Origin of the sequence: Massilimicrobiota sp. SW1139 (genome assembly GCF_012027715.1) — a bacterium.
Classification (GTDB): domain Bacteria; phylum Bacillota_I; class Bacilli_A; order Erysipelotrichales; family Coprobacillaceae; genus Allocoprobacillus; species Allocoprobacillus merdigallinarum.
In genome coordinates this window covers 57,672-115,342 of the sequence record NZ_SJOR01000003.1, presented here as the reverse complement: position 1 = coordinate 115,342, position 57,671 = coordinate 57,672, and the positions used below count along the sequence as shown (strand labels likewise).

58 protein-coding genes, 9 tRNA genes and 1 pseudogene (2 of these 68 cut by a window edge) are annotated in these 57,671 nt (G+C 32.1%); 43 read left to right on the top strand and 25 right to left on the bottom strand.

The features are described from left to right. From E0K96_RS02965 to E0K96_RS02950, 4 genes are all read left to right on the top strand, one after another. Positions 1–70: the 3' portion of a hypothetical protein gene (locus E0K96_RS02965; protein WP_087243703.1), read on the top strand. Its footprint begins 341 nt before the window's first position; 70 of the gene's 411 nt are visible here — the last part of the coding sequence; its start codon lies off the left edge, out of view; its stop codon occupies positions 68–70. 100 nt (positions 71–170) lie between these two features. Next, entirely contained in the window at positions 171–2,168 is a 1,998-nt protein-coding gene (locus tag E0K96_RS02960; protein ID WP_168081053.1) for a penicillin-binding transpeptidase domain-containing protein, read from the top strand. A 218-nt stretch (positions 2,169–2,386) separates the two neighbouring features. Beyond that, entirely contained in the window at positions 2,387–2,782 is a 396-nt protein-coding gene (locus tag E0K96_RS02955) for a hypothetical protein (protein WP_168081051.1), read from the top strand. Next, positions 2,779–3,057, top strand: a complete 279-nt coding sequence (locus E0K96_RS02950) for a hypothetical protein (RefSeq protein ID WP_168081049.1) — start codon at positions 2,779–2,781, stop codon at positions 3,055–3,057. Before E0K96_RS02955 ends, E0K96_RS02950 begins: the two co-directional genes overlap by 4 nt. 22 nt (positions 3,058–3,079) lie before the next feature. Here E0K96_RS02950 and E0K96_RS02945 read toward each other — a convergent pair whose 3' ends face one another. From E0K96_RS02945 to E0K96_RS02880, 14 genes are all read right to left on the bottom strand, one after another. Further along, positions 3,080–4,936 carry a VWA domain-containing protein gene (locus E0K96_RS02945; RefSeq protein ID WP_168081047.1) on the bottom strand — a complete coding sequence of 619 codons (1,857 nt, stop codon included), beginning with the start codon at positions 4,934–4,936 and terminating at the stop codon, positions 3,080–3,082. 11 nt (positions 4,937–4,947) lie between these two features. Then, positions 4,948–6,585 carry an AAA family ATPase gene (locus E0K96_RS02940; protein ID WP_168081045.1) on the bottom strand — a complete coding sequence of 546 codons (1,638 nt, stop codon included), beginning with the start codon at positions 6,583–6,585 and terminating at the stop codon, positions 4,948–4,950. Between the two features lie 106 nt (positions 6,586–6,691). Continuing rightward, positions 6,692–6,767: transfer RNA gene (locus E0K96_RS02935), tRNA-Glu, on the bottom strand. A gap of 7 nt (positions 6,768–6,774) precedes the next feature. Further along, positions 6,775–6,850 (bottom strand) — tRNA-Asn (locus E0K96_RS02930). A gap of 3 nt (positions 6,851–6,853) precedes the next feature. After that, positions 6,854–6,927, bottom strand: a tRNA-Gly gene (locus E0K96_RS02925). A gap of 7 nt (positions 6,928–6,934) precedes the next feature. Continuing rightward, positions 6,935–7,023: transfer RNA gene (locus E0K96_RS02920), tRNA-Leu, on the bottom strand. 14 nt (positions 7,024–7,037) lie between these two features. Continuing rightward, positions 7,038–7,113, bottom strand: a tRNA-Lys gene (locus E0K96_RS02915). A 6-nt stretch (positions 7,114–7,119) separates the two neighbouring features. Then, positions 7,120–7,203: transfer RNA gene (locus E0K96_RS02910), tRNA-Tyr, on the bottom strand. Positions 7,204–7,208: 5 nt separating this feature from the next. Beyond that, positions 7,209–7,284, bottom strand: a tRNA-Thr gene (locus tag E0K96_RS02905). Between the two features lie 7 nt (positions 7,285–7,291). Continuing rightward, a tRNA-Val gene (locus E0K96_RS02900) sits at positions 7,292–7,367 on the bottom strand. 4 nt (positions 7,368–7,371) lie between these two features. Next, positions 7,372–7,447: transfer RNA gene (locus E0K96_RS02895), tRNA-Gln, on the bottom strand. A gap of 111 nt (positions 7,448–7,558) precedes the next feature. Beyond that, positions 7,559–8,836 (bottom strand): aspartate aminotransferase type Ic, encoded by a 1,278-nt coding sequence (locus tag E0K96_RS02890; protein WP_168081043.1) that lies wholly within the window; start codon positions 8,834–8,836, stop codon positions 7,559–7,561. Positions 8,837–8,912: 76 nt separating this feature from the next. Next, positions 8,913–10,037 carry a sensor histidine kinase gene (locus E0K96_RS02885; RefSeq protein ID WP_168081041.1) on the bottom strand — a complete coding sequence of 375 codons (1,125 nt, stop codon included), beginning with the start codon at positions 10,035–10,037 and terminating at the stop codon, positions 8,913–8,915. Beyond that, complete coding sequence (locus tag E0K96_RS02880) at positions 10,034–10,729, bottom strand: response regulator transcription factor (protein WP_168081039.1); 696 nt, start codon at positions 10,727–10,729, stop codon at positions 10,034–10,036. Before E0K96_RS02880 ends, E0K96_RS02885 begins: the two co-directional genes overlap by 4 nt. A 120-nt stretch (positions 10,730–10,849) precedes the next feature. On the opposite strand from E0K96_RS02880, the gene E0K96_RS02875 reads away from it, so the two are divergent. Next, the gene (locus E0K96_RS02875; protein ID WP_168081037.1) at positions 10,850–11,323 is read left to right on the top strand and encodes a GNAT family N-acetyltransferase; all 474 of its coding nucleotides are present in this window, start codon (positions 10,850–10,852) and stop codon (positions 11,321–11,323) included. A gap of 103 nt (positions 11,324–11,426) precedes the next feature. Continuing rightward, positions 11,427–13,046 carry a CTP synthase gene (locus E0K96_RS02870; RefSeq protein WP_168081035.1) on the top strand — a complete coding sequence of 540 codons (1,620 nt, stop codon included), beginning with the start codon at positions 11,427–11,429 and terminating at the stop codon, positions 13,044–13,046. A 60-nt stretch (positions 13,047–13,106) separates the two neighbouring features. On the opposite strand, the gene E0K96_RS02865 is transcribed toward E0K96_RS02870, so the two are convergent. Then, on the bottom strand, positions 13,107–13,661 hold the full coding sequence (locus E0K96_RS02865) for a hypothetical protein (RefSeq protein ID WP_168081033.1): 555 nt from the start codon (positions 13,659–13,661) through the stop codon (positions 13,107–13,109). Positions 13,662–13,663: 2 nt separating this feature from the next. Further along, positions 13,664–13,792: a hypothetical protein gene (locus E0K96_RS12235; protein WP_255376347.1), complete on the bottom strand. Its 129-nt coding sequence runs from the start codon at positions 13,790–13,792 to the stop codon at positions 13,664–13,666. Positions 13,793–14,039: 247 nt separating this feature from the next. Between E0K96_RS12235 and E0K96_RS02860 the strand changes: the two genes are divergently transcribed. The 7 genes from E0K96_RS02860 to E0K96_RS02830 all read left to right on the top strand — a co-directional run bounded on the left by E0K96_RS02860 (position 14,040) and on the right by E0K96_RS02830 (position 18,988). Further along, positions 14,040–14,780: an EFR1 family ferrodoxin gene (locus tag E0K96_RS02860; RefSeq protein WP_168081031.1), complete on the top strand. Its 741-nt coding sequence runs from the start codon at positions 14,040–14,042 to the stop codon at positions 14,778–14,780. 2 nt (positions 14,781–14,782) lie between these two features. Further along, the gene (locus E0K96_RS02855) at positions 14,783–15,436 is read left to right on the top strand and encodes an HAD family hydrolase (protein WP_087245316.1); all 654 of its coding nucleotides are present in this window, start codon (positions 14,783–14,785) and stop codon (positions 15,434–15,436) included. Between the two features lie 92 nt (positions 15,437–15,528). Continuing rightward, on the top strand, positions 15,529–15,642 hold the full coding sequence (locus E0K96_RS02850; RefSeq protein ID WP_165352215.1) for a helix-turn-helix transcriptional regulator: 114 nt from the start codon (positions 15,529–15,531) through the stop codon (positions 15,640–15,642). Between the two features lie 15 nt (positions 15,643–15,657). Continuing rightward, positions 15,658–16,236 (top strand): hypothetical protein, encoded by a 579-nt coding sequence (locus E0K96_RS02845; protein ID WP_168081029.1) that lies wholly within the window; start codon positions 15,658–15,660, stop codon positions 16,234–16,236. 152 nt (positions 16,237–16,388) lie between these two features. Beyond that, the gene (locus tag E0K96_RS02840; RefSeq protein WP_087304995.1) at positions 16,389–17,237 is read left to right on the top strand and encodes a Cof-type HAD-IIB family hydrolase; all 849 of its coding nucleotides are present in this window, start codon (positions 16,389–16,391) and stop codon (positions 17,235–17,237) included. 49 nt (positions 17,238–17,286) lie between these two features. Then, positions 17,287–18,138: a MurR/RpiR family transcriptional regulator gene (locus E0K96_RS02835; RefSeq protein ID WP_168081027.1), complete on the top strand. Its 852-nt coding sequence runs from the start codon at positions 17,287–17,289 to the stop codon at positions 18,136–18,138. 13 nt (positions 18,139–18,151) lie between these two features. After that, positions 18,152–18,988 carry a MurR/RpiR family transcriptional regulator gene (locus tag E0K96_RS02830; protein WP_168081025.1) on the top strand — a complete coding sequence of 279 codons (837 nt, stop codon included), beginning with the start codon at positions 18,152–18,154 and terminating at the stop codon, positions 18,986–18,988. 40 nt (positions 18,989–19,028) lie between these two features. Here E0K96_RS02830 and E0K96_RS02825 read toward each other — a convergent pair. From E0K96_RS02825 to E0K96_RS02810, 4 genes and pseudogenes are all read right to left on the bottom strand, one after another. Then, positions 19,029–19,334 (bottom strand): annotated as a pseudogene (locus E0K96_RS02825) (PTS sugar transporter subunit IIB). Between the two features lie 14 nt (positions 19,335–19,348). Then, positions 19,349–19,645: a PTS sugar transporter subunit IIB gene (locus E0K96_RS02820; RefSeq protein ID WP_087304998.1), complete on the bottom strand. Its 297-nt coding sequence runs from the start codon at positions 19,643–19,645 to the stop codon at positions 19,349–19,351. 4 nt (positions 19,646–19,649) lie between these two features. After that, positions 19,650–19,943, bottom strand: coding sequence for a PTS sugar transporter subunit IIB (locus tag E0K96_RS02815; RefSeq protein ID WP_370519868.1), 294 nt, complete (start codon positions 19,941–19,943; stop codon positions 19,650–19,652). Positions 19,944–19,996: 53 nt separating this feature from the next. Further along, positions 19,997–20,251, bottom strand: a complete 255-nt coding sequence (locus E0K96_RS02810) for a hypothetical protein (RefSeq protein WP_168081023.1) — start codon at positions 20,249–20,251, stop codon at positions 19,997–19,999. Between the two features lie 352 nt (positions 20,252–20,603). Here E0K96_RS02810 and E0K96_RS12290 point away from each other — a divergent pair, with 352 nt between their 5' ends. From E0K96_RS12290 to E0K96_RS02795, 3 genes are all read left to right on the top strand, one after another. Continuing rightward, on the top strand, positions 20,604–21,245 hold the full coding sequence (locus E0K96_RS12290; RefSeq protein WP_168081021.1) for a CatB-related O-acetyltransferase: 642 nt from the start codon (positions 20,604–20,606) through the stop codon (positions 21,243–21,245). A gap of 95 nt (positions 21,246–21,340) precedes the next feature. Further along, positions 21,341–22,072: a class I SAM-dependent methyltransferase gene (locus E0K96_RS02800; protein ID WP_087245338.1), complete on the top strand. Its 732-nt coding sequence runs from the start codon at positions 21,341–21,343 to the stop codon at positions 22,070–22,072. A 3-nt stretch (positions 22,073–22,075) separates the two neighbouring features. Then, positions 22,076–23,071, top strand: a complete 996-nt coding sequence (locus E0K96_RS02795) for a Gfo/Idh/MocA family protein (protein WP_168081019.1) — start codon at positions 22,076–22,078, stop codon at positions 23,069–23,071. Here the strand turns inward: E0K96_RS02795 and E0K96_RS02790 are convergent. Then, positions 23,066–23,365, bottom strand: a complete 300-nt coding sequence (locus tag E0K96_RS02790) for a PTS sugar transporter subunit IIB (protein WP_087245342.1) — start codon at positions 23,363–23,365, stop codon at positions 23,066–23,068. The two genes, E0K96_RS02795 and E0K96_RS02790, sit on opposite strands and share 6 nt — an antisense overlap. Positions 23,366–23,510: 145 nt before the next feature. Between E0K96_RS02790 and E0K96_RS02785 the strand changes: the two genes are divergently transcribed. Together E0K96_RS02785 and E0K96_RS02780 are read left to right on the top strand one after the other, a co-directional pair. Continuing rightward, positions 23,511–24,542 (top strand): MerR family transcriptional regulator, encoded by a 1,032-nt coding sequence (locus tag E0K96_RS02785; RefSeq protein ID WP_168081017.1) that lies wholly within the window; start codon positions 23,511–23,513, stop codon positions 24,540–24,542. Positions 24,543–24,620: 78 nt separating this feature from the next. Continuing rightward, the gene (locus E0K96_RS02780; protein WP_168081015.1) at positions 24,621–25,247 is read left to right on the top strand and encodes a GTP pyrophosphokinase; all 627 of its coding nucleotides are present in this window, start codon (positions 24,621–24,623) and stop codon (positions 25,245–25,247) included. An 8-nt stretch (positions 25,248–25,255) separates the two neighbouring features. Here E0K96_RS02780 and E0K96_RS02775 read toward each other — a convergent pair whose 3' ends face one another. Then, on the bottom strand, positions 25,256–26,926 hold the full coding sequence (locus E0K96_RS02775) for a glutamine--tRNA ligase/YqeY domain fusion protein (protein WP_168081013.1): 1,671 nt from the start codon (positions 26,924–26,926) through the stop codon (positions 25,256–25,258). Positions 26,927–27,058: 132 nt separating this feature from the next. Here E0K96_RS02775 and ispF point away from each other — a divergent pair, with 132 nt between their 5' ends. The 6 genes from ispF to E0K96_RS12310 all read left to right on the top strand — a co-directional run bounded on the left by ispF (position 27,059) and on the right by E0K96_RS12310 (position 31,471). After that, positions 27,059–27,538 (top strand): 2-C-methyl-D-erythritol 2,4-cyclodiphosphate synthase, encoded by a 480-nt coding sequence (ispF, locus tag E0K96_RS02770; protein ID WP_087244780.1) that lies wholly within the window; start codon positions 27,059–27,061, stop codon positions 27,536–27,538. 5 nt (positions 27,539–27,543) lie between these two features. Continuing rightward, positions 27,544–28,974, top strand: a complete 1,431-nt coding sequence (gltX, locus tag E0K96_RS02765) for a glutamate--tRNA ligase (RefSeq protein WP_168081011.1) — start codon at positions 27,544–27,546, stop codon at positions 28,972–28,974. Positions 28,975–29,057: 83 nt separating this feature from the next. Further along, positions 29,058–29,855, top strand: coding sequence for a DUF5011 domain-containing protein (locus E0K96_RS02760; RefSeq protein WP_168081009.1), 798 nt, complete (start codon positions 29,058–29,060; stop codon positions 29,853–29,855). Continuing rightward, positions 29,845–30,414, top strand: coding sequence for a rhomboid family intramembrane serine protease (locus E0K96_RS02755; RefSeq protein ID WP_129739062.1), 570 nt, complete (start codon positions 29,845–29,847; stop codon positions 30,412–30,414). The genes E0K96_RS02760 and E0K96_RS02755 overlap by 11 nt, the downstream gene beginning before the upstream one ends. Further along, positions 30,411–30,854 carry a DUF188 domain-containing protein gene (locus E0K96_RS02750; RefSeq protein WP_168081007.1) on the top strand — a complete coding sequence of 148 codons (444 nt, stop codon included), beginning with the start codon at positions 30,411–30,413 and terminating at the stop codon, positions 30,852–30,854. Before E0K96_RS02755 ends, E0K96_RS02750 begins: the two co-directional genes overlap by 4 nt. A 287-nt stretch (positions 30,855–31,141) precedes the next feature. After that, positions 31,142–31,471: a UTRA domain-containing protein gene (locus E0K96_RS12310; protein WP_168081005.1), complete on the top strand. Its 330-nt coding sequence runs from the start codon at positions 31,142–31,144 to the stop codon at positions 31,469–31,471. Here the strand turns inward: E0K96_RS12310 and E0K96_RS02740 are convergent. Next, complete coding sequence (locus tag E0K96_RS02740; RefSeq protein ID WP_168081003.1) at positions 31,464–32,438, bottom strand: hypothetical protein; 975 nt, start codon at positions 32,436–32,438, stop codon at positions 31,464–31,466. The two genes, E0K96_RS12310 and E0K96_RS02740, sit on opposite strands and share 8 nt — an antisense overlap. A gap of 125 nt (positions 32,439–32,563) precedes the next feature. Here E0K96_RS02740 and E0K96_RS02735 point away from each other — a divergent pair, with 125 nt between their 5' ends. The 11 genes from E0K96_RS02735 (at position 32,564) to E0K96_RS02685 (ending at position 43,805) form a co-directional block, all read left to right on the top strand. After that, positions 32,564–33,382, top strand: a complete 819-nt coding sequence (locus E0K96_RS02735; protein ID WP_168081001.1) for a Cof-type HAD-IIB family hydrolase — start codon at positions 32,564–32,566, stop codon at positions 33,380–33,382. Beyond that, positions 33,382–33,555 (top strand): DUF4250 domain-containing protein, encoded by a 174-nt coding sequence (locus tag E0K96_RS02730; protein ID WP_087244772.1) that lies wholly within the window; start codon positions 33,382–33,384, stop codon positions 33,553–33,555. Before E0K96_RS02735 ends, E0K96_RS02730 begins: the two co-directional genes overlap by 1 nt. A 330-nt stretch (positions 33,556–33,885) precedes the next feature. Further along, the gene (locus E0K96_RS02725) at positions 33,886–34,398 is read left to right on the top strand and encodes a metallophosphoesterase (RefSeq protein ID WP_168080999.1); all 513 of its coding nucleotides are present in this window, start codon (positions 33,886–33,888) and stop codon (positions 34,396–34,398) included. Positions 34,399–34,514: 116 nt separating this feature from the next. Then, the gene (gene ilvA, locus E0K96_RS02720) at positions 34,515–35,717 is read left to right on the top strand and encodes a threonine ammonia-lyase (RefSeq protein WP_087244770.1); all 1,203 of its coding nucleotides are present in this window, start codon (positions 34,515–34,517) and stop codon (positions 35,715–35,717) included. A 230-nt stretch (positions 35,718–35,947) separates the two neighbouring features. Continuing rightward, positions 35,948–39,166 (top strand): carbamoyl-phosphate synthase large subunit, encoded by a 3,219-nt coding sequence (gene carB / locus E0K96_RS02715; protein ID WP_168080997.1) that lies wholly within the window; start codon positions 35,948–35,950, stop codon positions 39,164–39,166. Between the two features lie 144 nt (positions 39,167–39,310). After that, positions 39,311–39,847, top strand: coding sequence for a DUF7010 family protein (locus E0K96_RS02710; protein ID WP_087244768.1), 537 nt, complete (start codon positions 39,311–39,313; stop codon positions 39,845–39,847). A 128-nt stretch (positions 39,848–39,975) separates the two neighbouring features. Continuing rightward, positions 39,976–40,482, top strand: a complete 507-nt coding sequence (locus E0K96_RS02705; RefSeq protein WP_087304515.1) for a GNAT family N-acetyltransferase — start codon at positions 39,976–39,978, stop codon at positions 40,480–40,482. A 126-nt stretch (positions 40,483–40,608) separates the two neighbouring features. Then, entirely contained in the window at positions 40,609–41,445 is an 837-nt protein-coding gene (locus E0K96_RS02700) for a DUF2262 domain-containing protein (RefSeq protein ID WP_168080995.1), read from the top strand. A gap of 41 nt (positions 41,446–41,486) precedes the next feature. Next, positions 41,487–42,302: an AAA family ATPase gene (locus tag E0K96_RS02695; RefSeq protein ID WP_168080993.1), complete on the top strand. Its 816-nt coding sequence runs from the start codon at positions 41,487–41,489 to the stop codon at positions 42,300–42,302. A 178-nt stretch (positions 42,303–42,480) separates the two neighbouring features. After that, the gene (locus tag E0K96_RS02690; RefSeq protein ID WP_168080991.1) at positions 42,481–43,137 is read left to right on the top strand and encodes an ATP-binding protein; all 657 of its coding nucleotides are present in this window, start codon (positions 42,481–42,483) and stop codon (positions 43,135–43,137) included. A 299-nt stretch (positions 43,138–43,436) separates the two neighbouring features. Beyond that, a complete protein-coding gene (locus tag E0K96_RS02685; RefSeq protein WP_168080989.1) occupies positions 43,437–43,805 on the top strand; it encodes a hypothetical protein in 369 nt (122 codons plus the stop codon). Positions 43,806–43,831: 26 nt separating this feature from the next. On the opposite strand, the gene E0K96_RS02680 is transcribed toward E0K96_RS02685, so the two are convergent. After that, the gene (locus E0K96_RS02680; protein WP_168080987.1) at positions 43,832–44,182 is read right to left on the bottom strand and encodes a hypothetical protein; all 351 of its coding nucleotides are present in this window, start codon (positions 44,180–44,182) and stop codon (positions 43,832–43,834) included. Between the two features lie 110 nt (positions 44,183–44,292). On the opposite strand from E0K96_RS02680, the gene E0K96_RS02675 reads away from it, so the two are divergent. Both E0K96_RS02675 and E0K96_RS02670 read left to right on the top strand, forming a co-directional pair. Further along, positions 44,293–44,628 (top strand): hypothetical protein, encoded by a 336-nt coding sequence (locus tag E0K96_RS02675; protein WP_129737755.1) that lies wholly within the window; start codon positions 44,293–44,295, stop codon positions 44,626–44,628. 1 nt (position 44,629) lies between these two features. After that, positions 44,630–45,019 (top strand): hypothetical protein, encoded by a 390-nt coding sequence (locus tag E0K96_RS02670; protein WP_087297382.1) that lies wholly within the window; start codon positions 44,630–44,632, stop codon positions 45,017–45,019. A gap of 24 nt (positions 45,020–45,043) precedes the next feature. On the opposite strand, the gene purF is transcribed toward E0K96_RS02670, so the two are convergent. Next, positions 45,044–46,447: an amidophosphoribosyltransferase gene (gene purF / locus E0K96_RS02665; RefSeq protein WP_168080985.1), complete on the bottom strand. Its 1,404-nt coding sequence runs from the start codon at positions 46,445–46,447 to the stop codon at positions 45,044–45,046. 255 nt (positions 46,448–46,702) lie between these two features. On the opposite strand from purF, the gene E0K96_RS02660 reads away from it, so the two are divergent. The 6 genes in view from E0K96_RS02660 to E0K96_RS02635 are tightly spaced (at most 26 nt apart) and all read left to right on the top strand, a layout consistent with a single transcriptional unit that may run on beyond the window. Further along, positions 46,703–48,796, top strand: coding sequence for a glutamine synthetase III family protein (locus E0K96_RS02660; protein ID WP_206080553.1), 2,094 nt, complete (start codon positions 46,703–46,705; stop codon positions 48,794–48,796). 26 nt (positions 48,797–48,822) lie between these two features. Then, positions 48,823–50,403, top strand: a complete 1,581-nt coding sequence (gene asnB, locus E0K96_RS02655; protein WP_168080983.1) for an asparagine synthase B — start codon at positions 48,823–48,825, stop codon at positions 50,401–50,403. A gap of 13 nt (positions 50,404–50,416) precedes the next feature. Continuing rightward, positions 50,417–54,898, top strand: a complete 4,482-nt coding sequence (gltB, locus tag E0K96_RS02650) for a glutamate synthase large subunit (protein ID WP_206080551.1) — start codon at positions 50,417–50,419, stop codon at positions 54,896–54,898. 11 nt (positions 54,899–54,909) lie between these two features. Next, positions 54,910–56,364 carry a glutamate synthase subunit beta gene (locus tag E0K96_RS02645; protein ID WP_168080979.1) on the top strand — a complete coding sequence of 485 codons (1,455 nt, stop codon included), beginning with the start codon at positions 54,910–54,912 and terminating at the stop codon, positions 56,362–56,364. Positions 56,365–56,382: 18 nt separating this feature from the next. Further along, positions 56,383–57,621, top strand: coding sequence for an ammonium transporter (locus tag E0K96_RS02640; protein WP_168080977.1), 1,239 nt, complete (start codon positions 56,383–56,385; stop codon positions 57,619–57,621). A gap of 13 nt (positions 57,622–57,634) precedes the next feature. Further along, positions 57,635–57,671, top strand: the 5' end (the start) of a protein-coding gene (locus E0K96_RS02635) for a P-II family nitrogen regulator (RefSeq protein WP_168080975.1). Its footprint extends 314 nt past the window's final position; 37 of the gene's 351 nt are visible here — the first part of the coding sequence; it begins with the start codon at positions 57,635–57,637; the stop codon falls past the right edge of the window.

Below are 57,671 nucleotides of genomic sequence, written 5' to 3'. Positions count from 1 at the left end.
AAAGCTTGGACATATTTTAACAGTTTTAGCAATTATTACGAATTTGAATACTCCACAGACCAATGGCTAACAGTTTTGTTAGTCATTTTTGGATTCTTTGAGAAATATCGACTAAATATTTTCTTTATTTTTGAAAAGTGATATACTAAGCTTACAAAGGAGGAGAAGATATGGGAGTCGTATATACGAATCGTAATCGCAAGAAATATATTGCTATTGGAGGTCTTGTAGCGATTGTTGTGATTGTGGCGGTAGTGTTATTCTTTTTATTATCAGGGAATAATAATGAATCCACATTAAAGAATTTTTATGCACAAATATCTGAAAAGAAATATGAAGATATGTACAATAGTCTAAGTAGCGAATCACAGAAATCTTATGATCAGCAAACATTTGTGGAAAGAAATCAGAATATTTATGAAGGTATTGAAGCAAGTAATTTTCAAATTGAAGTTACAGATGAAACTGATAATGAATTAACATATAATGTGAAAATGAATACGATTGCTGGAGAAGTTACTTTTGAAAATAAAACAACGATTGAAGATGGAAAAATTGTGTGGGATGATTCATTTATTTTTCCAGATTTAACACAAAATGATAGAGTGAGAGTTTCAGAAGATGAAGCAATCAGAGGACAAATTTTAGATCGTAATGGAAAAATGTTGGCAGGACAAGGAGAAGCTTATTCTGTTGGTTTAGTAAGAGGTAAACTGAATGGTGAAAATGATTACGACCAACTGGCTGAGTTGTTAGGTTTAACAAAAGAAAGCATTCAAAAAACAATGAGTGCATCATGGATTCAAGATGATTCCTTTGTTCCATTAACAACAATTCCATCAACAGATACACAGTTAGAAAACCAATTACTACAAATTCCAGGAGTACAGCTCAATACAGTTGAAGTTCGTACTTATCCATATGGTGAAGTGACATCACATTTAACTGGATATATGCAACAGGTGACTGCTGAAGATTTAGAAAAACATCAAGGTGAAGGTTATACAGAAACATCAATGATTGGAAGAAGCGGTATTGAAGCAGCATATGAAAAACAGTTAAAAGGAACAAATGGGGCAACAATTTCTATTGTTGATGAAAATGGAAGTACAAAGAGTACAGTTGCTACGCAGGAAAAACAGGATGGACAGGATATTACATTAACGATAGATATTGATTTACAAAGAGATTTATATAATGCATTTGATGAAGATCAAAGTGCATCAGTCGCTATGAATCCAACAAACGGTGAAGTTTTAGCTTTAGTCAGCACACCATCTTTTGACAGCAATGATTTTATTTATGGTTTTTCAACGGAAGAATGGGATGATTTAAACAATGATGAAGATCAACCATTAACAAATCGTTTTAGAGCGACTTGGGTGCCTGGTTCAACAATGAAGTCTATAACAGCAGCCATTGGATTGGAAACTGATTCTTTAGATGCATCTAAAGATTTTGGAGCTGAAATGAAATGGCAAAAAGATTCTAGTTGGGGAGATTATTTTGTTACAACTTTACATGCACCAAATCCAAATAATTTAAGAAATGCTTTAATTTATTCTGATAATGTTTATTTTGCGAAAGCAGCATTAGAAATTGGAAAAGATAATCTTGAAAAAGGATATAAATCTTTAATGATTGGAGAAGATATTCCTTTTGAATTGGCTCTTACAAAATCACAATATACAAGTGATTCATTTGATGATGAAATACTAATTGCAGATAGTGGATATGGACAAGGACAGATTCTTATGAATCCAGTTCAAATGACATCTATTTATAGTTCTTTTATGAATGATGGTAAAATGATGACACCACATGTTGTGAAATCAACAGAAACATCAGTTTGGGCAGAACCATTTTCTAAAGAAACAACTGATGAAATTAAATCTGATTTGATTCAAGTTGTTGAAGACAATAATGGAACTGCATATGCTTTAAATAACAGTCAATATCAGTTAGCCGCAAAAACAGGAACTGGAGAGATTAAAGATTCACAAGATGATACAACAGGAACAGAGCTTGGATGGTTATCTGTTGCTTCTACTGATTCATCAAAACCAATTGTCATTACAACAATGGTAGAAGATGTCAAAGGTCGTGGTGGAAGTAATTATGTTGTTAATGGTGTTAAACAGCCACTTATGTCATATTTACAAAAATAACGGAGTGATGACTCCGTTTTTTAAATACTTTTTTTTGAAAATATAAAATAGCTTTACTGTAAAAATGAATATGTTATACTGATAGTGAGAAGAGATATTATTTTAAATATTTAAATTATTTTCATATCAAATAATATACTATAAAGATAAGGTAGGTGAAAAAGGTATGAAAAGAATAGGAATGTTTGTATTGAGTGCAGTTTTAGCTTTTGCTATGAGTGGATGGATGTCAAGTCAATGACAATCAGGTTGATATGGTAGAGGTGGCAGAAAAATTAGTCAGTTATTCACAAGAAGTCATGCAAAAGACAGAAGAAGATCCCAGTGATATTGCATCACAAGAACAAATCTATCAGGACATGGAAGCTGAATTTCAAGATGTCATGGAAGAAGATACACTTAAAGATGTCCAAATAAAAATTGTGACATTTATCATGAATGAGTTATCATCGTATTCATTACCTGTCACAATTCAATCTGTTTCTATTGAAGAAGGTGATAGTCAAGTTTTGACAGTTAAATTCAAAGATCAAAACCAAAAACAGGGAGACGTTATTTTAAGAATGCAGGAAAATAATGGAAAGATTTCTTATGTAGGAGTTTATGGAAAATGAATAGGAAAATAGATCAATTATTTATAAAGATACAATGGTTTATTATTTTGATAGCAGGTATATTTTTATTGCTTCATGGAACGCATCAGAATTTAGTTATTATCATATGGATATTTTCCATATTATGCAATGCTTTTTGGGCAAGAGGAAGTTGTATTGCAAATATAGAATATACTTATTTTCGTTTGTTTCGTCGCTATCCAACAATTTGGTTAGCCATCAGATTGCTGTTGGTTGTGATGATGTCATTATTCGTTATTGGATATACAATATAAAAACATCTCAAATGAGATGTTTTTATATTGCAATTTCTTTTAATTTGTTAATGAGCATATCGGGTAAAGTTTGTATATCTTCTATAAATAAACTGTTAGGATATGTTTTTGTAATTAATGGGGCAGTTTGAATACCAATTCCAATGACATCTATATTCTTATCTTTTTTATAAAGATGTGTTAATTCATGAATATGTTCAACACCATGAGTATCACCATCAGATAATACAAAAACAAAACCTTTTCTTTGTCTTTTATAGTCAGCTAGTTTTTTTAATACATATTCTAAAGCTATATCCTCATGTGTTCCACCAGATGTATGCATTGCAAAGATACGATCTAACATATATCTTTTTTGACAGTCTTGAAAAGATATAATTTCAGTGAGTTGTACTTTGGTTTGTCCTAAAGCTTTATGAGATGAGATGCAAAAGGGGATTTTTAAAGTTTGTAATACTCTTGCCAGTTCAAAACAGCCTTTCATAGTATTGATTATTTTTTCTCCGCTCATTGATTCACTTGTATCGACAAGAATATAAACGCATAAATCTTTCTTTTGACCTTGTTTATGTTCCTTAAAAACACGACCATCTAAAGTGGCGCGGTAAAGATTTTGCTGATCTAAATGTCTACCATATTCTAATCTATGTTTTGTACGACTTTTAGAAGCATACATTCTTTCACGTTTAAACAGTCTTGCCAGTTTATTACTTCGGACTATACTTTCATGTTGACTTCTTAAAGCAATAATACCATATTGAGTTGGTGTTGTTCTTTCTAAAGGAGATAAAACAATAGATTGTTCAATAGTTGATTGATATGTTTGGGTTTGAAGCCTTTTTTCTGATTGTTTTCTTTGTTTTTCTTCACGTCTATGAATATCTTGTAAAATTTGATGATTATTTGTTTTTTCTGCTTCATTTTCTAGAGATTCAATACGTTGAAATTCTTCATCAGAAAGATTCATTTTGTATTTTGTTGGTGTTTCTTGTGGCTGAGTATCATTGGAATTACTCTTTTGAAATTGAACAGCAATTTCACTGGACATTTGTGAAAAAAGACTGTTAGAGATGCCAGATATTTGAGAGCCGTTTTGAATAGTATCGATGATTTCTTTGACAGTTTCTTCCATAATAGGTGAACAGAGCTGTAAAATCATTTGAGCTATTTCTAAACGTTCAGTTGTATTATGGGTTTGTAAACGTCCCTTAATAGCAAGCTTTCTTATTTCAGTAAAATGCTGATGCAAATAGTGTGGCAGATAAACGATGCTATCATTTAATTTAAAGCGATAACCATAAGTGCAGATAGCCATTATTTCTCTAATGATTTTATCCATAAGAAATGAGGTATCATGATGATTATGGTTTTCTTTCATAAAAGCCAGTATGATGGCTTGTCTGGCATACATTAAAGCATTCCATGTTTCAGGATATTCTATTCCCATAGCATTTTCAACAGCACCTTCTTCAATGGCTTTTAAGACTAATGGAAGATTGGTTTGATAGACATAATGGAAAAGAATGTCTTTCAAATCACGATACTTGATTTCTTTATTTAAATATGCTTTGGCACTTTGATTGGCCATGTTTAAAGCTTCAGTGGCTTTTTGATAGACATGGGATAGCACTTGAAAATCAGTATATAACAAAGAAGCCAGTTCGTGTAATTCCAGACCTTCCATAAACATGGCATAACCTTGAGGATGAAAGTTTGCAAGATAACGATAAGGGGCTTGTTCGCCTAAAACAATGAGTGCTTTTTGATTTTGGATTTGTGAATAATGCTGATTGCTTGTATCTATTTGTAATTGAACAGGCATTCTGGCATAGAGAGCAGCATTTTTTTTAAGTTTTCTTTTTTCATCTTGAGATAACATATTTTATACCTTTATGCTTCCTGTTCAACAAATTCATGAACGATTAATGACATCACTGAAGAAGCAGCACCGTTTGTTGATAAAATTTGACGAACATCTTCCAGATTAAGAATTTCATCATCTTCCTCAGCTAATTCAGAAATAATAGTGACTAGACTGGCACGTAATACATCACCATCTAAGTCAACTGTTTTATTAGCCCAGTTTAATAAGGTTCTCAAGTCAATTCTTTGTGTTGTTTCATTTCCTTCGTTTATAATAACATTATTGAAAGCATCGAGTAATGATGCCATTTGAGTTGCTGTTTTTAAGTCGATATCTGTTTCCTTGACAATAATTTGTGCCATTTTATCAATAGGTAATTGACTGATTTTTATTTTATTTTGAATACGTGATTTATGAGAAAGGTTCATTTCATTCGTTCCAGCATAACCAATATTCATACTTTCAGCAAATCTAAACAAAGGATGTGCATGAATAATTTCACCATTATCTAGTATTTTTTGCTTTGTACCATCGAGAACATCATTTAATGAAGAAATAATATCACTATCAACCATATTAATTTCATCAAAAATAAACATTCCACCATATTTCATCATTAAACTTAAAGGACCATATTCAAAAATGGTTTCACCATTTCTTAAAACATATTTTCCAAATAATGTTGATTCATCAATAGAACGACTTCCAACCATTTTCAGTGATGGTAAACCTAATGCCCCAGCAACACAAAGTAATTTTGTTGTTTTACCAGTTCCTGAAGGACCATAGTATAAACAAGACCAAGTTTTTCCTCTTTGAAACGATTTGATTAAATCAAAATCATTTTGATCTAAAAAATGACGATTTTGCATATATAAACGTTCATTATCTTTAATAGATTCCTGTAAAAATAATGGAAGCTTTTGTTTTTCCTGATCACTATAAAGAGGATTGATATCTAAAATAGTATAAGAAGCTGTGGATAAAGATTCATAAATTTTTTCTTGAGATTGTAAATCAAGTAAGAGATTTTGAGGATCTTTTTGAAACAGAAAGGTTTCACATAATGATTGTGTATTAAATGTAATATGTTGATGTTGCATAAATTCTTCAACAGAATCATAATGTAAAGATAAGAAACAGTCAGGTTGATTCATCATTTCTTTTACAAGTTCAATGAGTCTATTTGCTATATATAAAACATATTTATATTCATTGGCATCCCATTGTTGACCATGCTCATGTTGTGACATATCAATATGGCGCCAATTTTCATAAATATCAGCAAATTCTTCAATCTGATATTGATTATATAAGTAATTAATAGCTGTTAAAAGTAAACGATATAGACTATCGCTTTCTTCATTGATAGTTGCCATAATAAAACGATGCTCATGAAAAGAATATTCTAAATAAGCTTCTATTTTATTTTGATGAGTGATTTGAAATAAAAGAGAATGCTCATGGATAAAAACAAAAACAAAATCATGTTGATAGTGACTATGAACAATACCTTGTATAGCTTTAGCAGTATCATGTTGATAAGGATATGTTGTGTGAGGGATGAGCTCATCTGTGCTTTCAGTCCCATATAGAATCATGTCACTATGATATCCTGGTGAAATCGAATAGGGTTTAAATTGTTTAAGTGTATCAAGTATCATATATCTTACTCCTTTTCTGTTTCATATTATAACATGTATCAGACATATCACAAATTATGTGCTTATATAAATAAAAAAACGATCATAAGATCGTTTGCTTGAAAAATGGTGACCTGTACGGGATTCGAACCCGTGAATGCATGCGTGAAAGGCATGTGAGTTAACCGTTTCTCCAACAGGCCATAAAAATGGCGCTTGAAGTAGGACTCGAACCTACGACCGATCGGTTAACAGCCGATTGCTCTACCAACTGAGCTATTCAAGCGTATGGAGCGGGTGATGGGAATCGAACCCACGTAGTCAGCTTGGAAGGCTGAAGTTCTACCATTGAACTACACCCGCAAAAGAATGGTGCCCAGGGCCGGAGTCGAACCGGCACGGATTTTAAGGTCCGCAGGATTTTAAGTCCTGTGCGTCTACCAATTTCGCCACCTGGGCATATGTGCTTTTAATGGTGACCCGCAGGCGACTCGAACGCCTGACCCTCTGATTAAAAGTCAGATGCTCTACCTACTGAGCTAGCGGGTCAAAAGATGGTGGGGAGGGGCGGATTCGAACCACCGAACCGAAAGGAACTGAGTTACAGTCAGCCGCGTTTAGCCACTTCGCTACCTCCCCGTATATGGTGCCGGCTAAAGGACTTGAACCCTCAACCTACTGATTACAAGTCAGTTGCTCTACCAATTGAGCTAAGCCGGCAAATAAATGGTGGAGGTTAACGGGCTCGAACCGCTGACCCTCTGCTTGTAAGGCAGATGCTCTCCCAACTGAGCTAAACCTCCAACATGGCTGGGATAGCTGGATTCGAACCAGCGCAATGACAGAGTCAAAGTCTGTTGCCTTACCGCTTGGCTATATCCCAACAGTGCTTATTTAATATAACAATTTTTTAGAATATAGTCAATATTTTTTAGTGGAAAAGTTGAATTTTTTTCAAATTCAACTTGAAAAAAAGATGAATCCATGGATTCATCTATAATTTTAATAATTTTTCTACACTAACAAGCTTTACACATAACACAAAAAGTTCTGTTGCCTGTTTTAATTCATCTAAAGGTGGATATGAAGGAGCAATTCTGATAATGGAATCATGGGGATCATGACCATAAGGGAAAGTTGCACCCGCATCAGTTAAAATAACACCTGCTTCTTTACATTTTTGAACAATATTTTTAGCACAATTGTCCATAGCTTCAAAAGTAATAAAATATCCACCTAATGGATGAGACCATGTTCCAATATGAAGTGGTTTTAATTCTTTATCAAAAATATCTAATACCATTTCAAATTTAGGTCTTAATAATTCAGCCTGTTGACTCATATGATCTTTTAAATCTTCAATGCTTTTAAAATATTCAGCATGTCTTAATTGATTTAACTTATCATGACCAATAGATTGAACTGTTAAATGTTTTAAAATATCTTTTTTATTATTAATTGATGTAGCCATAGCCGCTACCCCAGCTCCTGGGAAAGTAACTTTTGATGTTGAACAGAATTCAAACACAAGATCAGGATTTCCTGCTTCTTGACAAGCTTCAAGAATATTTTTGACATGATCTTGATGATGATCATAAAGGTGATGAATAATATAGGCATTATCCCAGAAAATTCTAAAATCTGGAGCAGCAGGTTTGAGATGTGCAAATCTTTCTACAACTTCATCAGAATATGTTATTCCTGATGGATTAGAATATTGAGGCACACACCATATACCTTTTACCGATTCATCATTATTCACATATTTTTCTACCAGATCCATATCAGGACCATTTTCATCCATAGGAATAGATATCATTTCAATGCCAAAACGTTCTGTAATAGCAAAATGACGATCATATCCAGGCACAGGACATAAAAATTTGACTTTATCTAAACGACACCAAGGTGTATGTCCTAAATATCCATGTGTAAAACCACGACTGATCTGGTCAAACATGATTGTTAAACTTGAATTTCCATAAACAATAATATGTTCAGGTGTTGTTTCTAAAATATCTGCAAATAACTGTTTGGCTTCATCAATTCCATCTAATATACCATAATTACAATAATCTTTTTTATGTGTAAAATCATAATGACTATTAATAACATCTAATAAAGGCATAGAGAGTTGAACTTGACTAAAATCAGGTTTACCACGAGCCATATTTAGCTGTAAATGTAAATCTTTCATGTCTTGGTATTGTTTGCTTAATTGTTGATGTAAAGTTTTTAATTCATCTTGATTCATATCTTGATATGCTTTCATTTTTAATCCCCCACTTTGAAGTCATTGTACCTTTTCATTCAATAAATTGCAATCTTTATTCGATAAGAAAAAATATTTATTCATTTGTATGTAATCTATGTAAAATCACAATAAATGTTGTTTTATCCTGGTGACCCGTAGCTAAGATTTCTCCATTATGAATTTGAATAATATTTTTAGCAATCGCTAAGCCTAAACCAGTTCCACCAGTTGATGAAGAACGAGATGCATCACTGCGATAAAATTTATCAAAAATATATGGTAAATCAGCACTATCAATAGGATTTCCATAATTCATAATTTTGATAGTAACAGTTTCTTCATCATTGATAACTTCAATTTTAATTTTCTTTCCATCCTGTCCATATTTTACTGCATTAGATAAAAGATTATCGAAAACTCTTGCGATTAATTGTCCATCCCCATTAATAAATAAATTATTTTGACTGATTTTCACTTCAGGCGTAATATGATGTTCCTGAAATGTTGGGTAAAACTCATCAACAATCTGTAAGATTAACTCAGTAATATTAATGGTAGCCATATGAATCTTGACATTGGCCTGATCTAAGCTTGTAAACTCAAATAAATCATCCATCATGCTTTGAAGCCTTTTTGATTTTTCATAAGCCACACTTGAATATTTTTGTATTTCCTCTTTCGTTAATTGCTGGTTATTCTTAATTAACTCTAAATAACCCACAATAGTTGTCAGAGGTGTTCTTAAATCATGAGCAACATTTGTAATTAAATCATTTTTTTGTTTTTCAGCATTTCTTTCGGCATCATAGGCCATACGTTCATTTTCTTTAAGAATTTCACTTTCTTTTTCCTTATCTCTTAATGTTTTCGCAAGAGCATTAATATTGGCTGCTAATAACCCCAGTTCATCATCATATTTGATAGGGGCTTCGACCTCATAATCACCAGCAGTGACACGTTGAATAGTTCCACTTAAAACATCAATATATTTTAAAGTGATATTCATTAAATCAAAAAAAGTAACTAAAAAAATTAATAAAGAAATAAGAAAAGCAATGAGGTATAACCACTCATAAGGTAAATGAAAAACATTGGTATGTTGTAAAATGATCATTAAAGCAACATCACATAAAAATGCAATCAGATAAGCAACAATGATATTAATAAATAAACGCCATCGAAAACTACTGATCAATAATCTTTGTATTTTCTTTATCATAATTCAAATTTATAACCAACACCCCAGACAGTTTTAATGTGTCGAGGATTTCTTGGCTGCCTTTCTATTTTTTCTCTTAATTTTCTAATATGAACCATAATTGTATTATTAGAATTATGTGATTTAACATGCCATATCTTTTCAAAGATATCTTCAATAGAAAAGACAGTTCCAGGTTGACTTGCTAATAAGATGAGAATTTCATACTCAATGCGTGTTAAAGCTAATGGCTTTCCATCTAATGTCACTAGCTTTTTTTGTGTATCAATCATTAAATCGGTTGCTTCAATAATATAAGAAGAATGATGAATCGGTTTATTCAAGACATGATAACGTCTAAGTTGTGATTTGACTCTGGCAACAAGTTCCATTGCATTAAATGGTTTACTCACATAGTCATCAGCACCAGTTAATAATCCTTCAATTTTATCATTATCAGCTGTTTTTGCAGAAACAATGATGACAGGAACGTTGTATTTTTCTCGAATCATTTTCAATGCTTGAATACCATCTATTTCAGGCATCATGATATCCAAGATGACAAGATCAATATGATATCGAGGAATATCATCTATAAGAGAAGATGCGTTATATCTTTTTTCAACAGTATATCCTTCTTGGGTTAAATAGATTTCAATTAAATCAGTAATTTCTTTTTCATCATCAACAACAAGAATATGTGGATTTTCCATATAGATCGCCTCCTATGCTTATTATATAGAAAATAATCAAAACGACAATCATTTTTATAAAATAATAAGCTAAAATATATGTTATAATGATGTATAAAAATAGAAAAGGGAGTTTATCATATGAATATCATATTTGAAAAAGCGAGTAGAAAAGATGTGCCAATCATACTACAGTTTATCAAAGATCTGGCACGTTATGAAAAATTAGAAAATGAAGTCATAGCGACAGAGGAATTAATTGAAGAATGGTTATTTGATAAAGAAAAAGCAGAAGTTATTTTTGCGGTTGTCGATCATAAAAAGATAGGTTTTGCTTTATTTTTTCATAATTTTTCAACATTTTTAGGACGTGCAGGTCTCTACTTAGAAGATTTATATATTATGCCAGAATATCGTGGACATGGTTATGGTAAAGCCATGATTAAAGAACTTGCAAGAATTGCAGTCACACGTGGATGTGGAAGGCTGGAATGGTGGTGTTTGGATTGGAATCAGCCAAGTATTGATTTTTACCTTTCATTAGGTGCAAAAGCCATGGATGAGTGGACTGTTTATCGTATAACAGGTGAATCTTTAAGAAAATTATCAGAATAATAAGAAAAAATAATTGCTTTGATAAATATTTTTTGCTAGAATAAGAAAGGGCACTCTGGCTTTCCGCTAGGGTGCATTTTTATTTGTGAAAGGAGAGAATAAAATGGCTAAATTTATATTTGTAACTGGTGGAGTTGTATCAGGACTAGGAAAAGGATTGACAGCTGCATCATTAGGAAGATTATTAAAACAAAGAGGATTGAAAGTCTTTATGCAAAAACTTGATCCTTATATTAATGTGGATCCAGGAACAATGTCACCTTTTCAACATGGTGAAGTGTTTGTCACTGCTGATGGGGCGGAAACTGATTTGGATTTAGGACACTACGAACGTTTTATTGATGAAGAATTGAATCGTAGCTCATCTATTACAACAGGAAGAATATATAGTGATGTCATTTCTAAAGAACGTCGTGGAGATTATTTAGGGGCAACAGTTCAGGTTGTTCCTCATATTACCAATGAAATCAAAGCAAAAATTTATGCAGCTGCTAAAAGCAGTCAAGCAGATATTGTGATTACTGAAATAGGTGGAACTGTTGGAGATATCGAAAGTTTGCCTTTTATTGAAGCCATTAGACAAGTCCGTTTAGATATTGGATATAAAAATACTCTTTATATACATACAACATTATTGCCTTATATTGGAGCAAGCCATGAGGTCAAAACCAAACCAACACAACATAGTGTTAAGGAACTAAGAGGATATGGTATTCAGCCAGATATTATTGTTTGTCGTAGTGAAAAACATATTGATCAGGAATTAAAAGAAAAAATTTCTTTATTCTGTAATGTCCCAGTAGAAGCTGTAATTTCTAATTATGATGTTGATGTTTTATATGAACTGCCAATGATGTTATTGGATCAACATATGGATGATTTGGTATTGGATCATTTAAGAATAGAAGCTCCAAAAGCTGATATGACAGAATGGCAACAGCTTATTCAACGTGTTAAAGGTCTTAATAAAGAATTAACAATCAAGATGGTTGGAAAATATGTGCAATTACCAGATGCTTATTTATCAGTTAATGAAGCTTTACGCCATGCAGGTTATTATGAAAATAGTACCGTACATATTGATTGGATTAATGCTGAAGACATTAATGATGAAAATGTAGGAGACATGTTAAAGGGAGCAGATGGTATCTTGGTTCCTGGTGGATTTGGACAACGTGGTATTGAAGGAATGATTAAAGCTATTCGCTTTGCAAGAGAAGAAAAGATTCCATTTTTAGGTATTTGTTTAGGAATGCAATTGGCTTCTATTGAGTTTGCAAGACATGTCTGTGGACTTCAAGATGTCAACTCTATTGAATTTGATGAGATGTGTGCAACACCATTAATTCATTTAATGAGTGATCAGACATTGGATGATATGGGTGGTACACAAAGACTAGGAAATTATGATTGTGAGTTATTAAAAGGAAGTCGTGTTCATGAACTATATGGCAAAGACTTGATTCAACAAAGACATAGACATCGTTATGAATTTAATAATAAATATAAAGATATCTTGGAACAACATGGACTTATTTTTTCAGGTAAGAATCCAGAAAGAAATCTTGTGGAAATTATTGAACTGAAAGATCATCCTTATTTTGTAGCGTGTCAATTCCATCCAGAATTTTCATCACGTCCTAATCGTAGTGAACCATTATTTCAAGGTTTGATTACAGCTGCTTATCATAAAAAATACGATGAAAAGAACATTCAAAAATAGAATGTTCTTTTTACATATAAAGTATGAGCTTTTTTAAATAATCCATCTATCAAATATACATTAATCAAAAGATAAATAACGAAGAATATCTTTTTCACTATGAATATCAAAAATATGTATTGTAAGTAAATCAAGTTGTTCTTGATTGCATGATTCGATTTTTGCAAGGGTATCTTTTGAAAGAAATCTTAATTTTGATTGCAGTTGTTTAATTAAAGTTTGGATGATACCTTCTTTTTTTCCTATTCTTAGATTTTCTTTTCCATAATCTCTGATAGCTTGACACATATCAATCTTTTTATCCTTTACCTTTTCATAAATTTGTGTGTTTTTTGTAAGTGCTGCGAGTGAGATTGCGATTTCATGACTAACTGTTATATCATGAGTTTCATCATATTGATGATTGTACAAATATTTCAATCCAGTAATAAGCTCTTTAAGTTCTTGAGTGTGAAATCTTTCTGGGTCCAGGTATCTCATTTCAATGAGTGGATAGGATGCAACATTCATATAGTTTTTGAAAACAGGAGGTATGGGCTTCATCATGTCCTCGTATGCTCTAGGAGCACTCCATTTCTTTTGTTCGTAATAGACAACCAATGTCATGACACCCATAATCATCTGATGATTGCATTTCCATAAAAAAGGATACCATTGATAAAATCGACCACGATATGATGATTTTTAAATAATGTTCTGATACGAATATCAAAAATCTTTTGAAGCTTGTACTTTTTTTGAGACATGAATCATACCTCCTATTATTCATATACGCAAAAAAAGTTCATTTTTCTTCTTTTTTAGATCAATTTGAAAATATTTTTTCATACAGACATATGATACCACAAAAATTGCTTAAAGCATATATTTTTAAGCTTCATATTCAACAAACTGTTATAGCTCATAAATAGTGATTTTTTGAATATTGAATATTTGTTAATGGAAAGTCTTGGAAAATATGTTAGAATAGTGATATGCATAGGAGGAATGTATATGTCTATTCATCTTATTTATTTTAGTGGTACAGGAAGTACTCAGGAAGTTGTACGATTTATAGGAAAACAATGGGATAAACCTATACAGGAATATGATTTATCAAGAACGGATTTTTCAACACATGAATTTTCACATGAAGATTTATGTATTGTAGGTGTCCCATCATATGGTGGAAGAGTTCCATCTATTGCTGTAGAACGATTAAAATTATTGAAAGGAAATCAGACACCTGTTATTCTCGTTGTGACTTATGGAAATAGACATTATGATGATACATTTATAGAATTAAAAGATACTTTAGATGAATTAGGATTTATTTGTGAAGGTGCAATGGCTGTTGTTTGTGAACATTCTATTGTCCACGATTATGCGAAAGGAAGACCTAATCAGGAAGATTATCAACATATTCAAAAGTTAATAGAAACTTTAAAAAACAATCTTCACCCTATTGAAGTTCCAGGACATAGACCTTATAAGGAATTCCATGGAGGACTCAAACCAAAAGCAACTTCTCAGTGTACAAAATGTGGATTATGTGCTAAACTTTGTCCTGTAGAAGCCATTGATTGTCATCATTTACAAGTCACTGATGAAACAAAATGCATTTCATGTATGCGTTGTGTTTCAATTTGTCCAACACATGCAAGGGTTTGTGATTTACAGCAAGTTGAAGCAACACGTCAAAAAATTCAAAAAGTTTGTACTTTGTATAAGCAAAGTGAATTGATAGGAGGTTAATCATGTTAAAGGCGATATTCATTGATCATATGGGAACATTGGTATATGACACAAGTGAATGGTTAACAAAATTATTAGATGAATGTGTAGAAAATTCAAATGAAAAAGATCCACAAAAACTAGGAGAAATGTGGTATCAAAAACATGATGAATTAGTTATGCATTATAATGGAAAAGATTATAAAAATGAGTATGAAATAGCTTTTGAAGCATTTGAAAGTATTAAAGATCAAATAGGTTTACAGGGAGATAGTCAGCATTATTGTGATTTACTTGTACAACATTGGATTCATACACCAGCATATGATGATTCTTATGATTTTTTTGAACAATGTCCTTTACCTATATATATTATTACGAATAATGATTTACAGTATGTAGAAGAAAATATGAAAAATTTGGAATTAAAACCAAAAGGTATTATTTCCAGTGAAACAACACATTATTATAAACCTGCCAAAGAAATGTTTGAAAAAGCACTAGAAATAACAAAATTAAAAGCAAGCGAAGCGGTTTATATAGGAGATAGTTACAACAAAGATATGCAATCAGCGAAAAGTGTTGGAATGCGTGCTTTCCTGATTGGACATAAAGACATTGAAGATCCAGATATTACATGTATTGATTCTTTGTTAGATGTTTTTGAGTATTTATAGTCCTTTTTAAGGACTTTTTTCTTTATTCTCACTTTGTGTCGTATCCTTTTTTATGTGAAAATGTTACGATATAACAAAGGAGGATGAAGCGTATGAATCAAAAAAAGATTGGAAGCTTTATTAAAGAATTGCGTCAAAGTCATTCTTTAACTCAAGAAGAATTAGCTCAAATATTAGGTGTCAATCATAGAACTGTATCACGTTGAGAAAATGGCAAGAATATGCCTGATTATGATGTCATTATTGATATGGCAAAATATTTTCAAGTGAATGTGGATGAAATTTTAAATGGTGAAAGACAATTCACTCAACAAAAATCTAGATTTTTAAAAAAAAAATATGCAATTATGAATAACATGAATTATCATGTCGTGAACTTTGTTTTTAATATTGTCAGTATTTTGATGATTATCTTTGCTTATAATCAAGGATGGTATGGTCAAGTTACTGAAGATTTCTTGTATATCCTTTTAGAATTTGAAAAATCAATCTTCTTTGATCCTGTTGATATATTTTTTGTGATTGTGATACTTTTATTGCTGATAAAACATATCAAGACACATTTTCAATATATGCAGGAAACAATAGCTATTAATCTTATAATATATAATATGATTTTTATACCTATTATCATTGCTTTATCAGGGTTTATCTATTTTCTTGTTTTCTATGTCTATGAAAGTGCCTGGTTAATTGCTTTTGTGAATATATTTTTGAATACGTTTTTATTTCATTGGTTATATGTCACGAGGTTTCATAATGAAGTTGATAGAATATGGACTTATCAAAAAAAGTCATGAGAGCATTGAAGGTCAATTCTTTGATAGACTTTTCGCATCAATCAAAATAATTTGATTATTTTTTGACATGTTTTTTTCATCTTTTGTTCGTTTTGTTGAGTGGGATATGAGAAAAATGATAAAATGAACCAGCGATGAAGGAGGAAGAATTTATGTCAATAAAAGTTATTATTATGGATGTGGATGGGACACTTTCTAATAGTCAAAAAGTGATTACACCTAAAACAAAAGAAGCTTTAATTAAAGCAGAAGAAGCAGGGGCTATTTTGATTTTAGCTTCAGGAAGACCTACATCAGGATTAAGAGATTTTGCAAGAGAATTAAAGATGGATCAACATCATGGATTATTGGTTTGTTATAATGGGTCTAAAGTTGTGGATTGTGAAACAGATGAAGTCTTATTTAATCAGGCTTTAAGTGTAGAAGAAGCTAAAGCTGTTTTGGAACATATGAAAAAATTTGATCGTGTACGCCCTATGATTGATAAAGGGGAATACATGTATGTAACAAATGTTTATGATAATATGATTCAATGGAATGGAAAACCATTTAATGTCATGGAATATGAATCACGTGGTGGAAAATATAAATTATGTGAAGTTGATGATTTAGCTGAATTTGTTGATTTCCCACTTAACAAGATTTTAACAACATCTGATCCAGAATATTTACAGGCACATTATAAAGAAATGGAAGCACCTTTTAAAGATACTTTAAGCTGTATGTTTACTGGTGATTTCTATTTTGAATTTACAGCAAAAGGAATTGATAAAGCCAAAGCACTTGATTCAGTTTTAAAACCAATGGGTTATACACAAGATGAAATGATTGCTTTTGGTGATGGACATAATGATGCATCTATGGTGAAATATGCTGGAACAGGAGTTGCTATGGCTAATGCTGTTCAGGATTTAAAAGATATTGCTGATGATATTACATTATCTAATGATGAAGATGGAATTGCTGAATCATTATATAAATACATGCCTGAAATAAAATAAAATTGTGAAATTGAAAAATATCAATTATAATGTTCATGAGGTGATTCTTATGAACATTTTTAATAAATTAGACCAAATTATTGATTTAACAGATAATGAAAAAGTATTAGTTGCATATATGAAACAACATACAGATGATTTTATGAAATATAATGCTACACAAATAGCTGAAAAATGTTATGTATCTATATCAACTATTTATCGACTCTGTCATAAATTAGGAATCACAGGATTATCCGATTTAAAATTACAGGTTTCTGCATCTATTGAAGATTATTTAAAAGAATCTGAAGATTTTGATTATAATTATCCAATTAAGCAAAATGAAACACAATATCAGATTGCACATAAACTTAAAGATGTTTATAAACAAACAGTGACATCAACTTTAAATCTTTTAGACTTAGAACAGCTTCGTTTATCAGCAAGTCTATTAAAAAAAGCTCAAATGATTGATATTTATACTTCAGCTGGAAATATCTTCTTTGCTGAGAATTTTAAATTTCAGATGCAGGAGATTGGGGTTTTGGTCAATGTTCCCATTGAAGATTATCAGCAGAATTTATCAGCTGTCAGTAGTGATAAAAATCATGTGGCGATTGTCATTTCGTTTGGTGGGAGAGGAACTTCCAGTGAACATATTGCACAAATGTTAAAGAAAAACAAGACACCGATGATCTTGATTACATCTACTTTAGAAAATCCTTTAGAAAAGTATGCTCAGCATATTTTATATATGAGTTCATATGAAGATCACTATAATAAGATTTCATCTTTTGCAACACGTTTATCATTATTGTATTTACTTGATTGTCTTTATACTTGTTATTTTAGATTGGATTATCAAAACAACATTGATAAGAAATTGTATTACTATGAAACAATGACAAAACATGATTGAAAGAAGGTCATTTATGAATATTTTTGCTAAAATAAAAAATGAACATCATTTCACAGAAGGAGAAAAGATTTTTGCTGAATATATTTTAAATCATCCCCGTGATATTGTGCAGTGTGATGTACAAGATATTGCAAAAAAGAGTTATGTTTCTGTTTCGACAATTTATAGAGTTGTTGAAAAATTAGGTTTATCAGGATTCAATCAGTTAAAAGTACAAGTATCTTTACAACTAGACAATTATTCTCATAAAGACAAAGAAGTTGACTATAATTATCCTTTTCAAAAACATGATACTCATCATCAGATTATGGAAAAGATGTCTTCTTTATATGACCAGACAATTCGTTCTACAATTGAACTTATTGATCTCAAGGTTTTTTTAAAAGTCATACAGGCATTATATAATGCGAACCATATTATTATTTTTTCATCTATTGGTAATTACTTTATGGCAGAATGCTTTCAACAGAATATGCTGGAATTAGGTTTACGTATTGATGTTGCGAAAGAAAGATATTATCAGCATTGGTATGCGTATTCTTGTCAAAAAGGTGATGTTGTGATGCTGATCAGTTATGCTGGAAGGACACCTCATATGAATGAGATAGTTCAGATTTTAAAAGAAAAAGGTGTGACAATGATTTTGATTTCATCTACTATTGAAATACCTTTTGCTAAGGATGTTGATTATCATTTGTATTTTTCACCCTATGAAGATTCTGAAGAAAAAATAGCATCTTTTTCATCCCGCATATCTTTACAATATTTATTGGATTGTATATATGCCAGTTATTTTAATAGGGATTATGAAAAAAATCTGGAAAGTCGTTTGAAACATTATACAGACTAAAAAGAAACTTTCACAAAAGTGAGAGTTTCTTTTTTGGTTATTATTCTTCTAATGCTTTTAAAGCAGTGTTTAAAACATTTTTTCCATTCATTAATCCATAGTCACGCATGTCAATCACAAGAACAGGAATTTGATCTTGAACAGTTTCCTTGAATTTACCAATCACATGTCTGACTTGAGGTCCTAACAAAATAATATCCCAATCTTACCATGACTTTTCTGCCTGTAGCACAGGCATAGCTTCAATCATAACTTCAATTCCAATTTCTTTAGCATATTTTTGCATATTAGAAACAAGCAAACTTGTTGACATTCCTGCGTTGCAGGCTAATAGTATCTTTTTCATAGTTTTTTACTCCTTTACTTCATCATTTCTAAAACATGATTCAAAACCTTTTGACCATCCATCATACCATAATCACGCATATCAATGACTTCAACTGGTTTCTCTGGGAAACGTGATTTGATATGAGAAAGTTGAAAACGAACTTGAGGTCCTAATAAAATGACATCAGCATCTTGCCCATAGCTTTCAACCTCACCAACAGGATGTGCTTCAATGTGAACATTGATTTGTTTTTCTTTGGCATAGTCTAACATTCTTGTCACAAGTAAACTTGTAGACATACCAGCAGAGCAGACTAATAATATATTCATGATGTTATATGTCCTCCTTCAATAAATAGGAATCTATGATAGATATAATGTGGTTGTAATTATGACAGGCATAATCTGTAGTCGGAATTGTAATAATAGGTTTGTCGATCAATTGTAATAATTGTGGTTTGTAATAATGAACTTGAGGTGTTAATAAAACAAGTTCATAATTTGATGATTTATTTGCCAAGGTGTGAATATCACATGCTTCAATATGTACATTCATATGTTGCTTTTTAAAATTTTCTTCTAACTTTTCAGCAAATAAAGAAGATGTTAAACCACAACTACAACAAATGAGGATGTTCTTTTTTTGAATTGTCAGAGATTTGAGATATATAAGAAAGTCTTTTAAAATTTAACGCTCTGATTAAAATTTAAGAATAAGAAATGTATATAGTATACAACATCCCCATTACTTGTATCATTGATTGTTTCTTCAATGACACCATTATCATAGAAAGAAATTTCAATATGATATTGTTTATATATCGTGGTTAAAGAATGGGCCCATTCATTCTTTGAATCTATAAAACCGTTAGGTAAATGATGTTTTAACCACTGATAAAGGATTTCATATTGACATTCAGATAAAAAATGATCCATCTTGCTCACCTCACTATATCTATCATCACTTATGATTATAGATAAAAAAAGAAGAGATGGTATAACTTGATATTGAAAAGAAATATTTTTCTCATAAAAAAGAATCATTATACTTTTGATTATGAAAATTATTTTTCAAAGTTCATTCACTTTGATAATCTTTGTTTATTTCTAAAAGATTTAAAGAATTTGTAATGAAGAATGAAAGGTTTTATGATAACCTATATATATAAAAATCATAAAAAAGCAGTTTCATCATGAAAGAATTACGTTTAAAGAAGGCCATAGCAGTGGTTCATAGAGAAGGAAAGGGTGTGGTTATAAAAAATAGAATATAAGAAGTGAATAATGAATGAAAATACCTGATCCAAAAGCTTTATTTGCGAATGAATATTTAACATCTTGTTTTATTAAAAATGTTGTGAAAGCAAGTCATGTTGAAATTGGTGAATATACTTACTATGATGATGAAGATGCGATTCATTATGAAAAAAATAATATTTTATTTAATTATCCTGAATTTGGCGATCATCTGATTATTGGGAAATTTTGTTCGATTGCTTCTGGAACACAATTTATTATGGGTTCAGCCAATCATCGTATCAATAGTGTGTCGACATATCCATTTGCTGTGATGGGTGGTGAATGGGCAAAACGAGTTCCTGATCATTTATCCCAGTTACCATTTAAAGGAGATACAGTCATTGGCAATGATGTCTGGTTTGGGCGACATTGTGTCATTATGCCAGGCGTACATATTGGTGATGGCGCTATTATTGGAGCACATAGTGTTGTGACAAAAGATGTCGAGCCTTATACTATTGTTGGTGGTAATCCAGCGCGATTCATTAGAAAAAGATTTGATGATGAATTGATTGAACTTTTATTACAGTGGAAATGGTGGGATCTCCCTCCAGAGCAATTAGTAGATGCTTTGCCGATTTTATGCAATTCAGACTTAGATGAAGTTAAGAAGCAGATTCAATCATTTTAAAAAGATATGGGGAGAATATAAGTCATTAAGCGTATGTGAAAAACATATGCTTTTTTTCATGGATATGCTAAGATAAAAGGGAAAGAAGGTTATTTATGAAAGAGAATAAATATGATGATGAAGTCTTTTTTGAAAAATATAGTCAAATGTATCGTTCTATTTACGGACTTCAAGGAGCTGGTGAGTGGCATGAATTTGAAAAGCTACTGCCAGATTTTCAAGGAAAAAGAGTTTTAGATTTAGGCTGTGGATATGGGTGGCATTGTCAATATGCGATGGAACATCATGCGCAATATGTTTTGGGTGTTGATATTTCTAAACGTATGCTAGAAACGGCCAAACAAAAGCATGCACATCCTCAAATAGAATATCGTCAAATCGCTATGGAAGATTTAACATTAGAACCTGATAGTTTTGATGTGGTTTTCAGTTCATTGGCATTACATTATGTCAAAGATTATGAACAATTGGTTCAACATATTGCCAATTGGTTAACAAAGGGTGGAAATTTTGTGTTTTCAGTCGAGCATCCTGTTTTCACATCTTATGGAAATCAGGATTGGTATTACGATGAAAATGGGAATATTTTACATTTTCCAGTTGATCGTTATTTTTATGAAGGACAACGTGAAGCTGTCTTTTTACAAGAAAAAGTGGTGAAATATCATCGTACTTTGACGACATATCTTGAAACGCTCATGAAACATGGCTTCATGATTCAACATGTTGTTGAACCTCAACCACCTTTAGAAATGATGAATATGGATGGTATGAAAGATGAAATGCGTAGACCTATGATGTTGCTGATTGCGGTACAAAAGGTGTAAATGATGAAACTGGGAATTGTAGGAAGTGGTATGATTGTGGGTGAATTTCTTTCCTTTATTCATGAAATCAAAGATATTCAGCTCATTTATATTTCAGGAACTCAAAGAAGTGAGGAAAAGCTAAAACAGATTGTAGAACAATATGGTTTTGAACGTTATTCTACAAATTATGAACAATTATTAAATGATCACCATGTCGATACTATCTATATCGCATTACCCAATCATTTGCATTTTGAATTTGCTAAAAAGGCTTTGCAACATCATAAACATGTTATTATAGAAAAACCAATGACATCGACTTATCAGGAAGCATTATTTCTTCAAAAAATCGCCATGGAAAACCATTTGTTTTTATGGGAAGCTATTACAAATCAATATTTACCTCATTATCAATATATAAAAGATCATCTTCATGAAATAGGAAATATCAAGATTGTACAATGTCATTTCTGTCAGTACTCATCACGCTATCAAAAATTTCTTGAAGGAGATATTTTGCCGGTATTTGATTATACCAAATCAGGTGGCGCATTGATGGATATCAATATTTATAATATTCATTTTGTTGTGGGATTATTTGGAGAACCACAGGATATCCATTATTATCCTTGTATTGAACATCATATTGATACATCGGGTGTTCTTGTCTTACAATATCCACATTTTCAATGTGTATGTATTGGGGCGAAAGATTGTCAATCGCCTTCATTCAATACCATTCAAGGAGAAAAAGGATATTTTTATGTGGATACACCATCAAGTTTTATCAAGACTGTTGAATGGGTTAATCATGATGGAACAAGCATACGAACAGATCATCAACATCAACATGTTATGTATGCTGAAATGCAGGCATTTGTAGATATGTATCAAAATCAAGATTATCAAAGATGTTATGAGATGTTGAAACATAGCTTAACAGTTTGTAAAGTTCAAACTATAGCCAGAAGAAAAGCTGGAATTCTTTTTCCAGCTGATCAAGTGTCATCATTATGAAAGACTGGCAAGTGCTTCTTCTAAAACTTTCTTTGCATTGAATTGAACAAAATCTTCATCACTGATCAAAATAACAGGAGTTCCAGCTTTGGCAAGATCCTCAAATTTAGATACGGAGCTTTTTAGCTGTGGTGTAACAAGAATTAAATCTGCTTGTTCAATAGAATATTCAATCATTGTTTCTGCAGTTGCCCAAATGATAACTTCCATATCTTTTTTAGAAGCTTCATCTTTTAAGGCAGAGGCAAACATATTAGAAGTCACACCTGCTTTACAACATAATAAAATTTTCATAAGTTTTTCTCCTTTCTATGTTTCTTTATAATTCTATTTTATCATATTGTTATAAAAAGTGAAAAAACTTCAATCAAATCAAAAAAACTCTTGACTGTAGAGTGACTCCATAGTGTTCAATATAAGTAGAAAGAAGGGAAATAATATGAAAACAAGTGATTTAGAAAGAGAATTAGGGCTAAGTAAACATACCATTCGTTATTATGAAAAAGAAGGTTTTATTACTCCTCAAAGAGATGATAATGGTTATCGTAACTATAGTGATGAAGATTTACAGGTCTTAAAATTAATTAAATTTTTAAGAGGATTAAATATTTCTATTGATGATGTTAAAGCTATTGTTAATGGACATTTAGATTTTCATGAATGTTTAAGAGTCAATCAGATTCATTTGGATAATCAAATAGAAAATATGAAAGAAATTAAAAAAACGATTGATAACTATCATGATAAAGATTTACCATTAATTCCAGCTTTACAGGATATTGAAGAAACCTCACATCATTGGAAGTTAGGTATTCAAAAAACAACCAATACTGTATCGTTAGGAAGAAAGCTAACAAAGGCATGGGCTAAAAGACAAATTATTTATGAAGTATTAGGTTCATTATTTTTGACAGGAACAGTCATGATCTGGTTAAGACTTGTTATAGAACAGTCTTGGATATGGTGGACTCTTTTTGCTTTAATGTTTATCACTTTAACCATTGTGTCGATTGGAGTGGCTAATCGTGCAACAGGCCCATCCATGATGTTAGATAACTCTTTAGACCAGTCTGTAGAATTTTTAAGAGATGGTATTCGCTATTATGAATTTAAAGGAATGATGGATAATTTAAAATATTTCTTTGCAGTGTTGACGGGTAAAGATGAAAAGATTATGCATTATTATCGTTATGAAGATATTGAAAAAGTCAATGTTTATGCAAATCGTAAATATATGAATGCCATGGGAGCAAGCCTTGTTGCCTATGAAGTCTATGTTCCTGATTTTGAGTTTTTCTTTAAAGATGGGACAAGATTCTACTTTTTCTGGCCGATGATTTTAGATGATGATGCCAGATATATTGCGACTATCTTAGAAGCAAAAGTGGCTCATATCAATGATAAAAATCATGTTCTATATGCTATGAAACATGGTATTAATTTAACAGATTATATGATAAAGCAGAGTTAATTCTCTGTTTTATTTTTTCACATATTTATATGATAATCCTTTTCATAATCTGACGTACAATGATGATTGGGTGATGTTATGGACTTGAAAGATGAATTGAATGATCATAAGACTTTTTGGAAAATAATGCAGCCTTATCGACAGGCTATTAAAGTCATGAAAATGAAGTTAGAAAGTATTGATGATGAATTGAAGTGTGAAAATGGATATAGTCCCATTCATAATATTCAATCACGTATTAAATCTCCTGAAAGCATCATAGACAAACTGCAACGAAAGCAATATCCTTTAGAAAGACAATCTTTAGAAAAGTTAAATGATATTGCTGGTTTAAGAGTTATTTGTCATTATATTAATGATATTCAATATATTTCTCAATTATTAATCATGCATGATGATATTATATTAGTAAAGAAAATGAATTATATTGATTATCCTAAAGATACAGGTTATCGCTCTTTGCATCTTGTATTAGAGGTACCTGTTTATTTGAAATCTGGAAAAATGAAGCTTCTAGTCGAAATTCAAATGCGAACAATTGCAATGGATTTTTGGGCCAGTTTAGAACATGAAATTTTATATAAAAACAAAGATCAGGTATCACAGGATATTTGTGAAGAACTCCAACAATGTGCCAGTTGTATGGCATTAACGGATTTACAAATGCAAAAAATATATCAGAAAGTACATAAAAAAGATGGGTAGCCCCCATCTTATTTCTTTGGTAATTTAAATGAACTTTTTAAAGAGACAATTCTATTAAAGACAAGATGATCATCAGTAGAATCTTTTGTGTCAACACAGAAATATCCATTTCTTACAAACTGGAATGAATCTCCAGGTTTTGCATCTTCAATAGCTGGTTCAATATAACAGTTTTCAACAACTGTTAATGAATTTGGATTTAAATTGACACTTCCATCTTCATTGTAAACACCTTTTTCTTCATCCACAAGATTTTCATATAATCTGGCAGTGACTTTCTTTGCGAAAGGTACTGGTACCCAATGAATTGTTCCTTTGACTTTACGACCTGTAAAGCCAGTTCCATTTTTTGTGATTGGATCATAAGTACAATGTACAACAGTCACTTTTCCATTTTCATCTTTTTCATAACTTACACATTTAACAAAGTAAGCATTCATTAAACGGACTTCATTACCTGGGAATAAACGGAAATATTTTTTAGGTGGTTCTTCCATAAAGTCATCTCTATCTATCCATAACTCTCTGCAGAATGGAATTTGTTTTACACCTAATTCAGGATTTTCCATATTCACTTGCGCATCTAAGTATTCAACCTGATCTTCTGGGTAGTTGTCAATCACAAGCTTAATAGGATCTAAAACAGCCATAACACGAGGTGCTTTTGGTTTTAAATCATCACGAATACAATATTCAAGCATTGCATAATCAACTGATGAATTGCTTTTTGCGACACCAACTAAATCCATGAAATTCTTTAATGATTCAGGTGTAAATCCTCTTCTTCTTAAAGCAGCAATGGTAACTAATCGTGGATCATCCCATCCATCAACAATACCCTGATCAACTAAACGTTTAATATAACGTTTTCCAGTAATGACATTTGTTAAATAAAGTTTTGCAAATTCAATTTGTTTTGGTGGTTCAGGATATTCAAGTTCTTGGACAACCCAATCATATAAAGGACGGTGATCTTCAAATTCAAGTGTACAGATAGAATGAGTGATATGTTCAATCGCATCTTCAATAGGATGAGCAAAATCATACATTGGATAAATACACCATTGATCACCAGTGTTATGATGTGTCATTCTGGCAATTCTATAAATAATCGGATCACGCATATTGATATTTGGTGAAGCCATATCAATTTTAGCACGTAAGACTTTGCTTCCATCTTCAAATTCACCATTTTTCATTCTTTCAAACAAATCAAGGTTTTCTTCAATACTACGATCGCGATAAGGTGAATTTTTTCCTGGTTCTGTTAATGTTCCACGGTATTCTTTGATTTGTTCGGCTGTTAAATCACAAACATAGGCTTTTCCTTTTTTGATTAACTTCACTGCAGCTTCATACATATCTTCAAAATAATCAGAAGCAAACTTGATTTCACCATCATAATGAGCACCTAACCATTCCACATCTTTAACAATAGAGTCAACGAATTCAGTCTTTTCTTTTGTTGGATTTGTATCATCGAAACGAAGATTAAAAGTTCCGTTATATTTTTTAGCGAGTCCATAATTTAATAAGATAGACTTCGCATGTCCAATATGTAAATATCCATTAGGTTCAGGTGGAAAACGTGTAGCAACTTTTGTATATGTTCCTTCCTCTAAATCTTTATCTATAATTCTTTCAATAAAATTTTTACTTATAACTTCTTTATTATCCATGTGTCCAACCTTCCTTGTTTCAATATATGCTTTAGTTTACCATATTTTTTGAAAATATAAAACAGTTTCATAAGATATAGTTTTGTATATTCATCTTATTTGTGCTAGAATAGGGCAGAAAGGGTGATGTGTATGATGAGAATTGGACAATCTATTGATATTCATCAGTTAGTAGAAGGTAGACCACTTATCTTAGGTGGTGTGGAAATTCCTTACGAAAAAGGTTTAAAAGGACATAGCGATGCGGATGTTTTGCTTCATGCGATTATTGAAAGTATTATTGGTGCCATGGGACTTGGTGATATTGGAAAGCATTTTCCAGATACAGACCCAAAATACAAAGGGATTTCATCCATGTTATTATTAGAATATACGTATCAGATGATGAAAAAAGAAGGTTACCAGATTGGAAATATTGATAGCTTAATTTTGTGTGAAGAACCTAAGATGGCTCCACATATTGCCAAGATGAAAGACAATGTTGCTCGTGTTCTTCATTGTGACATCACACAAGTTAATATTAAAGCCACAAGAGGCGAAAAGATGGGCTTTGTTGGAAGAAAAGAAGGTATTGTTGCCCAGAGTGTTGTATTATTAAATAAGGAAGGATAGAGAAAATGAGTAAAGTACGTACAAGATTTGCCCCAAGTCCAACAGGTTATATGCATATTGGGAATTTAAGAACAGCTTTGTATGAATATTTGATTGCAAAACATGATGGTGGGGATTTCATTTTAAGAATTGAAGATACTGACCAGCAAAGAGAAGTTGCTGGGGCAGTTGATATGATTTATGATGTTCTTGATAAGACAGGTTTACATTATGATGAAGGACCAGATAAACCAGGAGATGTAGGACCTTATATTCAATCACAAAGATTAGCTATTTATAAAGAATATGCTGATAAATTAGTAGAATTAGGTGGTGCACATTATTGTTTCTGTGATGAAGAAACAATTGAAGAAGCGAAAAAAGAAAATGCTGATCATGAAGAATTAGGATATATCGATCCATGTAAATCATTATCTTTAGAAGAAGCAAAACAAAGAATTGCTAATGGTGAAAAATATGTTGTCAGACAAACAATTCCAAGTACAGGAGTCACTTCTTTTGATGATGAAGTTTATGGACATATTGAAGTTGAAAATGCGGGATTATCTGAAGGTGTATTGTTAAAGAGTGATGGATATCCAACATATAATTTTGCTAATATTGTTGATGATCATTTAATGAATATTACACATGTTGTTAGAGGAAATGAATATTTATCTTCTACACCTAAATATAATTTGATATATCAGGCATTTGGATGGGAACCACCAGTTTATATTCACTGTCCACCTGTGATGAAAGATGAAACACATAAATTAAGTAAGCGTAATGGGGATGCTTCTTATCAGGATTTAATTTCAAAAGGATATTTAAGTGAAGCTATTTTAAATTATATTGCATTGTTAGGATGGTCACCAAAAGAAGAAAAAGAATTGTTTACATTGGATGAATTGATTCAATCATTTAGTGTTGATCGTATCTCTAAATCAGGGGCTATTTTTGATAACGATAAATTAAAATGGATGAATAGCCAATATTTAAAAGAAAAAACTTTAGATGAATTGGTTGATTTGTGTTTACCATTCTTACAAAAGGCTTATGATTTATCTGATAAGAGTGATGAATGGATCAGACAGTTAATTGATGTTCATCGTGATCATATCAGTTATGGTGAAGAAATTGTTGAACAGGTTGCATTATTCTTTGAAGATGACATGCAGATCAATGAAGAAGCTCAAGAATTTATGCAGGATGAATCTATTCCAAATACATTAGCAGTGTTTAAATCACATTTAGAACAATTGTCAGATGAAGAATTTGATGCAGATCATATCTTTGCATGTATTAAAGCAACACAAAAAGAAGCGAAAGCAAAAGGAAAGATGTTATATATGCCAATTCGTATTGCAACGACTGGTATTATGCATGGACCAGATTTAACAAAATCAATTGCTTTGCTTGGAAAAACAAAAGTTTTATCAAGATTAGAAGGGTAATCCCTTCTTTTTTCAAAAGAAAAAGCATTAGACACAAAAATTTCATATTTTAGTGATATAATATTTAATAGGGGGTGTATACTATGCAGAATAAAATTATTGTTTCAATTTTAAGCTTTTTTATTCTTGTTGATACAATATTAATTTATTTAGCATTAACAATTTCCCCAATTAAATTAAAAAGAAATGTTTTTACATTTCAATATGGACAAGTTATTCCTACAGAGGTTAGTGAATATGTCAATGCGAATCATTCAGTCTTAAAAAATGTGAAATTAGATTTATCACATGTTTCAAAGGAAGTTGGAACATATCAGGCATCTATTACTTATTTTAATGAAACACAATATTTTGAGATTGTGGTAGAAGATACAATTAAACCTAAGTTTCAATTAAAGAAAGTAGAATGGCATGTTCAGTTAGGTGAAACACTTCAAGCTGAAGACTTGATTGAAAATGTTGAAGACCATTCACTTACAAAGGTTTATTTCTATGATGAAAAAAGTGGTAAAAAGAGTGAAACAAAATCTTTTGAAATTGAAGGAACACAGATTGAACGTATCATTGTAGAAGATCAGCATGGCAACCAGTCAAGTTCTTTAAGAGTCAAGGTTGTTGTAGAAAAAAATGCTATTGCACCAACAATTAAAGGTATTGAAAACCTTGAAATTCATGTTGGAGAGAGTGTGGATTTATATGATGGTGTTTATGCGACAGATGATATTGAAGGAGATATTACATCACGTCTGATTGTCGATGGACATGTTGATAATCAGGTACCAGGAATCTATGAGATTATGTATACGGTTAGTGATAAAGATGGAAATACGACACAAGTCGTAAGAACAATTACAGTTATAGAGGTAGAAGATGATAACTAATATTTATGTATTAATTTGTGCAGTTATATTTATATATATTCAGTTTATACAACATGATGATAAATGGAGTTGTGCATTAAAATTAGGAGGATTTTATCCTCCTTATATTCAAGAACGTCATCAATATTGGCGTTTTATAACATGTCACTTTATACATGCAGAATTCTTTCACTTTTTAATGAATGCATATGCATTATATCAGGTAGGACATTTTCTAGAGGCTTGTCTAGGAACAGTTCCTTACTTGTATCTGGTTATTATATCCATGATATTAAGTTCATTATTAAGTTATAGTGCATCACAAATTTCATCACGTTATTATCAGACTTTAACGATTGGAGCCAGTGGTGTTGTTTTTGGATTTTTTGGAGCCATCATTGCTTTAGGATATATTTTAGGTGGTCCGTTTATGAGTGTATTAAATGATTTTGCATTTGTGATTATTATCAATCTGATTTATACATTCATGGATAGACGTATTTCTAAAACAGGTCATATTGGTGGACTTATTGGTGGTATTGTCGCTATGGTTTTGATTTTGGCACTACATATTGTATGAGAGTGATTGTTGATGGCGATGCTGCCATGTATAAAAATGACATTTATCAATTGACATTAGACTATCAAATAGAGATGTTTGTGTATTTAGATTATGCCCATTTATTAAAGGATGCCCCTTATCCTGTTATAGAATGTGAAATTGGTAAAGATAGTGTTGATATGCGTATTTTATCTGATTTGAAAAAAGGGGATTTACTCATTACTCAAGACTATGGGTTGGCAGCCCTGGCATTAGGAAAAGGCGCTTATGTTTTACATGTCTCAGGGCTAAAAATCACATCACAGAATATTGATGAGCTTTTATTAAGACGTTATATTGGGGCTCATCAAAGAAAAAGTCATAAGCATATCAAAGGTCCATCTAAACCAACAAAAGAAAGTAAGGATTATTTTTTAAAACAGTTAGAAACTATTTTGAGTATTTCGTTAAAAAGGTGATAATGTTTCATTCATTTGATGATAAAACATAGTCACTATAGATTGATTATTAATGACGTAGTTGATTAAGTATTTTGATTTAAGTGATGATTCGCTTTGATATAATGAACTCACTATATAGTATTTAATTGTAGAGAGGTATCGAAGATGTGTAAGTAATAAATCATTTCTTTGTATTGAAATAAAAAATATTTTTATTGAATGATTAATTTTTTGAATACGACTTAAAAGCGTCCATTTGGACGCTTTTTGGTCTTCTTATAGGAATTTGTTTTCGTCTGCGTTTATTGGATAAAGAACTCTATTTAATAGAATATTTAAAAGTTCCAGTTCAAGTTATACCCCATTTAACAGAAGAGATTTTATTATCTTCGTTTTATAATGATATAAAGGAAAATTTTAAACTTAAGATTGTTGGTGCTAATCGTAAGATTAGGGCTGATTTACCAAACAACTTGGAAGTCGAATACTTAAAATGTACACCAACAACACCTATGCTTGAAGTACAACAAGTAACGTATTTAAATAATGGACTCCTTTTGAATATGTTCGTTCACGTCATACGTATGGTAAAAGGTCTGTCCTTGTTCATAGTCTTTATAATGTTGATTAAATGAATTGTGTTTTGTTTTCTGCCCATTCAAAAATTGTTTTGATTTGAGGTGGAAGATCATTATGAGATGATAGTATTTGTTTTTTGAGTTGAAGGACTTCTTCAGGTTGATTATGAATATAAGCGACATAAAGAGAAACAATCAAAGTTAATGTTTTGATATTTTCTCTTTGGTGTAAACGAGGATGACTTTGATAAAGAGTTTGAAACTTTGTATAAGCATCCTCAAACTTTTCAAGATCCTGTAGCATTGCTAAGTGAGCAATGCAATGTTCATAGTAATAAAGTTTTGTGAGGATAGGAAGTCTTTTGGCATTTTGTTTCCATATAAGTAAAAAATCATAAGCTTCCTGAGGATAACCCAATCTTCCCAATGCTGATGAAACATTCATAAGTGTATTGTAACTCAAGATTGCTTTTTGAAAGACAGGGATACAACAAAGATGATAAGTCATCTGTATATAGAGTTGACAATCCTGATATAAATAGGACTGATAATATGTTTTTTCAATATGCGTATAGATGTATGCATATACAAATACAATTATCAACAAACAGACTATAAACAACAAGAAAATCATGTTTATCGGCTGATTAAAGAGAATACGCATAATAATATAATAAGAAAAAACAATAACCATAATATTTAAACAGAAATAATAGACTAATAAGGCGAAGATACGTTTTTGAGCGTATATTGTAGCGTAAGATAAAGATTGCAAATGTTGAATATCTGGATGTTTGGCAAGAAAGTTTTCTAACCAGTCATGAATAGCTGGTATTTTTTTATTTTGAGAAAAATACATGATCCATTGTATCAATATGATACTTATAAAAACGATTGTATAGATTATACGAAAGATAGGTGTATAAGTATAAACATTAATACGCAAGAAGAAAAAGAGAAATATAAAGAATGATAGTATTGTGAGAATAATCATCTGATTTCTTAATTTGTTTTTGAGATTCATTTTTATCCCCTCCTGATAGTCATTATACCATAAATATGCTTATAAAATATGTGATTATCTTGGAAAATAGAATATAGACAAATGATACAAAATTTTATAAGATAGTAAAAAAACAGGAGGTTATGATGAAATATAAATTAATCGCATTAGATTTAGATGGGACTTTAAAGAATTCTGATAATCAAATCACTGCTAAAACAAAAGAAGCTTTAATCGAAGTTCAAAAACAGGGAGTTAAGATTGTTTTGGCTTCAGGTAGACCAACAGCAGGACTTAGACATGAAGCTAAAGAATTATTGTTGGATAAATTTGGTGGATATTTACTTTCTTTTAATGGTGCCAGAGTGGGAACTGTACAGAATCAGGAAACAGTATATGAACAAACATTATCTATTGAAGAAGCTAAAAAGGTGTATACACAAGCTAAACAATACAACTTAGCTTGTATGACATATAAAAATGATAGTATCTATACAGAAGATATTGACGATGAGTATGTTTGCATTGAAGCAAAAATTAATGATATAAGAAAATATCAGGTTTCATCTTTTATTGATATATTAGAAAATCCTATACATAAAGTTTTATTAACGGGAACACCAGAATATATTGCTTCTATTGAAGAAGAATTTAAAAAGCCTTTTGGAAATGAATTAAGTATTTATCGTAGTGCACCATTCTTTTTAGAAGTGATGGCCAAAAATATAGATAAAGCAGCTTCTCTTGATCGTTTAGCTAAGAGTTTAGGCATTAAACAAGAGGAGGTCATAGCTTTTGGAGATGGCTATAACGATTTAAGTATGATTGAATATGCAGGACTTGGCGTTGCGATGGAAAATGCAGTTGAAGAAGTGAAACAACGTGCAAAAGTCGTAACGAAATCAAATAATGAAGATGGTATTGCATATGTTTTATCACAAATCTATGAAGGAGTTGAATACTAATGTTACCTAAAGATCCAGCCATGCTTTTAAGTTTTATCAATATGAAACTGAGAGATCAATATGATTCATTAGAATCATTATGTGATGATTTGGATGTTTCACAGGATGAAGTTATCCAAACATTACAAAAGATTGATTACATCTACGATGAACAATTAAATCAATTTAAATAAAAAAGCCTCTACAAATATGAGAAGAATTTTGTTATTTGAGTGTTCTAATAACGAGATTCATTTCATATTATAGAGGTTTATTTTTTTAAAAAAATACTCTTTTTATAACAAACGTCATTTGAAATACATTTGTGATGATAAGGTTTACTGATAATTGTGTTTTTTTATAGGAATTAAACTAATTTTAGATTGGAAATAAGTATAGTATCTTATTCATATGACTTTTTATATCAGAAAAATCTTTATAAAATATTAACATGTCATGAAAGGTGTGTTATCGTAAAGGTATGGTTTATCAACTATACCTTTTATTGTCATGGAGGTGATCAAATGATTTATTTTACAAGTGATTTACATTTAGGACATCAAAATGCTCTGCGTTTATGCAATAGACCATTTCAAGATGTTGATGAGATGAATAGAACATTGATACAAAACTGGAATCAGTTTGTAAAAAAGAATGATTTTATCTATATCTTAGGAGATTTAACAATGAAATTGTCTTTAGATGAAGCTAATCAGATCATTTCAAAGTTAAATGGAAGAAAAATATTAGTAAAAGGGAATCATGATAAAAAGTATGATGAATGTTTGTTTGAAGAAGTCTGTGATTATAAAGAACTAAAGTATCAAAAGAAATTTCTTGTTTTATCACATTATCCTTTTTTAGAGTGGAATCATTCCTTTAGAGGTTCTATTCATTTACATGGACATCAACATAATGATAGGAGTTATAATTTAAAAATGAGAGAAGAAGGTATTTATAGATATGATGTTGGTGTGGATGCGCATGAATATAGACCTGTAAGTATTGATGAAATTTTTAATTTCTTTCATATATAAATTTGTATTTAACTAAATCATAAGTATAGTATTTATGAATATGAAAAAAATCAATTCAAATCTATAATGAGTTATGTTATAATGTTGAAAATATATGAAAGAGAGGGAGATTCAATATGTTAGATTTAAAGCATTTTCAAGAAGCCAAAAAGAGAGTTGATGAAGTCATTATTCCTACTCCCTTAATATATAGTGAAGCTTTTTCAAAGGAATGTAAAAATCAGGTTTATATTAAACCTGAGAACTTACAGAGAACAGGTGCTTTTAAAATAAGAGGGGCTTATAATAAGATTGTCAAAATGGATGATGAAGCGAAAGCTAAAGGTTTAATTGCTTCTTCAGCTGGAAATCATGCGCAAGGAGTGGCATATGCAGCTTCTAAGTTAGGTGTCAAGGCCACAATTGTAATGCCTCAACATACACCATTAATTAAAGTAGAAGCAACAGAAGCACATGGGGCTGAGGTTGTTTTGGCTGGTGAAGTTTATGATGAAGCCTATCAGAAAGCTTGTGATTTACAAAAGGAACATGGATATACTTTTGTACATCCATTTAATGATGAAGATGTCATTGAAGGGCAAGGAACAATTGCATTAGAAATTCTTGATGAATTGCCTGAAGCAGATATTATCTTAGTGCCAATTGGTGGTGGTGGATTGATTTCAGGGATCGCCTGTGCTGCCAAACAAATCAAGCCAACAATCAAGATTATTGGAGTAGAACCAGAAGGTGCTGCCAGTGCTTTAGCGGCTATTAACGAAGATCAGGTTGTGGCTTTAAAAGAAGCCAATACAATTGCGGATGGAACAGCCGTTAAAGAAATTGGTGATATGACTTTTGATTATATTAAAGAATATGTGGATGGTATTATTACGGTTTCTGATTATGAATTGATGGATGCGTTCTTGTTGCTTGTGGAAAAACATAAACTGGTTGCTGAAAATTCAGGTATTTTATCTCTTGCAGCATTAAAGAAATTAAATGAAAAGAATAAAAAAGTGGTATCTTTGATTAGTGGTGGAAATATTGATGTTTTAACAATTTCTTCAATGATTAATAAAGGATTGATTGCTAGAGGTCGTGTCTTTACATTTACTGTACAGTTATTAGATAAACCTGGTGAACTTGAATATGTATCTCATGTTTTAGCTCAATGTAATGCGAATGTTATTGGTGTGGAACATAACCAGTTTAAGAACTTTGCACGTTTCTCTGAAGTGGAATTACGTGTCACTTGTGAAACCAATGGAGAAAAGCATATACAAAGAATTATAGATACATTTGCCAAAGAGGGATATGAAATCACAAGAATAAATTGATAATATATTATCTTTTTGATTATTATTTATCATTTTCTTGAATGTATAAATACAAAAATATATACTTATTAAGGATAAGGAAAGGAATGAGAAAAATGATGGATTTTGGTTTAAAAACAACGAATCAAATAGCTGTTTCTCCAGAGTCTTCTTTTTCTTATTTTTTATATTTGTTATAGGACATATCATTTGATTTGATATGTCTTTTTTATGGGTAAGGAGGAAAAGATATGCCAAAAAGAGAAGATGTAAACACAGTATTAGTTATTGGTTCAGGACCTATTATTATTGGTCAGGCTTGTGAATTTGACTATTCAGGAACACAGGCATGTAAAGCATTGAGAAGTTTAGGATACAAGATTGTCTTAGTCAATTCTAATCCAGCGACAATCATGACAGATCCAGAAACTGCTGATGTGACTTATATTGAACCATTGAATTTAAAAAGATTAACACAAATCATTGAAAAAGAAAGACCAGATGCCTTATTGCCTAACTTAGGTGGACAATCAGCATTAAACTTATGTGCTGAATTACATAATGCCGGAGTCTTAGATAAATACAATGTCAAAGTTCTAGGTGTGCAGGTTGATGCGATTGAACGTGGTGAAGACCGTTTAGAATTCAAAAAAGCCATGAATGAACTTGGTATTGATATGGCAAGAAGTGAAATTGCGAATACAGTTGATGAAGCTTTAGCGATTGCTGATAAATTAGGTTATCCTGTTGTTGTGAGACCTGCTTATACAATGGGTGGTGCCGGAGGAGGACTTGTTTATAATGTTGAAGAATTAAAAACAGTTGTTTCTCGTGGTTTACAGGCAAGTCTTGTTCATGAATGTTTGATTGAAGAATCTATTCTTGGATGGGAAGAATTAGAAGTAGAAGTTGTCAGAGATGCTAAAAACAATATGATTACTGTATGTTTTATTGAAAACATTGATCCATTAGGTGTGCATACTGGAGATTCTTTCTGTAGTGCGCCAATGTTGACAATTTCTCAAGATGTTCAAGATCGTTTAAAAGATCAGGCTTTTAGAATTGTAGAATCAATTGGTGTTATTGGTGGAACAAACGTTCAGTTTGCACATGATCCAAAAACAGATAGAATTGTTGTTATTGAAATCAACCCAAGAACTTCACGTTCTAGTGCTTTGGCTTCAAAAGCAACAGGTTTCCCTATTGCCCTTGTTTCAGCTATGTTAGCTGCTGGTTTAACTTTAGATGAAATTCCATGTGGAAAATATGGAACTTTAGATAAATATGTACCAGATGGTGACTATGTTGTTATTAAATTTGCAAGATGGGCTTTTGAAAAATTCAAAGGTGCACAAGATAAACTAGGAACACAGATGAAAGCTGTTGGGGAAGTTATGAGTATTGGTAAGACTTATAAAGAAGCTTTCCAAAAAGCGATTCGTTCTCTTGAAATTGGTCAATATGGTTTAGGATATGCAAAGAATTTCAATGAATTAACAAAAGAACAATTATTAGAAAAATTAACAGTTCCTACAAGTCAAAGACAATTCATCATGTACGAAGCTTTAAGAAAAGGAGCAACTGTTGAAGAATTATATGAATTAACAAGTATTAAACATTACTTCATTGAACAAATGAAAGAATTAGTTGATGAAGAAGAAATGTTAAAATCATATGCTGGAAAACAGTTGCCAGTAGATGTTTTAAGACAAGCTAAACAAGATGGTTTCTCAGATAAATATTTAAGCCAGATTTTAAATGTTTCTGAAGATAGTATCAGAAATGAAAGAATTGAAAATGGTATTACTCAAGCTTGGGAACCAGTTCATGTTAGTGCTACAAAAGATAGTGCATATTACTATTCTACATATAATGCCAAAGATCATAGTGATATTCATCATGATAAGAAAAAGATTATGATTTTAGGTGGAGGACCAAACAGAATTGGTCAAGGTATTGAATTTGACTATTGCTGTGTTCATGCTTCACTTGCTTTAAAGAAATTAGGATTTGAAACAATTATTGTCAACTGTAATCCAGAAACAGTCTCTACTGATTATGATACTTCTGATAAATTATATTTTGAACCATTAACATTAGAAGATGTTTTAAGTATTCATGATAAGGAAAAACCAGTTGGTGTGATTGCTCAATTTGGTGGACAGACACCATTAAACTTAGCTTCTCAGTTAAAAGCAAATGGTGTGCATATTTTAGGAACAACACCTGAAACAATTGATATGGCAGAAGATAGAGATTTATTCAATGAAATGATGGAAAAATTAGAAATTCCTATGCCAGAATCAGGAATGGCTGTCAATGTTGAAGAAGCTTTAGAAATCGCTAAAAGAATTGGTTATCCATTAATGGTAAGACCTTCTTATGTCTTAGGTGGACGTGGAATGGAAGTTGTTTATGATGATGACAGCTTAAAACAATATATGGCTGCGGCTGTTGGTGTGACACCAGATCGTCCAATCTTAATTGACAGATTCTTAAATAATGCAATGGAATGTGAAGCAGATGCTATTAGTGATGGAACAAATGTTTTCGTTCCAGCTGTTATGGAACATATTGAATTAGCTGGTATTCACTCTGGAGATTCAGCATGTATCTTACCTTCTAAACATATTCCAATGAGACATTTAGAAACAATCAAAGAATATACAAAGAAAATCGCGAAAGAAATGAATGTTCGTGGACTTATGAACATGCAATATGCGATTGCTGATGATAAAGTTTATGTTCTTGAAGCCAACCCAAGAGCTTCACGTACAGTACCTTTAGTATCAAAAGTATGTAATGTTAATATGGTGAAGATTGCAACTGATATTGTGACAATGGAATTAACTGGTAGAGAATCACCAGTACCAAAATTAACTGAAAAGAAAATTCCACATGTAGGTGTTAAACAAGCTGTATTCCCATTCAATATGTTCCCAGAAGTTGACCCAATCTTAGGACCAGAAATGAGATCAACAGGGGAAGTATTAGGATTAGGAAGTTCATTTGGAGCAGCTATCTATAAAGCTGAAGAAGCGACACAAACAATCTTACCAACTGAAGGAAAAGTATTAATCAGTGTTAATGATTTAGATAAACCACAAGTTGTCTCTCTTGCAAAAGGATATTACGATGCAGGATTTACAATTGTAGCAACAGGAAATACATACGCTTTAATTCAAGAAGCAGGTGTACCAGTTGAAAAAATTAAGAAATTAAATGAAGGACGTCCAAACATTACAGATGCCCTTACAAATGGTGAACTTGCTATGGTGATCAATACACCTCATGGTAAACAAAGTGCTCATGATGATAGCTATATCAGAAAAACAGCTATTAAGATGAGAATTCCATATATGACAAACATTGCTGCTGCAAAAGCTGCATTAGAAGGAATTATGGAAATGAAGATTCATGGTAGCCATGCAGTGAAATCTTTACAAGAATATCACCGTGAAATTCAATAAAATCAATGAGAGAATGGAGTTATCTATTCTCTTTTTTTGGTTAAAAATAGTTGAATAGAAGGATATCGTTGTTGAGGATAATAGTTATTGGTATAATAAACATACAGGAGTAGACAAATTAGAAGTTGTAGGAGAGGATAAAAAATGAATTTGGAGGAATTAAAAAAAGATTGCAGTAAAAAGCAAAAGAAAGGTATACATTTTATCATTGCATCAGTAGTAATATGGACCATGGTTTTAATAGTACAATTAACAAATTTGCCTGTATTAACAAAAAATCTATTAACATTTTGTTGTACTGCACCATTATTACCAATAGCTTTTTTAATATCTAAAATATTAAAAATACAATTTCAAGATAGAAGTAATCCATTAAATAATTTAGGAATACTATTTTCTGCAAATCAAATGATATATCTTTTAATAGCAATGTGGATTTATCCTACATTGCCAGATAAAATGCTAATGGTTATTGCTATGATTTTTGGGGGTCATCTATTACCTTATAGTTGGTTATATAATTCAAAATCATATATGGTGTTATCTATAATAATCCCTATATTATCATTAGTAGTAGGATTAACTTTTGAAAATTATGTTCTTGCAATGATGATGATAGGGATAGAGATAATATTTAGTGTTTTATTAGTATTTGAAAATAAAAAACTTATGAAAGATTAGAATTGCAAATACCAGTTTATCAGCGTGTTAAATAAAGCAAAGTTTACAGTCGTATATTATAGAAAAAGATAAATCCTAATTTAGAAGTGTAATCATAATGAACAATATCGATTTTTGGAGATGATAAGATGGAATTTAGACTAGCAAGAATAGAAGATCTGAAACAACTGAAAATAATTTATAAAGAGATCATAAAAAATATGAATAAAAATAACATTCAAATTTGGGATGATATTTATCCTTGCGAGTTCTTTGAAGATGACATAAATAACAAGCGTCTTTATGTTATTGCAGATGATGAAGAAATCATATCTGCTTTTGCTTTATGTGATAACAATGCAGGAGAAGCTTATGTTGAATGGAGTGAAAAATCTGCTAAAGCAATGTATATTGACCGATTGGGTGTTAATGTTGAGTATTCTAAAAAAGGAATTGGTCAGCAAATGCTCAATAAAGCAAAAGAAATTTCTAAATCACTTGGTGCTGAATATTTGCGATTATTTGTAGTAGATATAAATAAACCGGCTATTCGATTGTATCAAAAAAATGGTTTCACAAAAGTTGATGGAGTTTATGATGAGGTGTTTGACGATGGATATGTTTTACATGAAATAGGATATGAAATCAAGTTGTAAAACAAATCCTAATTGACCTAGCAAAAAGCGAGAGATACTTCTTGTCTGGAGGGTAAGAAGAGAAAAAAATTGTATGAATCAAGGAAATTTAAGTATATAAATGATTAAGAAAAGGTGGTGCGAATTATGTCAGTACAAACAGATTTTGAAAAAGAATTCGAAACAGAAGAATATGAAATGCTTATTTTAGTACAATCACCGTGTAAAGGGGCTGCAAATATAAAAGACATGTTGAAACCTTTTGTTGATTTTCTTGCGTCTATAGATTTGCGTACTGGTCAGTTCTTTCATGAGAAAGGTCGTGTTGAATGGCTTATAAAAAATGATAATAAACGCAATGGATGGGGATATAAATTTGAGCAATTTGGCATTTATCGTATCACTGTTAGAAAATGTATACCGCAAAAATTGCTGCCATATCAATCACAATATATAAACAACAGATATATGCTTATAAATGTACTTGAAGAAAATGCTTCAAATGAAAAATTGGAAGCTTTAAAAGAATATTATTCTAAGCCAATTTCTATAGAAAATGAATTAGGTTCTTTTGCCATAGATAGAGAATTTTCATGGTTTGAGGGAATTGTCAATTGGAATGGAGTAGAAGTGAATGCATATCTGGAAACCGATGAGGAGGATGGGGATACTGCAAAACAGGCAATGATGGTACTAAAAAAGGTAGTAGATAATATTGTGGAAAATGATACGAAGTACCGTGAATTTGCTGCACAAGAACTAACAGAACTTGCAAATGAGTGGATGGATGCATCAGATGAAATTGATACTGAAGAAATTACAAAAGAAATATTTATGAAGCGTATGGAAATGAGTGAAATAATAGTTAGTTCTGATGGAAGTTTATCTTTGTTTTACAATGATGACGATATGTTTTGGGGACATGCTATTGAAATAGAGGTTAAGCCAAATGGAGAAATTATAAGTGCTAATATAGCTGGATGAGAGTAAAAACTTGCAATTGAGCAAAGGAGGATTCTTTATTCATGATATATTTAAGAAGTTTTCAATTGAGTGATTCTCAAATATCTAATCCTCATATTTATCCGTATAGTGTTTTTAGGGATAAAGATATAGAGCCTTTTGTATTTACACCAGTAACAGTCTTTTATGGGAATAATGGTTCTGGAAAATCAACATTATTTTATATTATCGCCAACAAGCTAGAACTTAAAGGCAGGGAAAATGAAACTTGTCATTCATATGGTATGACAAACTACTTTACTCAATTTTGTTTAGAATGCTTTTATCGTTTGGGTGAAGATGAACTTGGTCAAAAGATAAGACACTTACCAGAGAATAGCCATTATATCAAAAGTGAAGATATTCTCTATGAGATTAAGAAAATTCAACAGCAACAAGTGTTATCAGATGGTATGTTATATGATTATGTAAAAAAGGGAATGACGAAGGAAGAAGCAAGAAAATATTTAGAGTCAAAGGATGGTTCAAAACAGATGGAGTATATCATGTTTGCACAAGAAAAATATTCTAATGGTGAGACATCTATGCAATACTTTGATAACTTTTTACAATCGGATGCATTATATCTATTAGACGAACCTGAAGTATCTCTTTCTCCTGCAAATCAAGTTGCATTAGCCCAAGAAATTAATAACATGGCAAGGTGGCTAGATTGTCAGTTTATTATTGCAACGCATTCACCTTTTATGTTAGGAACTTTAGATGCAAAAATATATAATATTGATTCCAAAGAATATGCTGTTACCAAATGGAGTGATTTAGAGAATGTTCGCTATTTTTACAATTTTTTTAAAAAGAATGAAAAAGAATTTGAGTAAATCTTGTAGATATCTGAAATTTTTGTTTTTCAGAGAAATTGTAGCTTATTGAACACAATTGTCATTTGATAATTAATTGATAGAAATGAAACGATAATGTTTTTCGTTATTACTTGCTGATCAAAATAATTATAAGGGTGTTGATATTATAAAATTTGGACAAGATATTGATGAAATTATGGATAGAATTATTTTAAAAAATAAATCTATTTTATTGTTATTGGAAGAAAGCGTTGAAATATATAAAAAATATTATCAATATGAAAAGGTTGATGGAACTTCTAGGAAGATTGTCAATCGTATCCCAGAAAATGCGTTTCGTGAAGCTATAGCCAATGCTATGATTCATCGCTTTTGGGACATCAATGCATTTATAAGAGTAAGTATGTTTGATGATAGAATCGAAATAAGTTTTCCAGGAGGTCTTCCTTCAGGAATGAGTGAAGCAGAATATCTCGATGGACAGATTTCAATGATTAGAAATCCAATTATAGGAAATGTATTCTATAGACTAAGATATATAGAAATGTTTGGTACAGGAATCAAAAGAATCAACAAATCATATAACAATTCTCTAACAAAACTACAATTCAAAGTCTATGAAAACTCCATAACAATTATATTACCAACTGTATTAAGTACAGCTAGTTTAACAAGCGAGGAACAATTGATTGTACAGCTTTTTCATGGAAATTTAAAATTATCAAGAGCAGAAATAGAAAAACAAAGTCATTCTAATAAGGCAAAGCTTATTAGAATACTGAATTCATTATCTGATAAAAATATTATTGATAAGTCGGGGAAAGGACGAGCTACTAAATATCAGTTACGATAGAGAAAAAAGTTTATTTACAAAATACAGATAATAGTAATGAGGATATTTTTCAAAAGTTAACTATCGTACAAGAAGAACGAATAAATATATTATAGGAACTTTAGCCTATGCAAATGGATGTTTGTATAGGCTTTTCACATATATGAATTATATATGTTTAGTAAATATCTAGTAGGCAATTGCGATAATGCTTTGTTTTAATAAAATCTTAACCTGAAGTAAAGATTATAAACATATTGTTTTCATCTTGCTTTGTTATACTGAAATCAAGATAAGAAAATGGAGGGGGAGAAAATCATATGTTGTATATGACAATGCCAGAATTTGCTTTCTTTATGGGACTTACATCTTATGTCATAAGAGATGTTTTTTCTAAGAGACATGTTTTTAATGGCTCAAAAAGATTATATATAATAGGAAGTATAGTTATAGGGTTATTGTTGTTTTTATTATATTTACATGATGAAATGAATTTAAATCATTTAAAAATCTTAATGATATATGTTCTATTTGTAGGTATGGATTTTTATAAAATGAAAAATCATCATTCTATTACGGAACATTTTTTATGGCTTTCATCAAGACAAGAAAATATGGTTTTAAAAGTTTGTGGAACTTCTATAGTCATTGCACTATTAGCTTTGTTGGTCATGATTAAGTTTATATAAAAAAGAAATAGCTTTATTTTGCTATTTCATTGAGAATATATCGTTTCTAATTGATTGTCCAAGTTTTTTTGTTTGATTTCTTTGATTTGATTTTGACTATTATCAATTGTTATTTCTAAAGGGTATTTCTTTCCTGAAAGCATAGAGCCATAACCCTGAATTTGATAAACACCATCTTCTATTTGATTTAGCTTATATTTTTTATAGTAATAATGACCTGAACCGTCAGAAATATGAATAATAATCTGGGATTGTTGCCCATGGACTTGATCAATATATAAATAGATAGGAACAGTTGTGAAAGTGTCTATGATGATCCATGCTATGAGAAGGGATATAATCCCTCCAATAATGAGACGTATTTTCTTTTTATTCATGATGTCCACTCCTCTTTTTCATTATATAACAGAAAACGATGTTATCTAAACAAAAAAGTGAATACACAAAAAATTCATATTATTTTGATATATATAAGATGGTGATTAAAATGGAAGAAATCATTCGAGAAATTGTTTATATATGTGTTATGTTTATTGGGATTATATTATATGAAGTGATGAGTGATAAATGTCTGGTTTGTATTCTAGATAAGCCTTTGTTTCCAGATTTATTTAAGAAAGAATGGAAAAGAGAAGTTATACAGGATTGGCTTGCAGTCTTGTTTTTATTTGTATTTCCAGGTCTTTTTTTATCTTTTGGAATTGCATATATCAAAATAGCAATACTAGGTATTATTGTAGTTTATGAAAGCAAAACTTTACGTAGACTGAAAATCAGTCAATATGTTGCTGATAAGCACTTTTTTAAGAGGGAAGAAGAGTAAAATGTTATATATGACTTCAGCAGACTATTTGTTCTTTGTAGTTGCTTCGACATTGATTATTAAAGATGTGCTCTGTCGAGATTATCAGGCATATGGCTATTGGAATACCTATAGTTATTCTAAAGGAATTTATTTTACTGGTTTGGTTATTGTTGTTTTGCTTTGGGCATATGTTTGTGATTTGTTTTCAGGGTTTGATGTGAACTCTTTAAAATTGTATATCATATTTTTAATTTTCTTAGGCGTTGAAATTTATAAATCTATGACACAGCAGTTAATAAGTGAAAAATTTTCATGGCTATCTTCTAAGCAGGAAAATAAAGTATTAAGGATTTGTGGGACGGTTCTTGTTATTGGGATGTTGGCTTTGATTATTGCGATAAAAATATAAAAGGTTTGTCGTTTTGACAAACCTTTAATCGTCTTGAAAATCATTATCATATAGTGGTGTGACATATTTTCTATTGAAACAAGCCATACATAAATCACAGGTATGTTCTTTTTTGAAATGAATAGATTTTTGAAGTCCTTCTTCACTGATGAAGGCTAAGGAATCAGCACCAATATATGCGCAAAGTTCCTGAGTTGTCATCTTGTGAGAAATTAATTCATCAAGAGTAGAAGTATCTACACCATAAAAACAAGGATATTTGATTGCAGGTGAAGCAATTCTGACATGAACTTCTGTAGCACCTGCTTCTTTTAATAAAGTCACAATACGTTTGGATGTTGTTCCTCTGACAATAGAGTCGTCAATCATGATGACTCTTTTTTGATTCACAATTGAAGAAACAGCCGAAAGCTTCATACGAACACCCTGATTTCTTAATTCCTGCGTAGGCTGAATGAATGTTCTTCCAACATATTTATTTTTAATCAGTCCCATTTCATAAGGAATGTGCGAAGTTTCTGAATATCCAATGGCAGCAGATATAGATGAATCTGGCACGCCAATGACAATATCAGCATCTACTGGACTTTCTAAATAAAGTTGTTTTCCAGCATTTTTACGTGTTGTATGAACATTGATACCATCAAGGATACTATCAGGACGAGAAAAATATACATATTCCATAGCACAGATCTTATCATGTATAGGTTGTTTTGTATAAAGACGAGATAACAATTGATTGCCTTTGACTCTGACTATTTCTCCTGGCTCGACATCTCTTAGAAATTTAGCGCCTACAATATCTAATGCACATGTTTCTGAAGCAAAGACATACGCGCCATTAGGGAGCTGTCCAATAGCTAGTGGTCTTAATCCATAACGATCTCTGACAGCATAGAGACGATCTTCTAAAAGAATGAGGAAAGCAAAAGCACCATCTAATTTTTCTAAAGAAGCACAGATACGATCTATCATATGTCCTTTTTGACGTTTGATTAAATGTCCTAAGATTTCAGTATCAGATGAAGATGAAAAGATACTGCCTTGTTCTTCAAGTTCAGCTTTCAATACATTAGCATTCACAATATTTCCATTATGACAAATTCCCATATCACCTGCCATGGTTCTAAAAAGTAAAGGCTGTACATTCATAATACCTCCACCACCAGCAGTTGAATAACGCACATGACCAATAGCGTGAATGCCATTCATCTGATGAATCTTTTCACTGTTAAAAACTTCAGTGACCAAACCTTCTCCTTTATGAATAGAAAGCTGATGATCGTTCGCAACTAAAATACCGGCTCCTTCCTGCCCGCGATGCTGAAGGGCATGTAAACCATAATAACAGAGGTTAGCTGCATTTGGATGCTGAAACACACCGAACACACCACACTCCTCATGAATTTCTTTTAAATCATTTATCATTATTGTTCTCCTTATATTTTATAGAAGAATAGGAGATACATATATCAAAATTTGTTGTATAAGATGTTACATAAAAATAGATATTACGGGATTCAATATCTCCTATTCGTCTTTATTATAACGGAATAATTGTATTTTTTCAATCAAATATGATAATAATTTATTAAAATGATAAAAAAACATTGACAAAAACACGAAGCTGTATCATAATGCAAAATAAGTAAACGGATAGGTTTACATAAAGGAGTGATAGATATGGAAATGAAAATAACTGATATTTTTGGAACTTTGGTATTTGATGAAGAAGTCATGGAAGAAAGACTTGCGAAAGATACTTTCAGAGAACTTCAAAAAACAATTAAAGAGGGGAAATCTTTAAACATCAAGATTGCAAATGCTGTGGCGAATGCAATGAAAGATTGGGCTGTGGAACATGGAGCTACACATTATACGCACTGGTTTCAACCGATGACAGGTGTAACAGCTGAAAAGCATGATGGTTTTATTGGAACAAACAAAAATGGGAAAGTTATTTTAGAATTTTCTGGCAAGGAATTAATTAAAGGAGAACCTGATGCGTCATCTTTCCCGAATGGGGGATTACGTGCAACATTTGAAGCCAGAGGATATACAGCTTGGGATCCAACTTCTTATGCTTTTATTAAAAATGGCGTTTTATGTATTCCTACAGCATTCTGTTCATATTCAGGGCATGCTTTAGACAAAAAGACACCATTATTAAGAAGTATGCAGGCTATCAACAAACAGGCATTACGTATCTTAAAGTTATTTGGTAATGAAAATGTCAAGAATGTCAAAACAACAGTGGGACCTGAACAGGAATATTTCTTAGTCGATAAAAAATATTATGAACAAAGAAAAGACTTGATTTATACAGGACGTACTTTATTTGGTGCACCATCTCCAAAAGGACAGGAAATGGAAGATCATTATTTTGGAACGATTAAGAGTAGAGTACAAGAATTTATGAATGATTTAAATGAAGAATTATGGAAATTAGGTGTCTTAGTGAAAACTGAACACAATGAAGTCGCACCAGCTCAACATGAGTTAGCACCTATTTTCTCTACTACCAATATTGCGACTGATCATAACCAATTAACAATGGAATTGATTCAAAGAATTGCGAAAAAACATGGTTTGGTAGCTTTATTACATGAAAAGCCATTTGATGGTATCAATGGAAGCGGAAAGCATAATAACTGGTCATTATCAACAGATACAGGTGTGAATTTATTAGAACCTGGAGATACACCACATGAAAATGCTCAATTCTTATTATTCTTATGCGCTGTAATTAAAGCGGCTGATGAACATCAGGATTTGTTGAGATTATCTGTTGCGACTGCAGGTAACGATCATCGTTTGGGAGCTAACGAAGCACCGCCAGCTATTATTTCTGTTTTCTTAGGTGATGAATTAGCTGAAATCTTAAAAGCTATTGAAGAAGATCGACCATATGATTCTAAGGAAAAAGAAGTCATGAAGATTGGGGCTCATGTCTTACCTAAATTTCCTAAAGATACAACAGATCGTAACCGTACTTCACCATTTGCTTTTACAGGTAATAAATTTGAATTCCGTATGCCAGGATCAAGTTCATCTATTGCAGGATGTAATATTGTTTTAAATACAGTGATTGCAGATGAATTAAAAGAATTTGCGGATATTCTAGAAAAAGCACCGGATTTTTCTTCAGCATTACATGCATTGATTCAAGGAACAATCAAAGAACATAAACGTATTATTTTCAATGGTAATGGTTATGATGATTCATGGGTAGAGGAAGCCAAGAAACGTGGACTATTAAACTTACGTACAACACCTGATGCTTTACCATATTTTATCAAGGAAAACAATATTGAATTATTTAAAAGACATAAAGTCTTTGATGAAGAAGAAGTGCATTCTCGTTATGAAATTATGATGGAAGAATATGTCAAGATTTTGCATATTGAAGCTTTAACAATGGTCAATATGGCTCAAAAAGAAATCTTACCAGCTGTCAGTCAATATTCATATGACTTAGCACAAACTTGTGCAATGAAAACAGAAGTTGCCAAGTTAGAAAATGTTTATGAAAAAGAAACTTTAAAAGATGTTTCAGCATTATTAGATCAAGCTTTCAAAGCTACAAAACATTTAGACAAAGTCTTAAAAGAAGCTGAAGCGATTGAAGACTTTGAAAAGGCAGCTTTCTATTATCGAGATGAAGTCATTCCAGCTATGAGTGCTTTACGTACACCATGTGATGAATTGGAAACATTAACTGCGGAAAATGTATGGCCATTCCCAACATATGGCAAACTGTTATTTGGTATTTTATAAAATTATATAAGAGAGGGGTTATGACAATGTGTTCGATTATGGCATATTGCGACAGCAATGTAGAAAAAGAGATTTTTTTAAAGGGTTTTGAAAGAACACATACCAGGGGACCTGATGCTGTGCGTATTATTGATACAGGTAAAGGGCTATTGGGATTTCAACGTTTATCCATCATGGGATTAAATGAGTATGGTATGCAACCATTTCAAAGAGGGAAGCATTATGTTGTCTGTAACGGTGAAATCTATGGTTTTAGACCAATGAAAGAAGAATTGATGAAGCAGGGGTTTGACTTTCAAGGGGAGAGTGATTGTGAAATTCTGCTTCCTCTTTATCAAAAAATGGGTGTAGACATGTTTAAAGAATTAGATGGAGAATTTGCATTAATTCTTTTTGATGGTGATACAAAAGAATTTATTGCTGCTAGAGATCCGATTGGGATTCGCCCATTATTTTATGGTTATGATGATCATCAGCACATTGTCTTTGCTTCAGAAGCCAAAAACTTAGTTGGCATCTGTGATAAGATTGTACCTTTTCCACCAGGACATTATTATCAAAATGGGGAGTTTGTTTGTTATAGAGATATGAGCCTGGTGGAAAACTATCATCATGAGGATTTCAATACAATCTATACAAATATACATGATTTATTAGTCAAAGGTATTGAAAAAAGATTGGATGCAGATGCACCACTTGGTTTCTTATTAAGTGGAGGATTAGATTCATCACTTGTCTGTGCTGTGGCTTCTCGTCTATTGAAAAAGCCTATTCGTACTTTTGCGATTGGTATGGACAAAGATGCTATTGACTTAAAATATGCCAAAGAAGTGGCTGAGTTTATTGGCAGTGAACATACCGAAGTGATTATCACAAAAGATGATGTTCTAAGTGCTTTAGAACCTGTTATTGCCACTTTAGGAACATATGATATTACAACAATTCGTGCATCTATTGGTATGTATCTTGTCTGTCAGTATATTCATCAGCATACAGATATTAGAGTTTTATTAACGGGTGAGATTTCAGATGAATTATTTGGTTATAAATATACAGATTTTGCGCCAAATGCAAAAGAATTCCAAAAGGAAGCTGAAAAACGTATTCGAGAAATTTATATGTATGATGTCTTACGTGCTGATCGTTGTATTAGTGTTCATTCCTTAGAAGCACGTGTGCCTTTTGGAGATTTGGCTTTTGTGGATTATGTTATGCATATTGATCCTGCTTTAAAAATGAATAATTATGGAAAAGGAAAATATTTATTGCGTAAAGCGTTTGACAGAGGATATTTACCTCAAGATATCTTAATGCGTGAAAAAGCAGCTTTTTCAGATGCGGTAGGACATTCATTAAGTGATGAAATCAAATCTTATGCGAATAATTATTATAGTGATCAGGAATTTGAAGAAAAAAGAAAGAAATATGATTTCGCCCAACCATTTACAAAAGAGTCATTATTATATCGTGAAATCTTTGAAAAATATTATCCACATCAGGCACAAATGGTGAAAGGATTCTGGATGCCAAATCCAAATTGGGAAGGCTGTCAGGTCAACGATCCTTCTGCCAGGTTTTTAGAAAATTATGGAGATAGTGGAAAGTAGAAAGGATGATTTGATGAAAGAGTATAATCAGGGATTGCATCATGTCAGAGAACATGATGCCTGTGGTATTGGCGCTGTCGTTCATATTGATGGACGACAGGATTATCAGGTTATTGATCAGGCACTTACAATTGTCGAAAAACTAGAACATCGTGCTGGAAAAGATGCCAGTGGAGAAGTCGGTGATGGGGTTGGAATCTTATTACAGATTTCACATCGTTTCTTTAATAAAGTTGCACATAATCTCCATATCGCTTTGCCTCAACCATATGATTATGCTGTGGGAATGTTCTTTTTACCACAGGATACACTGACAAGACAAAAAGCTATGAAAACTTTAGAACGCATTGTCATGAAACATCAGGCCACATTTCTAGGGTGGCGAGAAGTGCCATGTCATGAAGATATCTTAGGTCAAAAGGCTAAGGATTGTATGCCTTATATTATGCAATGCTTTATTGAAAAACCTAAAACTTGTCAACAAAGAATGGACTTTGAAAGAGTATTATATGTGATTCGTCGTGAATTTGAAAAATCTTCACCACAGACATATGTGGTTTCATTATCTTCATCAACAATTGTCTATAAAGGGATGTTCCTTGTTCATCAGTTAAGACAATTCTATGATGATTTACAAGATCAAGATTATCATAGTGCAATAGCATTGGTTCATTCACGCTTTTCTACCAATACCAATCCAAGCTGGCAAAGAGCACATCCTAATCGTATGATTGCTCATAATGGAGAAATTAATACAATTAGAGGTAATGCGAATCGTATGCTGGCCAGAGAAGAAACATTAGATTCAAAGTTTTTTTCATCAGATATGACAAAGGTTTTCCCAATTGTTGATGTACATGGTTCAGATTCAGCCATGCTGGATAATACATTAGAGTTCCTATATATGAATGGGATGCCATTAGCTAAAGCTATGATGCTATTGATTCCAGAACCATGGAAAAATACAGCTATGTCACAAGAGAAAAAAGATTTTTATCATTATTATGCGACCATGATGGAGCCATGGGATGGTCCAGCAGCTATTTTATTTTCTGATGGTATTTCCATGGGAGCCACTTTAGATAGAAATGGTTTAAGACCATCACGTTATTATATTTTAGATGATCAGACTTTGATTTTATCATCAGAAGTTGGCGTTTTAGATATTGATGAAAGTCATATTGTCAAAAAATCACGTCTTCAACCAGGAAAAATGTTATTAGTAGATACACAAAAACAGCAGCTGATTGAAGATGATATATGTAAAATGAGCTATGCTAAAGAACATCCTTATGGAGAATGGTTGGATTATTATTTATTACATTTAAAAGATTTACCTGCTCCAGATAAAAAATCACATATTCATAGTCAAGGTGATCGTGATATTTTATATAAAATTTTTAGTTATACATATGAAGATGTCAAAGATATGATTTTACCTATGGCGAAAAATGGTGTAGAACCTACAGCATCCATGGGAACAGATATTCCACTTGCTATGTTGAGTCAAAAACATCCAACATTATTCCACTATTTTAAACAACAGTTTGCGCAAGTGACCAATCCACCTATTGATTCTTTACGAGAAGAAGTCGTTGTGGATACAACGGTATATTTAGGATCTAATGGAAACTTATTACAGGATCAATCTGATAATTGTCAGGTCTTAGAAATCAATAATCCGATTTTAGACAGTCGTGATATGGATAAACTCAAACAGTTAAATTGTGATGGTTTCCATAGTCAAGTCATTTCTTTATTATATTATAAAGGAATTTCGTTAACAGAAGCTTTAGATCAGTTATTTCTTGATTGTGATAAAGCTTATCGTCAAGGTGTCAATATCTTAATTCTTTCTGATAAAGGTGTCGATGATAATCATTTGGTTATCCCTTCATTACTGGCTGTTTCAGCTGTAGAAAGTCATTTGGTGAAAACCAAAAGAAAAACAGCGATGTCCATTGTTTTAGAAAGTGGTGAACCACGTGATGTTCATCAATTTGCCTGTTTATTAGGTTTTGGTGCTACAGCTATTTATCCATATCTGGCCCATGAATGTATCATGGAAATGATTCAGCTTAATATGTTGGATAAAGAGGAAAATAAGGCTATTGAAGATTATAATCATGCCATCTTAAAAGGTATTGTCAAGATTGCGGCGAAGATGGGTATTTCTGCTTTACAGTCATATCAGTCTGCACAAATCTTTGAAGTTGTCGGTTTAAAAGAAGATATTATGGAAAACTATTTCCCTCATACAGTTTATCGTGTGGGAGAAAAAGGTTTGACAGATATTGAAAATGATATTCGTTACTATCATGATCATGCCTTTGATCCATTAGGATTAAAGACAGATACATCGTTGAAAAGTTTAGGTTTTCATAAATTTCGACGTGGACCACAAAGTGAAGTTCATATGTATAGTCCAGAAACAATTGTTTTACTTCAAAAAGCGACTCAAAGTGGAGATTATACATTATTTAAAGAATATTCACGTCAGTTGGAAAGTCAACCCTTTGCTTTACGTCATTTATTAGAATTTGATATGACACAAAGACAATCTATTCCTTTAGAAGAAGTAGAAAGTGTTGATGATATTGTCAAACGTTTTAAAACAGGAGCGATGTCTTATGGTTCTATTTCTAAGGAGGCCCATGAATGTTTAGCTGTGGCAATGAATCGTTTAGGTGGAAAATCGAATTCTGGTGAAGGTGGAGAAAATCCAGACAGATTATATACTGAGGCGAATAGTGCTATTAAACAGGTGGCTAGTGGACGTTTTGGTGTTACAAGTGAATATCTGGTGAGTGCTAAAGAAATTCAAATTAAGATGGCACAAGGCGCAAAGCCGGGAGAAGGTGGACATTTGCCAGGACAGAAAGTCTATCCTTGGATTGCCAAAACACGTTATTCAACACCAGGAGTGACTTTAATTTCACCACCACCACATCATGATATTTATTCTATTGAAGATTTGGCACAATTGATTTATGACCTGAAAAATGCCAATCGTGATGCACGTATTTCTGTCAAACTTGTTTCAGAATCTGGAGTTGGAACGATTGCATCCGGTGTTGCGAAAGCTGGAGCTGAAGTCATTTTGATTTCTGGTTATGATGGAGGAACTGGGGCAGCTCCGCAAAGTTCGATTCATTATGCAGGATTGCCTTGGGAACTGGGATTGGCAGAAGCACATCAAAGTCTGATTGAAAATGATTTAAGAACGCGTGTTGTTTTAGAAACGGATGGAAAATTAATGACGGGTCGAGATGTTGCGGTGGCTGCATTATTAGGTGCAGAAGAATTTGGCTTTGCGACAGCCCCATTAGTTACAATGGGCTGTGTCATGATGCGTGTCTGCAATCTTGATACTTGTCCAGTCGGTATCGCAACACAAAATGCTGAGCTTAGAAAACGTTTTAAAGGAAAGCCAGAATATGTTATGAATTTTATGAAATTTATTGCTCAGGAACTCCGTGAAATTATGGCACAACTGGGATTCCATAGTGTTGATGAAATGGTTGGACATATGGAAGTTTTGAAAGTGAAACCAGAATATCAGCAGTTAGAACCATTCTTTGCTAGGGAAGATCTTCATGTTCACTTTGAAAAAGACAATGTCTTTGATTTCCATTTAGAAAATAGTCAGGATTTAAAAGTGCTTCTTCCAAGATTTAAGACTTATCTTGAAACAAATCAGTCACATCAGGAAACGATCCGAATTTCTAGCCTTGATCGTAGTCTAGGAACATTGCTAGGAAGTGAAATCACCAAACGTTTCCAAAATCATCTTCCAGATGATACTTATCAGGTTCATTGTCTTGGTGGTGCTGGACAATCGTTTGGGGCTTTTATACCAAAAGGTTTAACAATGCAAATTGAAGGAGATGCCAATGATTATTTTGGTAAAGGATTATCTGGTGGAAAACTGATTATTCATCCTTCTTCACATGCGCAGTTTGTCGCTCACGATAATGTCATTGTTGGGAACGTCGCCTTATATGGAGCGACATCAGGAGAGGCTTATATCAATGGGCGTGCTGGAGAGCGTTTTGCTGTGCGTAATTCAGGAGCAATAGCGGTCGTAGAAGGTTGTGGAGATCATGGACTGGAATATATGACGGGCGGAAAAGTTGTTGTCTTAGGAAAAACTGGAAAGAACTTTGCAGCTGGTATGAGTGGAGGAATCGCTTATATCTTTGATAAAGATCATGATTTATATTTACGTTTAAATAAAGAATTAGTGACAATGCAGGAAGTGAAACAACATAGGGATATAGAAGAGTTAAAAACTTTACTGCAAAAACATGTACAATATACAGGTTCATTACTGGCTAAAGATATCCTAGAAAGTTTTGAAGCCTGGTTACCACATTTTAAAAAGATTGTTCCAGTGAATTATGCCCGTATGTTAGAAGGTATGGAAAGCTTTGAAAAACAAGGATATTCACATGACGAGGCAGCTTTAATGGCCTTTAAGCAAGTTCATCAATAGGAGGGTAATTTATGGGAAAAATAACAGGATTTTTAGAGTTTGAAAGAGAAGATAACTTAACTCAATCACCAGAAACAAGAATTGCTGGTTTTCAGGAATTTCACATCCCTCTTTTGGATGAAAAACGTCGCCAACAGGGAGCTCGTTGCATGAACTGCGGTGTTCCATTTTGTCAGTCAGCCATTGAAATCAATCATATGGTTACAGGTTGTCCTTTACATAATCTGATTCCAGAGTGGAACGATGAAATCTTTCATCATAATGATGAACGTGCACTCTCACGTCTGTTAAAAACAAATCCCTTCCCAGAGTTTACAGGACGTGTCTGTCCGGCTTTATGTGAAAAAGCATGTATATGTGGATTGCATGGAGAAGCTGTAACGATTAAAGATAATGAATTATTTATTATTGAAAAGGCTTATCAGAATCAATTGATGAAAGCTGAAAAATCATCTGTATGTTCATTTAAAAAAGTTGCGGTTGTAGGAAGTGGTCCAGCGGGATTAACAGTAGCTTATAAGTTAAATCAACGTGGACATCAGGTCAGTGTTTTTGAAAAAGATGATCGTTTAGGAGGATTGCTGATGTATGGTATTCCTCAAATGAAACTTGAAAAACAAATTATTGAACGTCGTATTCAATTGATGAAAGAAGAAGGTGTTCAATTTTATACGAATGTTCATGTTGGAAAAGATTTGACGAAGGAAGATTTGTTGAAGGATTATGATGCGATTGTTTTATGTTGTGGAGCGAAAAAAGCACGTGATTTAAATGTGGTAGGTAGAGAAGCCAAAGGCATTTATTTTGCAGTGGATTTTTTAAAAAGCACAACACAGGATATATTGAATCAAACTTCTTGTCGTATTGATGCCAAAGGAAAGCATGTCGTTGTTGTAGGAGGTGGAGATACGGGTAATGACTGTGTTGGAACATGTATTAGACAAGGATGTGCATCAGTTACACAGCTGGAAATGATGCCCTCTCCGTCTCATCAAAATACACGTCCATGGCCAATGTGGCCAGATGGATTGAAGACAGACTATGGACAGGAGGAAAGTCAGGTTGTTTTTAAGAAAGATCCACGTGTTTATGCAACAACAATTAAAGAATGTATCGAAGAAGAGGGACAACTCAAAGCTGTCAAAACGATTCAGGGGAGAATGGTTGATGGTCAATGGGTTGAAAAAGAAGATAGCGAAAAAATAGTGAAAGCAGATTTGTTGCTGATTGCAGCAGGATTTGTAGGTATTGAAGATGATATTAAAGAGCAGTTTGATTTATCTGTGAATCAACGTCAGGTTGTCATGACAATGCCAAAGAGCTATGCGACAAAGGAAGAGAAGATTTTCGTTGCAGGGGATATGCATCGCGGTCAATCTCTTGTTGTCTGGGCTATTGCGGAAGGAAATGAATGCGCCAAAGAAGTGGATCGATATTTAATGGGATATAGTTATATGAATGAATAGAGTTAGGGGGTCTATGATATGAATTCAGGGGATATTGGTTTTATGTTGATATGCAGTGCTCTGGTGTTGCTGATGACACCAGGACTTGCTTTCTTTTATGGGGGACTTGTTCGCCGTAAAAATGTTGTTAATACAATGATGACATCTGTTTTTGTCATTGGTATTGCAGCTATTATGTGGGCATTATTTGGATACTCACTGGCTTTTGGAAATGATCATTTTGGAATTATTGGAGATTTTAGCTGGTTAGGTTTACAGGGCATTGAAAGAAGTACAACAGATTATGTTTCTACAATTCCTCATTTAGAATTTGCCATTTTTCAAATGATGTTTGCCATCATTACACCTGCTTTAATAACGGGGGCAGTTGCTGGACGTATGAAATTTAAAGCTTTGTTTTTGTTTATTATTCTTTGGTCAGTCATTGTTTATTATCCAATGGCTCATATGGTTTGGGGCCTTGGAGGTTTTTTAGCAAAGATTGGCTCAATAGACTTTGCTGGTGGGAATGTTGTCCATATCAGTTCTGGTGTCAGTGCATTAGTTTTATGTATTGTACTAGGAAAACGCAAAGACTATTTACGCGTACAATATCATGTTCATAACATTCCATTTGTTGTCTTGGGAGCCAGTTTACTGTTGTTTGGATGGTTTGGTTTTAATGCAGGCAGTGCCTTACAGGCTAATGAATTAGCTGTACATGCCTTTATAACAACAGGTTTATCAGCAGCAGCTGGAATGCTGTCATGGATGGGTATGGATGTATGGATGAGTGGAAAACCAACACTGGTAGGAAGTGTAACAGGTATGGTTGTGGGTCTTGTTGCCATTACCCCGGGAGCAGGATATGTTCCTATTTGGGCATCAATCATTATTGGGCTTGTTGGAAGTCCTATTTGTTATCTGATGATTTCTAAAGTGAAACAGAAATTGGGCTATGATGATGCTTTGGATGCTTTTGGATGTCATGGTATTGGCGGTATCTGGGGTGGTATTGCGACTGGATTGTTTACACAAACGTCTATTAACGATGTTGCCAGATGGAATGGTTTGTTCTTTGGAGATACACAATTATTCATAGCACAAATCATCAGTATCGTTGTTACGATTGCTATAGCGGTGGTTGGAACTTTCATTTGTATAGCCATTGTCAGATGTTTCACAACACTTCGTGTTTCTAAACAGGAAGAACAAAAAGGATTGGATATTTCTGAACATCAGGAAAATGCATATCCATCTTTTAATGGATTGGATTAGGAGGACAGTGAATATGATCAAAATTGAAGCGATTGTGAGAGAAGAAAAAT

Bases quoted from the DNA above. Each gene is read 5' to 3' on its own strand.
- E0K96_RS02960 (WP_168081053.1), top strand. From the start codon at position 171: ATGGGAGTCGTATATACGAATCGTAATCGCAAGAAATATATTGCTATT.
- E0K96_RS02950 (WP_168081049.1), top strand. From the start codon at position 2,779: ATGAATAGGAAAATAGATCAATTATTTATAAAGATACAATGGTTTATT.
- E0K96_RS02945 (WP_168081047.1), bottom strand. From the start codon at position 4,936: ATGTTATCTCAAGATGAAAAAAGAAAACTTAAAAAAAATGCTGCTCTC.
- E0K96_RS02940 (WP_168081045.1), bottom strand. From the start codon at position 6,585: ATGATACTTGATACACTTAAACAATTTAAACCCTATTCGATTTCACCA.
- E0K96_RS02890 (WP_168081043.1), bottom strand. From the start codon at position 8,836: ATGAAAGCATATCAAGATATGAATCAAGATGAATTAAAAACTTTACAT.
- E0K96_RS02885 (WP_168081041.1), bottom strand. From the start codon at position 10,037: ATGATAAAGAAAATACAAAGATTATTGATCAGTAGTTTTCGATGGCGT.
- E0K96_RS02880 (WP_168081039.1), bottom strand. From the start codon at position 10,729: ATGGAAAATCCACATATTCTTGTTGTTGATGATGAAAAAGAAATTACT.
- E0K96_RS02875 (WP_168081037.1), top strand. From the start codon at position 10,850: ATGAATATCATATTTGAAAAAGCGAGTAGAAAAGATGTGCCAATCATA.
- E0K96_RS02870 (WP_168081035.1), top strand. From the start codon at position 11,427: ATGGCTAAATTTATATTTGTAACTGGTGGAGTTGTATCAGGACTAGGA.
- E0K96_RS02865 (WP_168081033.1), bottom strand. From the start codon at position 13,661: ATGGGTGTCATGACATTGGTTGTCTATTACGAACAAAAGAAATGGAGT.
- E0K96_RS12235 (WP_255376347.1), bottom strand. From the start codon at position 13,792: ATGTCTCAAAAAAAGTACAAGCTTCAAAAGATTTTTGATATTCGTATC.
- E0K96_RS02860 (WP_168081031.1), top strand. From the start codon at position 14,040: ATGTCTATTCATCTTATTTATTTTAGTGGTACAGGAAGTACTCAGGAA.
- E0K96_RS02855 (WP_087245316.1), top strand. From the start codon at position 14,783: ATGTTAAAGGCGATATTCATTGATCATATGGGAACATTGGTATATGAC.
- E0K96_RS02850 (WP_165352215.1), top strand. From the start codon at position 15,529: ATGAATCAAAAAAAGATTGGAAGCTTTATTAAAGAATTGCGTCAAAGT.
- E0K96_RS02845 (WP_168081029.1), top strand. From the start codon at position 15,658: ATGCCTGATTATGATGTCATTATTGATATGGCAAAATATTTTCAAGTG.
- E0K96_RS02840 (WP_087304995.1), top strand. From the start codon at position 16,389: ATGTCAATAAAAGTTATTATTATGGATGTGGATGGGACACTTTCTAAT.
- E0K96_RS02835 (WP_168081027.1), top strand. From the start codon at position 17,287: ATGAACATTTTTAATAAATTAGACCAAATTATTGATTTAACAGATAAT.
- E0K96_RS02830 (WP_168081025.1), top strand. From the start codon at position 18,152: ATGAATATTTTTGCTAAAATAAAAAATGAACATCATTTCACAGAAGGA.
- E0K96_RS02820 (WP_087304998.1), bottom strand. From the start codon at position 19,645: ATGAATATATTATTAGTCTGCTCTGCTGGTATGTCTACAAGTTTACTT.
- E0K96_RS02810 (WP_168081023.1), bottom strand. From the start codon at position 20,251: ATGGATCATTTTTTATCTGAATGTCAATATGAAATCCTTTATCAGTGG.
- E0K96_RS12290 (WP_168081021.1), top strand. From the start codon at position 20,604: ATGAAAATACCTGATCCAAAAGCTTTATTTGCGAATGAATATTTAACA.
- E0K96_RS02800 (WP_087245338.1), top strand. From the start codon at position 21,341: ATGAAAGAGAATAAATATGATGATGAAGTCTTTTTTGAAAAATATAGT.
- E0K96_RS02795 (WP_168081019.1), top strand. From the start codon at position 22,076: ATGAAACTGGGAATTGTAGGAAGTGGTATGATTGTGGGTGAATTTCTT.
- E0K96_RS02790 (WP_087245342.1), bottom strand. From the start codon at position 23,365: ATGAAAATTTTATTATGTTGTAAAGCAGGTGTGACTTCTAATATGTTT.
- E0K96_RS02785 (WP_168081017.1), top strand. From the start codon at position 23,511: ATGAAAACAAGTGATTTAGAAAGAGAATTAGGGCTAAGTAAACATACC.
- E0K96_RS02780 (WP_168081015.1), top strand. From the start codon at position 24,621: ATGGACTTGAAAGATGAATTGAATGATCATAAGACTTTTTGGAAAATA.
- E0K96_RS02775 (WP_168081013.1), bottom strand. From the start codon at position 26,926: ATGGATAATAAAGAAGTTATAAGTAAAAATTTTATTGAAAGAATTATA.
- ispF (WP_087244780.1), top strand. From the start codon at position 27,059: ATGATGAGAATTGGACAATCTATTGATATTCATCAGTTAGTAGAAGGT.
- gltX (WP_168081011.1), top strand. From the start codon at position 27,544: ATGAGTAAAGTACGTACAAGATTTGCCCCAAGTCCAACAGGTTATATG.
- E0K96_RS02760 (WP_168081009.1), top strand. From the start codon at position 29,058: ATGCAGAATAAAATTATTGTTTCAATTTTAAGCTTTTTTATTCTTGTT.
- E0K96_RS02755 (WP_129739062.1), top strand. From the start codon at position 29,845: ATGATAACTAATATTTATGTATTAATTTGTGCAGTTATATTTATATAT.
- E0K96_RS02750 (WP_168081007.1), top strand. From the start codon at position 30,411: ATGAGAGTGATTGTTGATGGCGATGCTGCCATGTATAAAAATGACATT.
- E0K96_RS02740 (WP_168081003.1), bottom strand. From the start codon at position 32,438: ATGAATCTCAAAAACAAATTAAGAAATCAGATGATTATTCTCACAATA.
- E0K96_RS02735 (WP_168081001.1), top strand. From the start codon at position 32,564: ATGAAATATAAATTAATCGCATTAGATTTAGATGGGACTTTAAAGAAT.
- E0K96_RS02730 (WP_087244772.1), top strand. From the start codon at position 33,382: ATGTTACCTAAAGATCCAGCCATGCTTTTAAGTTTTATCAATATGAAA.
- E0K96_RS02725 (WP_168080999.1), top strand. From the start codon at position 33,886: ATGATTTATTTTACAAGTGATTTACATTTAGGACATCAAAATGCTCTG.
- ilvA (WP_087244770.1), top strand. From the start codon at position 34,515: ATGTTAGATTTAAAGCATTTTCAAGAAGCCAAAAAGAGAGTTGATGAA.
- carB (WP_168080997.1), top strand. From the start codon at position 35,948: ATGCCAAAAAGAGAAGATGTAAACACAGTATTAGTTATTGGTTCAGGA.
- E0K96_RS02710 (WP_087244768.1), top strand. From the start codon at position 39,311: ATGAATTTGGAGGAATTAAAAAAAGATTGCAGTAAAAAGCAAAAGAAA.
- E0K96_RS02705 (WP_087304515.1), top strand. From the start codon at position 39,976: ATGGAATTTAGACTAGCAAGAATAGAAGATCTGAAACAACTGAAAATA.
- E0K96_RS02700 (WP_168080995.1), top strand. From the start codon at position 40,609: ATGTCAGTACAAACAGATTTTGAAAAAGAATTCGAAACAGAAGAATAT.
- E0K96_RS02695 (WP_168080993.1), top strand. From the start codon at position 41,487: ATGATATATTTAAGAAGTTTTCAATTGAGTGATTCTCAAATATCTAAT.
- E0K96_RS02690 (WP_168080991.1), top strand. From the start codon at position 42,481: ATGGATAGAATTATTTTAAAAAATAAATCTATTTTATTGTTATTGGAA.
- E0K96_RS02685 (WP_168080989.1), top strand. From the start codon at position 43,437: ATGTTGTATATGACAATGCCAGAATTTGCTTTCTTTATGGGACTTACA.
- E0K96_RS02680 (WP_168080987.1), bottom strand. From the start codon at position 44,182: ATGAATAAAAAGAAAATACGTCTCATTATTGGAGGGATTATATCCCTT.
- E0K96_RS02675 (WP_129737755.1), top strand. From the start codon at position 44,293: ATGGAAGAAATCATTCGAGAAATTGTTTATATATGTGTTATGTTTATT.
- E0K96_RS02670 (WP_087297382.1), top strand. From the start codon at position 44,630: ATGTTATATATGACTTCAGCAGACTATTTGTTCTTTGTAGTTGCTTCG.
- purF (WP_168080985.1), bottom strand. From the start codon at position 46,447: ATGATAAATGATTTAAAAGAAATTCATGAGGAGTGTGGTGTGTTCGGT.
- E0K96_RS02660 (WP_206080553.1), top strand. From the start codon at position 46,703: ATGGAAATGAAAATAACTGATATTTTTGGAACTTTGGTATTTGATGAA.
- asnB (WP_168080983.1), top strand. From the start codon at position 48,823: ATGTGTTCGATTATGGCATATTGCGACAGCAATGTAGAAAAAGAGATT.
- gltB (WP_206080551.1), top strand. From the start codon at position 50,417: ATGAAAGAGTATAATCAGGGATTGCATCATGTCAGAGAACATGATGCC.
- E0K96_RS02645 (WP_168080979.1), top strand. From the start codon at position 54,910: ATGGGAAAAATAACAGGATTTTTAGAGTTTGAAAGAGAAGATAACTTA.
- E0K96_RS02640 (WP_168080977.1), top strand. From the start codon at position 56,383: ATGAATTCAGGGGATATTGGTTTTATGTTGATATGCAGTGCTCTGGTG.